This window comes from Streptomyces sp. NPDC029164 (assembly GCF_055563995.1).
Genome location: NZ_JBVHWW010000024.1, coordinates 55,542 through 112,070 on the forward strand (window position 1 = coordinate 55,542; position 56,529 = coordinate 112,070).

General features: G+C 73.0%; 46 protein-coding genes, 1 pseudogene and 1 riboswitch (1 of these 48 cut by a window edge). Of the genes and pseudogenes, 21 read left to right on the forward strand and 26 right to left on the reverse strand.

The window, feature by feature from the left end; all coding sequences use genetic code 11:
* The first annotated feature begins 134 nt into the window (after window positions 1-134).
* Window positions 135-1,160: a DMT family transporter gene (locus tag ACZ4VT_RS23175; protein WP_467952292.1), complete on the forward strand. Its 1,026-nt coding sequence runs from the start codon at window positions 135-137 to the stop codon at window positions 1,158-1,160.
* Window positions 1,153-2,367, forward strand: a complete 1,215-nt coding sequence (locus ACZ4VT_RS23180) for an amino acid aminotransferase (RefSeq protein ID WP_467952294.1) — start codon at window positions 1,153-1,155, stop codon at window positions 2,365-2,367. Before ACZ4VT_RS23175 ends, ACZ4VT_RS23180 begins: the two co-directional genes overlap by 8 nt.
* 68 nt (window positions 2,368-2,435) lie before the next feature.
* Here ACZ4VT_RS23180 and ACZ4VT_RS23185 read toward each other — a convergent pair whose 3' ends face one another.
* The gene (locus ACZ4VT_RS23185) at window positions 2,436-4,985 is read right to left on the reverse strand and encodes a discoidin domain-containing protein (protein ID WP_467952296.1); all 2,550 of its coding nucleotides are present in this window, start codon (window positions 4,983-4,985) and stop codon (window positions 2,436-2,438) included.
* A 229-nt stretch (window positions 4,986-5,214) separates the two neighbouring features.
* Here ACZ4VT_RS23185 and ACZ4VT_RS23190 point away from each other — a divergent pair, with 229 nt between their 5' ends.
* A complete protein-coding gene (locus tag ACZ4VT_RS23190; protein ID WP_467952298.1) occupies window positions 5,215-7,281 on the forward strand; it encodes a SpoIIE family protein phosphatase in 2,067 nt (688 codons plus the stop codon).
* A gap of 18 nt (window positions 7,282-7,299) precedes the next feature.
* Here ACZ4VT_RS23190 and ACZ4VT_RS23195 read toward each other — a convergent pair whose 3' ends face one another.
* On the reverse strand, window positions 7,300-10,080 hold the full coding sequence (locus tag ACZ4VT_RS23195; RefSeq protein WP_467952300.1) for a SpoIIE family protein phosphatase: 2,781 nt from the start codon (window positions 10,078-10,080) through the stop codon (window positions 7,300-7,302).
* 168 nt (window positions 10,081-10,248) lie between these two features.
* A complete protein-coding gene (locus ACZ4VT_RS23200; protein ID WP_467952302.1) occupies window positions 10,249-11,397 on the reverse strand; it encodes a glycerate kinase in 1,149 nt (382 codons plus the stop codon).
* Between the two features lie 143 nt (window positions 11,398-11,540).
* Here ACZ4VT_RS23200 and ACZ4VT_RS23205 point away from each other — a divergent pair, with 143 nt between their 5' ends.
* The 3 genes from ACZ4VT_RS23205 to ACZ4VT_RS23215 are packed head-to-tail and all read left to right on the forward strand — an operon-like array spanning window position 11,541 to window position 14,245.
* Complete coding sequence (locus ACZ4VT_RS23205; RefSeq protein WP_467952304.1) at window positions 11,541-13,262, forward strand: BCCT family transporter; 1,722 nt, start codon at window positions 11,541-11,543, stop codon at window positions 13,260-13,262.
* A gap of 18 nt (window positions 13,263-13,280) precedes the next feature.
* Window positions 13,281-13,781: an NUDIX domain-containing protein gene (locus tag ACZ4VT_RS23210; protein ID WP_467952306.1), complete on the forward strand. Its 501-nt coding sequence runs from the start codon at window positions 13,281-13,283 to the stop codon at window positions 13,779-13,781.
* Between the two features lie 35 nt (window positions 13,782-13,816).
* The gene (locus ACZ4VT_RS23215; protein WP_362805526.1) at window positions 13,817-14,245 is read left to right on the forward strand and encodes a hypothetical protein; all 429 of its coding nucleotides are present in this window, start codon (window positions 13,817-13,819) and stop codon (window positions 14,243-14,245) included.
* A gap of 18 nt (window positions 14,246-14,263) precedes the next feature.
* Here the strand turns inward: ACZ4VT_RS23215 and ACZ4VT_RS23220 are convergent, their stop codons facing one another.
* The 14 genes and pseudogenes from ACZ4VT_RS23220 to ACZ4VT_RS23285 all read right to left on the reverse strand — a co-directional run bounded on the left by ACZ4VT_RS23220 (window position 14,264) and on the right by ACZ4VT_RS23285 (window position 29,143).
* Window positions 14,264-14,653: an SHOCT domain-containing protein gene (locus ACZ4VT_RS23220; protein WP_467952308.1), complete on the reverse strand. Its 390-nt coding sequence runs from the start codon at window positions 14,651-14,653 to the stop codon at window positions 14,264-14,266.
* 91 nt (window positions 14,654-14,744) lie between these two features.
* Window positions 14,745-14,834, reverse strand: a pseudogene (locus ACZ4VT_RS23225) (IS5/IS1182 family transposase); the annotation flags it as partial.
* Between the two features lie 21 nt (window positions 14,835-14,855).
* On the reverse strand, window positions 14,856-15,491 hold the full coding sequence (locus ACZ4VT_RS23230; protein ID WP_329201437.1) for a VOC family protein: 636 nt from the start codon (window positions 15,489-15,491) through the stop codon (window positions 14,856-14,858).
* 91 nt (window positions 15,492-15,582) lie between these two features.
* The gene (locus ACZ4VT_RS23235; protein ID WP_467952310.1) at window positions 15,583-16,107 is read right to left on the reverse strand and encodes a methylated-DNA--[protein]-cysteine S-methyltransferase; all 525 of its coding nucleotides are present in this window, start codon (window positions 16,105-16,107) and stop codon (window positions 15,583-15,585) included.
* A 10-nt stretch (window positions 16,108-16,117) separates the two neighbouring features.
* Window positions 16,118-17,602, reverse strand: coding sequence for an AlkA N-terminal domain-containing protein (locus ACZ4VT_RS23240; RefSeq protein WP_467952312.1), 1,485 nt, complete (start codon window positions 17,600-17,602; stop codon window positions 16,118-16,120).
* Between the two features lie 530 nt (window positions 17,603-18,132).
* Window positions 18,133-18,993, reverse strand: a complete 861-nt coding sequence (gene pssA / locus ACZ4VT_RS23245; RefSeq protein ID WP_467952314.1) for a CDP-diacylglycerol--serine O-phosphatidyltransferase — start codon at window positions 18,991-18,993, stop codon at window positions 18,133-18,135.
* Complete coding sequence (locus ACZ4VT_RS23250; RefSeq protein WP_030010161.1) at window positions 18,980-19,636, reverse strand: phosphatidylserine decarboxylase; 657 nt, start codon at window positions 19,634-19,636, stop codon at window positions 18,980-18,982. The genes pssA and ACZ4VT_RS23250 overlap by 14 nt, the downstream gene beginning before the upstream one ends.
* A gap of 186 nt (window positions 19,637-19,822) precedes the next feature.
* Complete coding sequence (locus ACZ4VT_RS23255) at window positions 19,823-21,028, reverse strand: acyl-CoA dehydrogenase family protein (protein ID WP_030027413.1); 1,206 nt, start codon at window positions 21,026-21,028, stop codon at window positions 19,823-19,825.
* Between the two features lie 2 nt (window positions 21,029-21,030).
* Window positions 21,031-21,543: a MaoC family dehydratase gene (locus tag ACZ4VT_RS23260; RefSeq protein ID WP_351585427.1), complete on the reverse strand. Its 513-nt coding sequence runs from the start codon at window positions 21,541-21,543 to the stop codon at window positions 21,031-21,033.
* A 5-nt stretch (window positions 21,544-21,548) separates the two neighbouring features.
* Window positions 21,549-22,523, reverse strand: a complete 975-nt coding sequence (locus ACZ4VT_RS23265; RefSeq protein WP_249768874.1) for an HpcH/HpaI aldolase/citrate lyase family protein — start codon at window positions 22,521-22,523, stop codon at window positions 21,549-21,551.
* Window positions 22,520-24,598 (reverse strand): protein meaA, encoded by a 2,079-nt coding sequence (locus tag ACZ4VT_RS23270; protein ID WP_467952317.1) that lies wholly within the window; start codon window positions 24,596-24,598, stop codon window positions 22,520-22,522. Before ACZ4VT_RS23270 ends, ACZ4VT_RS23265 begins: the two co-directional genes overlap by 4 nt.
* Before the next feature lie 31 nt (window positions 24,599-24,629).
* On the reverse strand, window positions 24,630-25,967 hold the full coding sequence (ccrA, locus tag ACZ4VT_RS23275) for a crotonyl-CoA carboxylase/reductase (protein WP_362805538.1): 1,338 nt from the start codon (window positions 25,965-25,967) through the stop codon (window positions 24,630-24,632).
* Between the two features lie 403 nt (window positions 25,968-26,370).
* Window positions 26,371-27,183, reverse strand: a complete 813-nt coding sequence (locus ACZ4VT_RS23280) for a TetR family transcriptional regulator (RefSeq protein WP_383571578.1) — start codon at window positions 27,181-27,183, stop codon at window positions 26,371-26,373.
* Between the two features lie 163 nt (window positions 27,184-27,346).
* Window positions 27,347-29,143 (reverse strand): 3-hydroxyacyl-CoA dehydrogenase family protein, encoded by a 1,797-nt coding sequence (locus tag ACZ4VT_RS23285; RefSeq protein ID WP_467952319.1) that lies wholly within the window; start codon window positions 29,141-29,143, stop codon window positions 27,347-27,349.
* Between the two features lie 460 nt (window positions 29,144-29,603).
* Here ACZ4VT_RS23285 and ACZ4VT_RS23290 point away from each other — a divergent pair, with 460 nt between their 5' ends.
* On the forward strand, window positions 29,604-30,155 hold the full coding sequence (locus ACZ4VT_RS23290; RefSeq protein ID WP_467952321.1) for an adenylosuccinate lyase: 552 nt from the start codon (window positions 29,604-29,606) through the stop codon (window positions 30,153-30,155).
* Here the strand turns inward: ACZ4VT_RS23290 and ACZ4VT_RS23295 are convergent, their stop codons facing one another.
* Both ACZ4VT_RS23295 and ACZ4VT_RS23300 read right to left on the reverse strand, forming a co-directional pair.
* Window positions 30,156-31,712: an alpha/beta hydrolase gene (locus ACZ4VT_RS23295; protein WP_467952323.1), complete on the reverse strand. Its 1,557-nt coding sequence runs from the start codon at window positions 31,710-31,712 to the stop codon at window positions 30,156-30,158.
* 112 nt (window positions 31,713-31,824) lie between these two features.
* Complete coding sequence (locus ACZ4VT_RS23300; RefSeq protein WP_467952325.1) at window positions 31,825-32,856, reverse strand: Rv2578c family radical SAM protein; 1,032 nt, start codon at window positions 32,854-32,856, stop codon at window positions 31,825-31,827.
* Window positions 32,857-33,292: 436 nt separating this feature from the next.
* Here ACZ4VT_RS23300 and ACZ4VT_RS23305 point away from each other — a divergent pair, with 436 nt between their 5' ends.
* The 4 genes from ACZ4VT_RS23305 to ACZ4VT_RS23320 all read left to right on the forward strand — a co-directional run bounded on the left by ACZ4VT_RS23305 (window position 33,293) and on the right by ACZ4VT_RS23320 (window position 38,112).
* Window positions 33,293-33,736 carry an SRPBCC family protein gene (locus tag ACZ4VT_RS23305; RefSeq protein WP_467952327.1) on the forward strand — a complete coding sequence of 148 codons (444 nt, stop codon included), beginning with the start codon at window positions 33,293-33,295 and terminating at the stop codon, window positions 33,734-33,736.
* A 147-nt stretch (window positions 33,737-33,883) separates the two neighbouring features.
* Window positions 33,884-34,717 carry a M55 family metallopeptidase gene (locus ACZ4VT_RS23310; protein ID WP_467952329.1) on the forward strand — a complete coding sequence of 278 codons (834 nt, stop codon included), beginning with the start codon at window positions 33,884-33,886 and terminating at the stop codon, window positions 34,715-34,717.
* Between the two features lies 1 nt (window position 34,718).
* Window positions 34,719-36,080 carry a M20/M25/M40 family metallo-hydrolase gene (locus tag ACZ4VT_RS23315; RefSeq protein WP_467952331.1) on the forward strand — a complete coding sequence of 454 codons (1,362 nt, stop codon included), beginning with the start codon at window positions 34,719-34,721 and terminating at the stop codon, window positions 36,078-36,080.
* Between the two features lie 13 nt (window positions 36,081-36,093).
* Window positions 36,094-38,112 carry a S9 family peptidase gene (locus ACZ4VT_RS23320; protein WP_467952333.1) on the forward strand — a complete coding sequence of 673 codons (2,019 nt, stop codon included), beginning with the start codon at window positions 36,094-36,096 and terminating at the stop codon, window positions 38,110-38,112.
* A gap of 165 nt (window positions 38,113-38,277) precedes the next feature.
* Here ACZ4VT_RS23320 and ACZ4VT_RS23325 read toward each other — a convergent pair whose 3' ends face one another.
* Window positions 38,278-39,018 carry a hypothetical protein gene (locus tag ACZ4VT_RS23325; protein ID WP_467952390.1) on the reverse strand — a complete coding sequence of 247 codons (741 nt, stop codon included), beginning with the start codon at window positions 39,016-39,018 and terminating at the stop codon, window positions 38,278-38,280.
* A 109-nt stretch (window positions 39,019-39,127) separates the two neighbouring features.
* Here ACZ4VT_RS23325 and ACZ4VT_RS23330 point away from each other — a divergent pair, with 109 nt between their 5' ends.
* From ACZ4VT_RS23330 to ACZ4VT_RS23340, 3 genes are all read left to right on the forward strand, one after another.
* A complete protein-coding gene (locus ACZ4VT_RS23330) occupies window positions 39,128-39,706 on the forward strand; it encodes a GNAT family N-acetyltransferase (RefSeq protein ID WP_467952334.1) in 579 nt (192 codons plus the stop codon).
* Window positions 39,707-39,710: 4 nt separating this feature from the next.
* Complete coding sequence (locus ACZ4VT_RS23335) at window positions 39,711-40,610, forward strand: arginase family protein (RefSeq protein ID WP_467952336.1); 900 nt, start codon at window positions 39,711-39,713, stop codon at window positions 40,608-40,610.
* A gap of 88 nt (window positions 40,611-40,698) precedes the next feature.
* Complete coding sequence (locus tag ACZ4VT_RS23340) at window positions 40,699-42,666, forward strand: DUF5107 domain-containing protein (protein ID WP_467952337.1); 1,968 nt, start codon at window positions 40,699-40,701, stop codon at window positions 42,664-42,666.
* Window positions 42,667-42,793: 127 nt separating this feature from the next.
* Here ACZ4VT_RS23340 and ACZ4VT_RS23345 read toward each other — a convergent pair whose 3' ends face one another.
* Window positions 42,794-43,612, reverse strand: a complete 819-nt coding sequence (locus tag ACZ4VT_RS23345; protein ID WP_467952339.1) for a methyltransferase domain-containing protein — start codon at window positions 43,610-43,612, stop codon at window positions 42,794-42,796.
* A 200-nt stretch (window positions 43,613-43,812) separates the two neighbouring features.
* Here ACZ4VT_RS23345 and ACZ4VT_RS23350 point away from each other — a divergent pair, with 200 nt between their 5' ends.
* From ACZ4VT_RS23350 to ACZ4VT_RS23360, 3 genes are all read left to right on the forward strand, one after another.
* Window positions 43,813-44,385 carry a TIGR03086 family metal-binding protein gene (locus tag ACZ4VT_RS23350; protein WP_467952341.1) on the forward strand — a complete coding sequence of 191 codons (573 nt, stop codon included), beginning with the start codon at window positions 43,813-43,815 and terminating at the stop codon, window positions 44,383-44,385.
* Window positions 44,386-44,539: 154 nt separating this feature from the next.
* Window positions 44,540-45,766, forward strand: coding sequence for an aminotransferase class I/II-fold pyridoxal phosphate-dependent enzyme (locus ACZ4VT_RS23355; protein ID WP_467952342.1), 1,227 nt, complete (start codon window positions 44,540-44,542; stop codon window positions 45,764-45,766).
* Between the two features lie 62 nt (window positions 45,767-45,828).
* Entirely contained in the window at window positions 45,829-47,076 is a 1,248-nt protein-coding gene (locus tag ACZ4VT_RS23360; RefSeq protein ID WP_467952343.1) for an MBL fold metallo-hydrolase, read from the forward strand.
* Here ACZ4VT_RS23360 and ACZ4VT_RS23365 read toward each other — a convergent pair.
* The 3 genes from ACZ4VT_RS23365 to ACZ4VT_RS23375 all read right to left on the reverse strand — a co-directional run bounded on the left by ACZ4VT_RS23365 (window position 47,073) and on the right by ACZ4VT_RS23375 (window position 49,017).
* The gene (locus ACZ4VT_RS23365) at window positions 47,073-47,531 is read right to left on the reverse strand and encodes a MarR family winged helix-turn-helix transcriptional regulator (protein ID WP_467952344.1); all 459 of its coding nucleotides are present in this window, start codon (window positions 47,529-47,531) and stop codon (window positions 47,073-47,075) included. The two genes, ACZ4VT_RS23360 and ACZ4VT_RS23365, sit on opposite strands and share 4 nt — an antisense overlap.
* A 74-nt stretch (window positions 47,532-47,605) precedes the next feature.
* On the reverse strand, window positions 47,606-48,241 hold the full coding sequence (locus ACZ4VT_RS23370) for a DedA family protein (RefSeq protein WP_467952346.1): 636 nt from the start codon (window positions 48,239-48,241) through the stop codon (window positions 47,606-47,608).
* Window positions 48,241-49,017 (reverse strand): MBL fold metallo-hydrolase, encoded by a 777-nt coding sequence (locus ACZ4VT_RS23375; protein WP_467952348.1) that lies wholly within the window; start codon window positions 49,015-49,017, stop codon window positions 48,241-48,243. The genes ACZ4VT_RS23370 and ACZ4VT_RS23375 overlap by 1 nt, the downstream gene beginning before the upstream one ends.
* A gap of 141 nt (window positions 49,018-49,158) precedes the next feature.
* On the opposite strand from ACZ4VT_RS23375, the gene ACZ4VT_RS23380 reads away from it, so the two are divergent.
* From ACZ4VT_RS23380 to ACZ4VT_RS23395, 4 genes are all read left to right on the forward strand, one after another.
* A complete protein-coding gene (locus ACZ4VT_RS23380) occupies window positions 49,159-49,563 on the forward strand; it encodes a hypothetical protein (RefSeq protein WP_467952350.1) in 405 nt (134 codons plus the stop codon).
* Between the two features lie 165 nt (window positions 49,564-49,728).
* Window positions 49,729-51,855, forward strand: coding sequence for a phage holin family protein (locus ACZ4VT_RS23385; protein WP_467952352.1), 2,127 nt, complete (start codon window positions 49,729-49,731; stop codon window positions 51,853-51,855).
* 75 nt (window positions 51,856-51,930) lie between these two features.
* Window positions 51,931-53,337 carry an amino acid permease gene (locus tag ACZ4VT_RS23390; protein ID WP_467952353.1) on the forward strand — a complete coding sequence of 469 codons (1,407 nt, stop codon included), beginning with the start codon at window positions 51,931-51,933 and terminating at the stop codon, window positions 53,335-53,337.
* A gap of 41 nt (window positions 53,338-53,378) precedes the next feature.
* Window positions 53,379-53,828, forward strand: a complete 450-nt coding sequence (locus tag ACZ4VT_RS23395) for an SRPBCC family protein (RefSeq protein ID WP_362805586.1) — start codon at window positions 53,379-53,381, stop codon at window positions 53,826-53,828.
* 57 nt (window positions 53,829-53,885) lie between these two features.
* On the opposite strand, the gene ACZ4VT_RS23400 is transcribed toward ACZ4VT_RS23395, so the two are convergent.
* Window positions 53,886-55,475, reverse strand: coding sequence for an RNA polymerase sigma factor (locus tag ACZ4VT_RS23400; protein ID WP_467952355.1), 1,590 nt, complete (start codon window positions 55,473-55,475; stop codon window positions 53,886-53,888).
* Window positions 55,476-55,688: 213 nt separating this feature from the next.
* The gene (locus ACZ4VT_RS23405; RefSeq protein WP_467952357.1) at window positions 55,689-56,450 is read right to left on the reverse strand and encodes a methyltransferase domain-containing protein; all 762 of its coding nucleotides are present in this window, start codon (window positions 56,448-56,450) and stop codon (window positions 55,689-55,691) included.
* 57 nt (window positions 56,451-56,507) lie between these two features.
* A riboswitch (ZMP/ZTP riboswitch) is annotated at window positions 56,508-56,529 on the forward strand; it runs 72 nt beyond the window's last position.

Below are 56,529 nucleotides of genomic sequence, written 5' to 3' on the forward strand. Positions count from 1 at the left end.
TCACTCCTTGGCAGATTCTGCCCCAAACGTATGTCCGAGCGGCAGAACTGGCAATCGGCTGCCCCGCCCGAAGCCCTAGCGTTGCCCCGGAACGGACCGGACCGGTCCGAGTCCCAGAGGCTGGAGCAATTTCCTTGGTCGCGACGCACACCACCCGGGCGACCCAGCCTCACGACGCGGCGGGCCCGCGGGCCGGACACCCCGGCCGGCGCGGGCTCTCCCCGCGGCTTTCCCCGCGCCTGTCCCTGCGACGCCCCCTGTGGCTCTCCCCGCAGGCCGAGGGGCTGCTGGCCCTGCTGGTGACCGTGGCGATCTGGGCGGCCTTCGCGCTCAGCGCCCGCGCCCTGAGCGCCTCCTCCCTGCTGCCCGCCGACGCGGCCCTGCTGCGCTTCGGCGTTCCCCTCCTCGTGCTCCTCCCCGCCCTGTGGCGGCGCCGTCGCCGCATCGCCGCGGTACGGCCCGGCGCCGCAGCCAAGATCATCTGCGGTGCGGGGGTGCCCTTCTTCCTCGCCGCGATGCACGGCGGCGCCCTGACCTCCGCCGCCTTCGTCGGCTCGATCGTCCCCGGAATGGTCCCGCTCTTCGTCTCCGCGATCATGATCCGCCGCGGGCACGGGGTGCCCCGCGGGACGCAGGCCGCCGGACTCGCGCTCATCGCGGCCGGTGTGGCCGCCCTCGTCTGGCGCTACGTCGTCCCGGTGGAGACCGACGTGCTCGCCGGCTCCGGCATCCTCCTCGTCGCCAGCGGACTGTGGGCCCTCTACACCGTGGGCCTGCGCGAGGTGGACCTCGATCCCGTCGGATCGATCGGACTGCTGTGCCTGCCGTCCTTCGCCGTCATCGGAGTCCTGGTCCTGACCGGCGTGCTCCCGACGGGCATCGCGCACGCGACGGGCAGCGACATCGCGCTGTTCCTCGTGGTGCAGGGCCTCGGCGTCGGGCTGTGCGCCGGCCTGCTGTACGCCTTCGCCATCCGCCGGCTCGGCGCCGGGCGCAGCTCCGTCGTCGGCAGCCTCAGCCCCGTCGCCGTCGTCCTGCTCGCCGTCCCCCTGCTCGGTGAGACACCCACCCCCGCCGTGCTCGTCGGCGTCCCCCTGATCACCGCCGGTGTGGTCCTCGCCAACCGCCGCCCCCGACCCGAGGTTCCCGCAGATGCTTGAGCTCCTCCCCCCGCCGCCCACCGACCCGCTGTGGGACCTGACCTACGAGTTCGGCAGCGACGAGCGGCCCGAACGGCTGAACCTCGTCCTCGGGGTCTACCGGGACCAGACGGGCACCACACCCGTCATGGCCGCCGTGCGCGAGGCCGAGATGCGCCTGGCGGAGCGCTCCGAGTCCAAGGAGTACCGCGGGCTCTCCGGGAACGCCGCCTTCAACCGCTCCCTGCTGGACCTCGTGCTCGGCCCGGAAGGGCCGGCCGACCGGGCCGCGGCCGTCCAGACCGTCGCCGGCTCCGGCGCGCTGCGGCTGCTGGCCGACCTGATCTGCCGGACCCGCCCGGGCACCACGGTCTGGATCAGCGATCCGGCGTACGTCAACCACCGGCCCATCCTGGAGGCCGCCGGGCTGCAGGTCCGCACGTACGGCTGGCGCGACGCCGAGGGCGGCTTCGACACGGCCGGCGTCCTGCGGGAACTGGGCGAGGCCCGGCGGGACGACGTGGTGCTCCTCCAGGGGTGCTGCCACAACCCCACGGGCGTGGACCCGCTGCTCGACGACTGGGAGGCGCTGGCCGACTCCGCCGTCCGCGCCGGCTGGGTGCCCTTCGTGGACCTCGCCTACCACGGTCTCGGCGACGGCCTGGAGGCCGACCTGCTGGCCACGCGGATGCTGGCGGCGCGCGTCCCGGAGATGCTGATCGCCGTCAGCTGCTCGAAGAACTTCGGCCTCTACAGCGACCGCGTCGGCTGCGCCATCGTGCTCGGGTCCTCCGCCCAGGCCGTGCGGCACGCCGAGACGGCCTTGCAGAACGCCGCCCGGACGCTGTACTCCATGCCGCCCGAGCACGGCGCGGCCGTCGTCACCACGATCCTGGAGGACCAGGGGCTGCGGGCGGCCTGGCGCACGGAACTGGACGTCATGCGGGGCCGGATCATGGCCAACCGGGCCGATCTGACCGTCCACCTGAGCGCCCTCGGCTGTGCCGAGCAGGCGCGGTCCCTCGCCCGGCAGAAGGGCATGTTCTCCATGCTGCCGCTCAGCGCGCCGCAGATGCTCCGGCTGCGCAGGCAGTACGCGGTCTACGGCACCACCTCCGGGCGGATCAACATCGCGGGCATCCCGGCGCACCGCATCCCCTGCCTCGCCCGGGGCATCGCGGGCGTCCTCGGCGCGGCCGACCCGGCCCGGGCGGTGCGGACGGCGTAGCGGAGGAGGAGCGGTGTCCGGCCGCGACGAGGGCCGGACACCGCTCGGGGTCACCCGGGACAGCCGGGTCAGGAGACGGTGAGGAACTTGGCGATGCTCGGGACCCCCTGGGCGTCGAGGGCGAAGAGCATGTAGGTGCCCGGCAGGACCACACCGGTGTCGGAGGGAACGGACACCGTGTGGGAGCCGCCTCCGTTGGCCGTGGACACCAGCGGGACCCGCCGCTGGTCGTTGTCGGTGGAGTGGGTCGCGCCCGCCGCCCGCATCAGGACGAAGGAGGCCACCTGGCCCTCGGTGCTCACGGTGAGCGAGGTGCCGGGTGCCGTCCGGGCGGGCACACCACCGGAGATGACCGGACGCGGCTTCGGCGATCCGTCCGCGTTCAGCAGGTACGGCGGCGTGAACACCGCCCCGTCGGCGTGGTTGGTGGCGCAGTCACCGCACAGGCCGCCGCCCCCGGAGAAGATCCGCCCGTCCGGCAGCAGGTTGGCCACGCTGTGGTAGTTGCGCGGCACGGCCATCGAGGCGAGCGGGGTGAAGCCCCCGGTCGCCGGGTCCCACAGCTCGGGCGTCAGCACCGAGGTCGCGTCGCTGAACGGCACCGGATGGGCCTGCCCGCCGAAGACGGCCACCTTGCCGTCGGGCAGGACGACGCTGTTGCTGAAGGCGCGGGCGTGCTCCATGTCCCCGGTACGGGCGGCCTGCGCCCGGCCGCCCGTGACGTTCACCGTGTAGGCGCGCCGGGTGGCCGGGCTGTCCTGGTAGGCGGGCGAGCCGCCCAGGGTGAGCAGCTTGCCGATGTCGTAGGAGACGGCGTTGCCGGTCATGGCGTCCTGGCTGTCGGCCCGGGTGCCGGCGGGGGTGATGCTGCCCTGGCCCGTGGTCGAGATCCAGTTCATCTGCTTGCTCGGACCCAGCTGGAGCACCTTGCCGCCCGAAGTGGCGTACAGCCACATGTGGTTGTCGGCCCGGTAGGGTCCGGCCGGGTCGGCCGTCAGGGCCGGCACGGCGGAGACGCCCGGGAGCCCCCGCCAGGTACGGGTGTCCGGCGACCACGCCTCACCGGCCTTGTCGCCCGCCGCCCCGCTCCAGGAACCGCCCAGGACGAAGGCCTCGCCCGTGGAGAGCAGCGTCATGGCCTGGTAGCCGCGGGCGATGTTCATGCTGGTGGTGGCGGACCAGGCGTCGGTGGCCGGGTCGTAGATGCTCGCCTTCTCCGCGTTGCTGCCGCCGGTGACCAGCACCCGGCCGTCGGCCAGCATGGCGATGCCGGGACAGAACATGTCGTGGCCGGTGTTGTCGATGCGGCGCTGGGTGACCTTGCCGGTCTTCAGGTCCAGGATCGCGGTCTGCGTGTAGCCGTTGCTGCCGCCGAAGCGGTCGGCCGCGTACGCCGACCAGGCCAGCAGCTTGTCGCCGGGCAGGACGGCGGTGGCCACGGGCACCAGCGGGAAGCCGGTGATCCGGCCCCAGGAGCCGTGGACGGCCGGGCTGGCCGGCCCGCTCAGGCGGATCTCGCCGGCGGAGGTCCACGGGCCGCGCCCGCCGGCCTCGCTCGTCACCGTCAGCCGTACGTACCGGGCGTGCTCGGCCCGGGTGAAGGTGGCGGTCTTGACGGTGTCGTCGTCGCGCCAGGTGCCCGAGGCCACCGGCGCGGCGAAGGTGAAGCCGTCGGTGCTGGTCTGGATGCTGTAGGCGCCCGCCCGCCCGTTGGGTCCGTCCGCGCGCGGGTGGTACACGAGCGCGGAGACGACCGACGTGCGGTGCATGTCGATGGTGAGGGTGTGCGGCAGGGGAGTGGGGGTGCCGCTCCACTTGCTGTGCCAGAGGGTGCTGGTGTTGCCGTCGAGGACGTGGGCCGCGCGGCCGTTCTCGCCGGTGGTCTCCTCGTCGCTCGCGGTGGCCGTCCAGCCGGTGCGGGACAGGTCGACGGTGGCCGCGGGGGTGCCGGGGTCGCCCAGCATGTCGATCTCGGCGGCGGAGCTCCAGGGTCCGCGGCCGCCGGCCTCGGTGAGGGCCGTCAGGCGTACGAACCGGGCGCCCTGCGGGGCGAAGCCCAGCGTCTTGGCGCCGGCGTCGTCGGCGAGGGTGCCCGTGGCGACCGGGGCTCCCCAGCTCTGTCCGTCCGTGCTGAGGCTGATGCCGTACTCGCCGATGCGCCCGTTGGGCCCGTTCGTGCGGGGGTGGTAGACGAGCGCGGAGACGACCGAGGTCTGGCGCATGTCGATGGTGAGGGTGTGCGGGAGCGGGGTGGGGGTGCCGCTCCACTTGCTGTGCCAGAGGGTGCTGGTGTTGCCGTCGAGGACGTGGGCCGCGCGGCCGTTCTCGCCGGTGGTCTCCTCGTCGCTCGCGGTGGCCGTCCAGCCGGTCCGGTCGAGGACCGGAGCCGTGGGTTCCATGGCGTTCGCGGGCGCTATGCCGTGGTGCGGTGACTGCTTCGCCGTCTGCTGGTCCTGGGGCACGGGCGTGGGCCGGGGAGCCGGGGCCCGGCCGGCCGCCGTGCTGGAGACCCCGAGCCACGGGGTCAGACCGATCAGGAGCGATCCGAGGCCGAAGGCTATGAGCAGGTGGGAACGGCGTAACAGGCGTGGAAAGGCGAATATGCGCCTGGACTGCAATCTGACCTCCTGGGGCGACGGGATGTGCCCCAGCGAACATAGGTCAGATCAATCGCAACTCTCCTGGAAAGAGAGAGAGTTGGCGTGAAGCGGCATTGCCGCCGAAATGTGCCCGGACGTCCCGGCCCCCGATGCCGCCCGGCGCCCGGCCGGAGTCTGGAGGCCCCGCGTCGACGCCTCGGATAGGGTGAACCGGTAGGAATCAGCCCCCCGGGGTGAGGTCGGTGCGTTGGACACTTACCAGTCGACGAGCGAGGTGCCGGAACAGCCGGTGGCGGCTGTCGGGTACGCGGGCGTGCTCCGCGAGCTGCTGCCGATCGCCCTGTGGCGCGAGGACGCCGACGGTCGCATCGTCGAATGGTCGCTGGCCGCCCAGGACCTGCTCGGGCACCGTCCCGAGGACATCATCGGCCGCCTCGGCACCGCCGTCCTCGTCCCCGACGCCAACCGGGAGCTCGCCGACCAGCTGACCCGCCGCGTCCAGGCCGGCGAGACCGTCGTCGGCACCCTGCCCGTGCGCCACCGCGACGGCCACCGCGTCCCCATGGAGATGTGGATCGTGCCCGCCGTCGACCCGCGGGGCCGCACGGGCGCCATGCTCATCGCCGTGGAGACCTCCGAGGTCCTCCACATGCGGGACTCGCTCGCCGCCCTGCAGAGCCTCTTCACGCAGTCGCCCATCGGCCTCGCCACCCTCGGCGCCGACCTGCGCTTCCTCCGGGTCAACGACGCGCTCGCCCGGATGAACGGGGTCTCCGCCGCCGAGCACGTCGGCAGACGGCTCACCGAGGTGGTTCCCGGGGTCAACGCCGTCGCCCTGGAGGCGACCATGCAGCAGGTCCTCGACCGGCGCACCGCGGTCGTCGACGTCCGCCGCACCGGACGGACCCCCGCCGACCCCGAGCACGACCGCACCTGGTCCTGCTCGTACGCGCCGCTGCTCGACGGCTCCGGCCGGGCCCTCGGGGTGATCGCCTCCCTCATCGACATCACCGACGCCCAGCGGGCGCAGGCCGAGGCCGAAGGGGCCCAGCGCCGGTTCGCGCTGCTGGCGGAGGCGGGCACCCGCATCGGAGCGACCCTGGACCTCCAGCAGACGGCCGAGGAGATCGTGGACGTGCTGGTGCCGCAGCTCGCGGACTCGGCCGATGTACAGCTCCTGGAGGCGGTACTGGGCCCCGACGAGGGCGCCCTGGCCGCCGCGTCCACCCGCGGCGTCCTGCGCCGCCTGGCGGCCCGCTTCCCGGACCCCACGGCCCCCACCGCCAAGCTCACTCCCGGCCAGACCTTCCAGATCCCCGTGGGCACCCACTACGAGCGGATCGTCACCGAGGGTCGCCCCATGAACCTCTACGTGTCCGACATCCCGGCACTGATCACCTCCCCGCGCGCCGACGCCCTGCGCGCCTACCTCGCCACCCTGGGCTCGGCCCGGCTGGTCCCGCTGGTCGCGCGCGGCACCGTACTCGGCGCCGTCACCGTGACGCGCACGCGCGAGCGGGAGCCCTTCGACGAGCAGGACTGCGTACTCGTCGACGAGCTGGTCGCCCGCGCGGCCCTCAACATCGACAACGCCCGGATGTACACCCGCCAGCGGGAGGCGGCCCTGACCCTCCAGCGCAGCCTCACCAACAGCGCGCTGCCCGAGGTCCCGGGCCTGGTGCTCACCGGGCGCTACCTGCCCGCCAGCGACCACGACGTCGGCGGCGACTGGTTCGACGTCATCCCCCTGCCCGGCGGCCGGACCGGGCTCGTCATCGGCGACGTCATGGGCCACGGGATCCACGCGGCGGCCGTCATGGGACAGCTGCGCACGGCGGTACGGACCCTCGCGCGCCACGAGGTGTCCCCGGAGCGCATGCTCGGCTCGCTGGACGCCGTGGTGGCCGACCTGGGCGAGGACGAGATGGCGACCTGCGTGTACGCCGTCTACGACCCGGAGTCCGGCCGCTGTGTCATCGCCCGCGCCGGGCATCCGCCGCCGGCCGTGGTCGCCACCGACGGGACCGTCTCCTTCCTCGACGGGCCGCCCGGCACCCCGCTGGGCACCGGCGGGCAGGAGTTCCGCACCGAGGAGGTGCGGCTGCCGGCGGGGAGCCTGCTCGTGCTCTACACCGACGGCCTCATCGAGGCCCGGGACCGGGACCTCGACCAGGGCATGGACCAGCTGGCGCAGGCCCTGCGGCGGCCGGAGCAGCCGCTGGAGGAACTGTGCGACGGGATCCTGCGCTCCCTGCTGCCGTGCGCCCAGGAGGACGACGTGGCGGTGCTGCTGGCCCGTACCCGGCCGGTGTGACGGCCGGGGCCGGTCCGGTCACCACGCCATGTCCTCCAGGGCGTCCAGGTCCGGCGGATCCGGCTCCCGCGGCTCCCCGCCCCCGGTCAGGGGCAGCTCGGCCCAGATGACCTTGCCGCGCTCGGTGTAGCGGGTGCCCCACCGCTCGGCGTACTGCGCGACGAGGAACAGCCCCCGCCCGCCCTCGTCGGTGGTGGCCGCGTACCGCAGGTGCGGGGAGGTGCTGCTGCCGTCGGAGACCTCGCAGATGAGGGTGCGGTCGCGCAGCAGCCGCACCCGGATGGGCGGGCTCCCGTACCGGATGGCGTTGGTGATCAGCTCGCTGAGGATCAGCTCGGTCGTGAAGGAGATCTCCTCCAGCCCCCAGGCGGCGAGCTGCGCGGAGCCCGCGTTGCGCACCCGCGACACGGCCGAGGGCTCGCCGGGCACCCCCCACTCGGCGATCCGGTCGGCCTCCAGCCGCCGGGTGTCGGCGATCAGCAGGGCGATGTCGTCGCTCGGCACCGGGAACAGCATCGCGGCGAGCACGTCCGCACAGGCCTGCTCCGGGCTGCGGCCGGGCCGCGACAGGCTCTCGCCGAGCAGGCGCAGCCCGGCGTCGAAGTCCCGGTCGCGGTCCTCCACGAGGCCGTCGGTGAACAGCACCAGCCGGCTGCCCTCGGGCAGCGTGAACTCGGTGGCCTCGAAGGGCATGCCCCCCACCCCCAGCGGGAGCCCGGTGGGCAGCTCGGGGAACTCCACCTGCCCGTCGGGGCGGATCAGCGCGGGCCCGGGGTGCCCGGCGCTGGCCATCGCGCACCGCCCGGAAACCGGGTCGTAGACCGCGTAGAGGCAGGTGGCGCCGGTGATCGCGGCCGGCTCGGGCACCCCCTGCGGGTCCTCCCCGTCCTCGTCCCGGCCGTCCCCCGTCTCGTCCTGGTCGATCCGGTTGATCAGCTCGTCCAGGTGCCCGAGCAGCTCGTCGGGCGGCAGGTCCAGGGTGGAGAAGTTGTGCACGGCGGTCCGCAGCCGGCCCATGGTGGCCGCCGCGTGCACCCCGTGCCCGACGACGTCCCCCACGACCAGGGCCACCCGGGCGCCCGGCAGCGGGATCACGTCGAACCAGTCCCCGCCCACCCCCGCCATCGCGGGCAGATACCGGAAGGCCACCTCCACGGCGTTCTGCTCGGGCAGCACGCGGGGCAGCAGGCTGCGCTGGAGGGTCACGGCCATCGCGTGCTCGCGGGTGAAGCGGCGGGCGTTGTCGATGGAGACGGCCGCGCGCGCACCCAGCTCCTCCGCGAAGGACAGGTCCTCCTCGTCGAAGGCCTCCGGGGTGTCGGCCCGCCAGAAGTTGGCCATGCCCAGGACCACGCCCCGCGCCTGGAGCGGTACGGAGATCAGCGAGTGGAGGCCGTAGTCGAGGGCCTCGCGGGTCCCGGTCTCGTCCTGGGCCCGCCAGCCCATGGCCGCGTTCAGATCGGGCGCGAGCACCGCGTGCCCGGCGTCCAGGGCCGCCGCCATCGGGGCCGTCGGCACGACGAAGCGGATGACGTCGCCGACCGGCTGGAGCGGCGAGTCGGGGCGGACGCCGCTGATGGCCGCCCGGCGCATCTCGGTGTAGGCGCCGGAGGGCTCGTCACCGCGCAGCACCGGCTCCAGCAGCTCCACCGTGACGAAGTCCGCGAAACGCGGGACCGCGACCTCCGACAGCTCCTCGGCGGTCCGCGCCACGTCCAGGGTCGTCCCGATCCGCACCCCGGCGTCGTACAGCAGCTGGAGCCGGCTGCGGGCCACCTCGGCCCGGCCGGAGAGCGCCGCGAGCTCGGTGGAGTCGCGCAGGGTCACGACGCTGCCGGTGGGCCGGCTCTTGTACGGCTTGGTGGGCCGCACGTTGACCGCGAGCAGCCGGTCGCCCGCCAGGTGCACGTGGTCCGTCACGACCCGGCCGGAGGCGAGCAGCTGGGTGGTGCGCGGGTCGAGACCGAGATCGGCGACGGCGCGTCCCTCGGAGTCCGGCGTCAGGTCGAGGAGCCGGCGGGCCTCGTCGTTGGCGAGGACGAGCCGGTGGTCCGCGCTGATGATGAGCACGCCCTCGCGCACGGCGTGCAGCACGGCCTCGTGGTGCTCGTTCATCCGGGTCATCTCGGCGGGGCCGAGGCCCCGGGTCTGGCGCCGCAGCCGGCGGCTGACCAGGGCGGCTCCCGCGGTGCCGAGCAGCAGACCGCCCGCGGCGGCGCCGAGGAGGAGCGGCAGCTGGCCCTCGACCACCATGGAGACGTTCTCCACCTCGATGCCGGTGCCGACCAGGCCGACGACGGCGCCTTCGGCGTTCCGTACGGGGACCACGGCGCGGACGGCGTTGCTCGGCTCGCCCGTGAAGGTCTCCGTGAAGGACCGGCCGGAGACGGCGCGGCTGAGGTCGCCGGTGGCCCGCCGGCCGATCAGTTCGGGCCGCGAGTCGGTGTAGCGGATCCCGTCAGTGCTCATCACGGCGACGAAGTCGACGCCCGAGGCCCGGCGGGCGGCCTCGGCCAGCGGCTGGAGCGTGGCGGTCGGATTCCGCGAGGCCAGTGCCGCCGCGAGACCGGGGGAGTGGGCGAAGCCTTCGGCGACCGCGAGCGAGCGGTGGCGCGCGTCGCGCTCGCTGTCGTACCGGGCCTGGACCACCAGGGCCACCGCGGAAGCGGTGATCAGCAGCGCCACGATCACCGCCTGGAGGGCGAAGACCTGACCGGCGACACTGTGCGCCCCCAGGGACAGGCGCCCGAGCAGGCTCGAGCCCCACCCGGTCGCCTGGCGACCATTACGTCCGGTCATGAGCCATTTCTAACACTGTCCGGGCGTTTGGGGGCGGCGGCCGGGGCCCCGTGATCACGGGCGTCCGGCTGCACCCGGCGTTCTCCCGGCCGCCGCACCCGCCTCCCGTACGGCCGAGGCCCGGACCCCCAGGGCGGGGTCCGGGCCTCGGGGGCCGTGCCGGGCGCGTCAGAGAACGTCGGCGGCGATGTTGGCGGCGACCTGCTCCAGCAGGGGACCCGCGTTCGGGATGGACTTCGCCGGATCGGGCTCCAGGTCCGTGAGCGGGTACGCCTTGCGGATGCCGGCGGCCTCCAGGGCCTCCTGGCTCAGCAGCAGCCGGCCGCACACCGCCACCACCGGCTTGCCCGCCGCGCGCGCCGCGGCCGCGACGCCTGCCGGGGCCTTGCCGTGCAGGGTCTGCTCGTCCAGCGAGCCCTCACCCGTGATGACCAGCGTGGCCCGCTCCAGGGCCGGCGCGAAGCCCAGCACCTCCAGCATCAGCTCGATGCCGGGACGGAACGTGGCGCCGAGCAGCAGGGCGCCGTAGCCGATGCCGCCCGCGCCGCCCGCACCCGGGAGCACCGCGCACTCGGCGGCCTTCGCGCCGATCGACTTCTCCAGCACCACCGCGAAGTGCGCCAGCGCCGCGTCGAGCGTCGCCACGTCCTCGGGCGAGGCACCCTTCTGCGGGCCGTAGACCGCCGGGGCGCCCTTCGGGCCGGTCAGCGGGTTGTCCACGTCGCTCGCGAGGACGAATTCCACGTCCGCGAAACGCGGGTCGACGCCGGACAGGTCCGCCGAGGCCAGGTCGGCCAGCGCGCCGCCGCCCGGACCGACCGGTTCGCCGTTCGCATCCAGGAACACCGCGCCCAGCGCGGCCAGCATGCCGGCGCCGCCGTCGGTGGTGGCACTGCCGCCCACACCGAAGACGATCGAGCGCGCGCCCGCGTCCAGCGCGGCCTTCAGCAGCTCGCCCGAGCCGTACGTGGTCGCCGTCAGCGGGGCGAAGGCGCCCGCCGGAAGCAGCTGCAGCCCGGAGGCCTCCGCCATCTCGACCACCGCGGTGCCCTCGCGCAGCGCGAAGGCGGCCGTGACCTGGTCGCCGAGGGGTCCGGTGACCCGTACCTCCCGGCGCTCGAAACCGGCCGCCACGGCGGCCGCGACCGTACCGTCGCCGCCGTCCGCGACGGGGAGGGTCTCGATCTCCACGCCCGGTACGGCCGAGCGGAGTCCGGCCGTCACCCGCTCCGCGACCTGAACGGCCGTGAGCGAGCCCTTGAATTTGTCCGCGGCGATGAGCACGCGCGCGGCCTCAGTTACTGCTCCGTCCGTCACCTTGCTATTCCCTTGCTATCGAACAGTGCAGTCGCGCCGCCATGAGCTTATCCGGAGGATCCTCCTATGCCCACGAGTGGCCTGGGCCACACCCGGCGCGCCATGCCCCTAAATAGGGATATACGCCTGCATAGTGTGGCCGCATGAGCGCGGAATCACTGGAACAGCCACGTCCGGACACCCCGGGAGGGGGATCCGACGGCCCCGTGGACGGCGCGCCCGACCACACCGTCGTCACCGTGGGTGTGATCGCCGTGCTGGCCGTCGTCGCCTGGGCGGCCCTCGGCAAGGACTCCTTCGACACCGCGTCGAGTACCGCGCTGGCCTGGGTCCTGAACAACTTCGCCTGGCTGTTCGTGATCGCCGCCGACACCTTCCTCGTCATGTGCGTCCTGCTCGCGATCAGCCGCTTCGGCCGGATCCGCCTCGGCGCGGACGACTCCGAGCCCGAGTTCACCAACCTCGCGTGGATCGCGATGATGTTCAGCGCCGGCATGGGCATCGGCCTGATGTTCTACGGGGTGGGGGAGCCGCTCACCCACTACCTGGCCCCGCCGCCCGCCTCCGGAGCGGCTCCCGGAACCGGCGCCGCCGCCCTCGCGGCCATGGAGTACTCCTTCTTCCACTGGACCCTCACCCCTTGGGCCATCTACGGCATCGCCGGCCTGGCCCTGGCCTACGCGACCTTCCGCAAGGGCCGCGGCAACCGCCTCAGCTCCGCCTTCGTCCCGCTGCTGGGCCAGGAGCGGGCCGACGGCCCCGCCGGCAAGGCCATCGACCTGCTCGCCGTCTTCGCCACCGTCTTCGGCACCGCCACCAGCCTCGGGCTCGGCGCGCTCCAGGTCTCGAAGGGGCTCAGCCTCACGACCGGCATCGAGGACTCCCTCACCGTCGAGCTGATCATCATCGGCTCGCTGTCGGCGGCCTTCGTCCTCTCCGCCTTCTCCGGCCTGCACAAGGGGGTGAAGTGGCTCAGCACCATCAACATCGTCCTCGCCGCCACCCTGATGCTCTTCGTCTTCGTGCTCGGCCCCACCGTCTACATCCTCGACGTGATCCCTGCCGGCATCGGCGGCTACCTGAGCGAGCTGGTGCCCATGGCCACCCGCACCGGCGCCTTCACCGACTCCGCCTGGCTCGGCGCGTGGACGATCTTCTACTGGGCGTGGTGGCTCTCCTGGGCCCCCTTCGTCGGCACCTTCATCGCCCGCATCTCGCGCGGCCGCACCATCCGCGAGTTCCTCGTCGGCGTGCTGCTCGTGCCCAGCGGGGCCACCGTCGTCTGGTTCTGCGTGATGGGCGGCACCGCCATCCGCCTCGACTCCACCGGAGCCGTCGACTTCGCCGCCAAGATCAAGGACGGTACGGAGGCCTCGCTCTTCGCGATGCTGGACGCGCTGCCGCTGTCCACGGTCACCTCCTGGGTGGCGATGCTCCTGGTCATGACCTATTTCGTCACCAGCGCCGACTCGGCCTCCCTGGTGATGGGCTCGCTCACCAGCCGCGGCTCCCTCCACCCGCCCACCTGGCTCGTCGTCACCTGGGGCGTGCTGATGGCCGCGGTCGCCGCCGTGCTGCTCGTCGCGGGCGGCCTGAAGTCCCTGCAGACGGCCACCATCCTGGTCGCGCTGCCCTTCGTCATCGTCATGCTGCTGCTCTGCTGGGCCCTGGTGAAGGAACTCCGCGAGGACCCCGGCGCCGGACCCGCCCGCCACCACGCCCTGCACGGCATGCGGGACGCCGTCCGGGCCATGGTCGGCGACGCCGTCACCGAGCAGGGGCCCGCCCGCCACCCGCGGCTGCGACGCGTCGCCGAGTCCAAGGGCCGGGACCGCGAGGCCGGGCCCGGCGGCCCCGGCGCGTGATCTCGGTAGGGTGGCGGCGTGACCACCACGGATGACTACGCCACGTACATCGCGAGCCTGCCCCGGGTGCTGGCCGGCGCGGCCGCCCTCTACCGGGACGCCGAGGGCAGGGTCCTGCTCGTCGAGCCCAACTACCGCGAGGGATGGACCCTGCCGGGCGGCACCATCGAGTCGGACGCGGACGAGTCGCCGCGTACGGCCGCCCGCCGCGAGAGCGCCGAGGAGATCGGCCTCGACCTCCCGCTCGGCCGGCTGCTCGCCGTCGACTGGTCCCTCGGCGCCGGCCGCCCGCCGCTGGTCGCGTACGTCTACGACGGCGGCGTACTCGACGCCGGACAGTTCGCCTCGATCAAGCTCCAGGAGGAGGAGCTGATCTCCTGGCGGCTGGTCGACCCCGCCGAACTCACCGCCTACCTCCCCGGATCGCTCGGCCGGCGCACCGAAGAGGCCTGCCGGGTCCTGCTGTCGGGCGAGGGCACCGTGGAACTGGAGAACGGCCGCCGCCCGGGCGTTTCGTAACCCGAGGCCCACTGCGAGCAGGACAGAATCAGCTGATGATCACGATGTACGCCTGGCCCAGCACGGCCGACGGGCCCGACGCCCTTCCCATGGTCCACTTCACGACCGACCAGCAGTCCGCCGGCGAGGTGACCCCGGAGGGAATGCCCGTCTGGATGTTCGACACCGCGATCCGCGAGGGCGGCTGGTCCCGGTTCACCGACTTCGACGGCTGGTCCGTGCCCGCCACCGAATGGCGGGCCCTGTACCGCCGCGAGGACGACCTGCTCGCCGTCAGCGGCCCCGGCTCCTGCGAGGGCTGGTACGAGGGCAACCTGGGAGCCGACGCCGACTGGGTGGCGGCGGCCGCCGCCCAGCAGAGCGTCGTCCTGCTCGCCGCCCCCGTCCAGCACCCCTCGCTCTACAGCTACGCCGTGGAGGCGGGCGCGGCCTTCGCCCTGCTCGTCCCGCTCCTCGTCGTCTGACCCCGGAAGGGGGGCCGGTCAGGCCAGGAGCTTGGCCTTCGCTCGGTCGAACTCCTCCTGGGTGATGTCGCCCTTGTCCTTCAGGGCGGACAGCTTGTGCAGCTCGTCCGCCGAACCGCCGCCGGGGCCCGCCGCCTTCTGGACGTACTCCCGGAAGGCCGTCTCGTTGTCCTGGGCCTGCTTCAGGTCCCGCTCGCCCATGCTCTTCCCGCGGGCGATGAGGTAGACGAACACGCCGAGGAACGGCAGCAGGAGCACGAAGACGAGCCATCCCGCCTTCGCCCAGCCGCTGAGGCTGTGGTCACGGAAAAGGTCCGTGATGATCTTGAAGAGCAGGAAGAACCACATGATCCACAGGAACAGCCACAACATCGTCCAGAAGATGTTGAGAAGTGGGTAGTCGTCCATGCCCGGCTCCGATCTTGTAGCGGTCCCTCCTTCATACGCCCGCCGTGACGACCGCGCACGCGGAGCGGGACCGGCAGGAGGAGAACCGGGGGCCCAGGTTCAGGCGGCGGCCGATCTGGTCGCACGGCTGCGGAATGACCGCGCGGACCCCGCGTCGTCGCGGGTGGGACCGGATCGGCCGGCATCAGCGGCTCGATCCGGGTCAGATCGTGACCGGGCCGTGGGCCGTGGCGAACTCGACCGAGACCAGGCCCGGTTCCTCATCCTCGACCCAGGTGACGTCGATCTGGTCGAGGGGGTGGTCGGCCGGTTCGCCCAGGAATTCGGCGATGGAGGCGGCGTCGCCGGCGATGGAGACCCCGTGAATGGTGGTGGAGGTGCGCGGGTCGGCGCTCGGGCGCTCCTCGACGGGGACCAGCCACTGGAGGAAGTAGGGCAGCTGCGGGTCCTCCAGCAGCTCCAGCAGGCCGATCTGCTTCCACCTCAGGTCGAACCCGTCGGGGCGGACACGGTGGCCCTCGGCCGAGGTGCGGCCGAGGCGGGCCTCGACCGGGGCGATGTCGTCGACGGAGACCACCCAACCGAGCCAGCCGCCGCCCTCGGCGGCGCGGCGCGCGACCGCCCGGCCGAAGGGTGCGCGGTCGGCGGCGGGGTGGTCGAGTGTGGTGACGACCTCCACGTAGGTGCCGCCGCTCAGCGGGAGAATGAAATTGCGGGTGCCGAACCGCGGGTGCACGCCCCCGTCGACGAACCCGGCGCCGAGGGCCGATCCGATCCACTGGACGGTCGAGACGAAGCTGTCGCGGGCCACCGCATAGGACACGTGATCAAGTCGCACGGCGCCATCATCACCCGGCAACCCGTACACATCACGACGCCACGCCCGCGGCCGCCGGGGGGATCGATCACCGTCATCCCGGAGACAGGCTCTAGAGCAGCCGGTCCTGGAGCGGCTCACCGGACTCGAAGGACAGCAGCCGCACCTTCCGGTCGAGCCCGCCGCCGTAGCCCGTCATGCCGCCCGAGGCGCCGATCACCCGGTGGCACGGCACGATGATGCCGACCGGGTTCTTGCCGTTGGCCAGACCCACCGCGCGCGAGGCGTTCGGCTTGCCCAGTCTGGTCGCGAGCTCCCCGTACGACCAGGTCTCGCCGTACGGGATCCGTACGAGCTGCTCCCAGACGCTGCGCTGGAAATCGGTGCCCTCCAGACGGAGCGGCAGGTCGAACTCGGTGAGCTCCCCGGCGAAGTACGCGGCCAGCTGGCGCACGACTTCGGGGAAGGGCTCCTCGGTGGCGGCGACCCGCTCCCCGAAGGACTCCTCGGCCGGCCGGTGACGCTGCTCCGTCATGTAGAGGCCGCTGAGGACGCCGTCCGTGGCGACCAGGGTGAGCGGGCCGTAGGGGCTGTCGACGACGGCGTGCTGCTTGCCGCTGATCACGGTGACTCGCATGGTGTGCTCCTCAGACGGGCAGGTGGTTGATGGGGTGGGCGTCGGTGGCCCACAGGTACTGGACGGCGTACGCGCGCCAGGGCCGCCAGGCGGCCGCGCGGGCGGTCAGCGCGGCGGGGCCGGCCGGCAGCCCGAGCCCCTGCGCCGCCCGCCGCACCCCCAGATCGGACGGCAGGAACGCGTCCGGGTCGCCGAGCGCCCGCATCGCGATGACCTCGGTGGTCCACGGGCCGAAGCCCGGCAGCGCCGCGAGCTGCGCCCGCGCCGCCTCCCAGTCGCTGTCGAAGCCGAGCGGCAGCGAGCCGTCCGCGAGTGCCGCGACCAGGGTGGTCAGCGTCGTACGGCGGCTGCGCGGCAGCGCCAGGGACTCCGGGTCCAGCGCGGCGAGCGCCTGCGGGGAGGGGAAGAGGTGCGTCAGCCCGCCCAGGGGGTCCTCGACGCGCTCCCCGTGCGCGGTCACCAGCCGGGCCGCGTGCGTACGCGCCGCCGCGGTGGAGACCTGCTGGCCCAGGACCGCCCGTACGGCGAACTCCTGCGCGTCGACCGTACGGGGGACCCGGCGCCCGGGGGCCTTGTCCACGAGCGGGGCCAGCAGCGGGTCGGAGCGCAGCTGCTCGTCGACCGCCTCCGGGTCGGCGTCCAGGTCGAGCATCCAGCGGCAGCGGCTGATGGCGATCGTGAGGTCGCGCAGGTCGGTCAGGGCGAGGCGGCAGCCGATGTGGTCGGGCTGCGGGGTCAGGGCGACGATTCCGGTGCCGTGGGGGAGGCGCAGGGTGCGGCGGTAGGCGCCGTCGCGCCACTCCTCGACCCCGGGGACGGCGGTCGCGGCGAGGTGCCCGAAGAGGTTGTCGGGGTTCAGGGGGGCCCGGAACGGCAGCCGCAGGCTGATCGTCCCCGGGATCCGGGGCGGTTCGTTCTTGTTGCGGCCGGCCTTCACGGCCCGCTCCCGCAGGTCGCTCGGAGACAGGGCGAAGACCTCGCGGACGGTGTCGTTGAAGGTGCGGATGGAGGAGAAGCCGGCCGCGAAGGCCACGTCGCCCATGGGCAGCTCGGAGGTCTCGATGAGCAGCCGGGCGGTCTGCGCGCGCTGGGCCCTCGCCAGGGCGAGGGGGCCGGCCCCGAGCTCGGCGTTGAGCTGCCGCTCCACCTGGCGGGTGGAGTAGCCGAGCCTCGTCGCGAGCCCCGGTACTCCCTCCCGGTCGACGACCCCGTCCTGGATGAGCCGCATCGCGCGTGCGACGGCGTCGGCCCGTGCGTTCCACTCCGGCGAGCCGGGGCTGGTATCGGGCCGGCACCGCTTGCAGGCCCGGAACCCGCCCTGCTGACAGGCGGCGGCGCTGGGCAGGAAGGTCATGTTCTCGACCTTCGGCGGCACGGCGGGACAACTGGGCCGGCAGTAGATCCGGGTGGTCAGCACGGCGGTGAAGAACCAGCCGTCGAAGCGGGCGTCCTTCGACTGCACGGCTCTCACGCAACGCTCTGTATCGGTGTGCATGGCTCCAGGATCCGGGGCGCAGTCGCCTGCGGCTGGCGGTTTTCCGACATCAAGGCTACGCCCGGGCCGGGGTCCCGGCGGGGGGCCGGGCGGGGGCGGGTCCGGCGGCGGGGCGGGGGTCGTCCGGGGTAGGCATGATTTATGGCCCCACGGCGACAGCGAAAAGTGCCAGGCGGTCCGGGCCAACAAATCACGTTTTACACCCCGGACAACCCCCGCCCCACCACCGGCCCCGCCCCCGCCCTCAGGTACGACGTCCTGGTCCCGCCCCGCCCTCGGGCGCGTGTACCGGTGCCGGGAACTGCGGGAGGGGGCGGCGGCGGGGCGGGGAGTGTCCGGGGTGTAAAACGTGATTTGTTGGCCCGGACCGCCGAGTCCTGTGTCACTCCGCTCGGGGGCCATAAATCATGCCTACCCCGGACACTCCCCGCCCCGCCGCCGCCCCCGGACCCCAGCGCCGCCGCCGGACCGGGGAAACGGCAGAGGGCCCCGGATGCCATCGCATCCGGGGCCCTCTGTCACAGCTGAGCTCAGCGCAGCGTCGCGGCGCGGGCCTCGCGGCGGTTGTGGCGGAACGTGTTCGCCCGGCGGGTCGTCGCGAACAGCGGAATGGTCGCCGCCATCGCGATCTGCAGGGCGCAGCCGGTCTGGAGCAGCAGCTGACCGCCCGGGGCGTCGAACGCCCAGGCCGCCAGCAGCCCCATCGCGCCGATGATCCAGCACAGCATCGCCACGGCCAGCACGCCCCGCGGCTTCGGGTACTCGACCCGGCTCACCATCAGCCAGGCCACCCCGATGATCGCCAGCAGGGTCGGGATGAACGGCAGCTCCAGCAGCACGATCGAGACGACCGTCAGCGCGCCGAAGGGGCTCGGCATGCCCTGGAACATGCCGTCCTTCATCGTCACGCAGCTGAATCTCGCGAGTCGCAGCACCACGGCGAGCAGCACCACGATCGCGGCCAGCGCCGACATCTTCTGGTGCGCGTCCACGGCGACCATGCCGTAGACGAGCACGAAGTAGGCCGGAGCCAGCCCGAAGCTGATGAGGTCGGACAGGTTGTCCAGCTCGGCACCCATCGGCGAGCTGCGCAGCTTGCGGGCCACGATGCCGTCGAAGAGGTCGAAGACCGCGGCGAGCAGCATCAGTATCACTGCCGTCGCGGCGCTGTTACGGGCCATGCCCGACTCGCCACCGCCGGTGAGGTGCGGGATGAGGATCCCGGTGGTGGTGAAGTACACCGCCATGAATCCGCACGTCGCGTTGCCGAGCGTGAGGGTGTCCGCTATCGACAGCCGCAGCGAGAGCGGCATGTCGTCCTCGGCGGACTCCTCCTCGGCAGGCTCGGGCACCCAGCCGGCGGCCGGAGTCTCAGGGTCAGTCACGGTCAATTCGTGTCACCCCCGCGGTGGTGGCCTGACCGACCTCGACCGCGACCTCGACACCCTCGGGGAGGTAGATGTCGACGCGGGACCCGAAGCGGATCAGACCGATGCGTTCGCCCTGCTCCACCTTGGTGCCGGCCGGCAGGTACGGGACGATGCGACGGGCGACGGCGCCGGCGATCTGCACCATCTCGATGTCGCCGAGCTCGGTGTCGAAGTGCCAGACAACGCGTTCGTTGTTCTCGCTCTCCTTGTTGAACGCCGGGACGAATCCGCCGGGGATGTGCTCCACGGACGTCACCGTGCCCGCGAGGGGCGCGCGGTTGACGTGGACGTTCAGCGGGCTCATGAAGATCGCGACCCGGGTCCGTCCGTCCTTCCACGGCATGATGCTCTGCACCACACCGTCGGCGGGGGAGATGACACGGCCCTGAGCGATCTCACGCTCGGGGTCGCGGAAGAACCACAGCATGCCCGCGGCGAGCGCGGTGGCGGGCACGGCCGCCGCGGCCCAGCGCCCGGACTTGCGCGCCCGGGTGAGGCTGAGCGCCGCGGTGGCGACGGTCGGCAGAAGCCACGGCGATGCTCCGCGCGCGAGGCGTACGCCAAGGAGGCTGTCGCGAGGTGCAGAGGTTTGGCTGTGGGGCATGGATGACCTTCGTAGCGGGTGATTGCCGCGCCGCAAACAGGGGGACGGGACGGCGGCTTTACTGGAATGCTATCGGTTGCACGCAACAACTGGGCAAGCCAGAAGCCGAGTCGATGGCCGTCGGCCAGTCACTGATAGTGATCCTTTCGCGACGAACCCATGGATGATTCGCCGCAAAAGGGACTTTCAGCCCTGGAGTCGGTACTCCTCGAGCAGGCGTCGCCCGATGATCATTTTCTGGATCTCGGCGGTACCTTCACCGATCAGCAGCATCGGAGCTTCCCTGTAGAGACGCTCGATCTCGTACTCCTTCGAGAACCCGTATCCGCCGTGAATGCGGAACGCGTCCTCGACCACCTCCTTGCAGTACTCGGAGGCGAGGTACTTCGCCATCCCCGCTTCGAGGTCGTTTCGTTCCCCGGAGTCCTTTTTGCGTGCTGCATTCACCATCATCGCATGGGCGGCTTCGACCTTGGTAGCCATCTCGGCCAGCTTGAACTGAATGGCCTGGTGTTCGGCGATCGCCTTGCCGAAAGTGTGACGTTGCTGGGCATAAGAGACACCCAGTTCGAATGCACGCTGAGCGACGCCACAGCCACGCGCCGCCACGTTCACGCGGCCGACCTCGACCCCGTCCATCATTTGGTAAAACCCTCGGCCCGTCTGGCCTCCGAGGACCCGATTGGCCGGAATGCGCAGTCCGTCCATGATGAGCTCGGTCGTGTCGACGCCCTTGTAGCCCATCTTGTCGATCTTGCCCGGGATGGTCAGACCGGGACGGACCTCACCGAAGCCCGGCTCCTTCTCGACGAGGAAGGTCGTCATCGACTTGTGGGGCGCCGTGCCCTCGGGGTGGCCTTCGTCACTTCGGACGAGAACGGCCACCAGGGTGGAGCTGCCGCCGTTCGTCAGCCACATCTTCTGGCCGTTCAGGACGTACTCGTCGCCGTCCTTCACCGCCTTCGACGAGATGGCCGACACATCGGAGCCCAGCGCCGGCTCCGACATCGAGAACGCGCCGCGCACCTCGCCCAGCGCCATCCGCGGGAGGAAGTGGTCCTTCTGCTCCTGCGTGCCGTGCTGCTTGAGCATGTACGCCACGATGAAGTGGGTGTTGATGATGCCCGAGACGGACATCCAGCCCCGCGCGATCTCCTCGACGCACAGGGCGTACGTGAGAAGGGACTCACCCAGGCCGCCGTACTCCTCCGGGATCATCAGCCCGAAGAGGCCGAGCTCCTTGAGACCGTCGACGATCTGCTGCGGGTACTCGTCGCGGTGCTCCAGCTCGGTCGCGACCGGGATGATCTCCTTGTCGACGAACTCCCGGACGGTCTTCAGGATCTCCCGCTGGACGTCCGTGAGCCCGGCGGTCTGGGCGAGTCGGGCCATGGCTACTTCTCCTGGGTCTTCAGCTGGGGGCGGCCGGGCTGCTCGCCGCCGCGCTCCTTGATGTACGTCTCGGTCGGGACCATCACCTTGCGCCGGAAGACGCAGACGAGGGTGCCGTCCTGCTTGTAGCCCTTGGTCTCGACGTAGACGATGCCGCGGTCGTTCTTGGACTTCGACGGGGTCTTGTCGAGGACCGTGGTCTCGCCGTAGAGCGTGTCGCCGTGGAAGGTCGGCGCCACGTGCCGCAGGGACTCGATCTCCAGGTTGGCGATGGCCTTCCCGGAGACGTCGGGCACGGACATGCCGAGCAGCAGCGAGTAGATGTAGTTGCCCACGACCACGTTCTTGCCGAAGTCGGTGGTGTTCTCGGCGTAATTGCTGTCCATGTGGAGCGGGTGGTGGTTCATGGTCAGCAGGCAGAAGAGGTGGTCGTCGTACTCCGTGACCGTCTTCCCGGGCCAGTGCTTGTAGACCGCCCCGACCTCGAACTCTTCGTAGGTGCGTCCGAACTGCATGGTGCTCAGGCCTCCGGGATCTCGAACTTGCTGGTGCGCTGCATGCCCGCCGCGCGGCCCTTGCCCGCGATGACCAGGGCCATCTTGCGGCTGGCCTCGTCGATCATCTCGTCGCCGAGCATCGCGGAGCCCTTCTTGCCGCCGGCCTCCGAGGTGCACCAGTCGTACGCGTCGAGGATCAGCTCGGCGTGGTCGTAGTCCTCCTGCGAGGGGGAGAAGACCTCGTTGGCCGCGTCGACCTGGCCGGGGTGCAGGACCCACTTGCCGTCGAAGCCCAGCGCCGCCGCCCGGCCGGCCACCTCGCGGTAGGCGTCCACGTCACGGATCTGGAGGAAGGGGCCGTCGATCGCCTGCAGGTTGTGCATGCGGGCCGCCATCAGGATCCGCATCAGGATGTAGTGGTAGGCGTCCGCGCCGTAGCCGGGCGGCTGCATGCCCACGACCAGCGACTTCATGTTGATGGAGGCCATGAAGTCGGCCGGGCCGAAGATGATGGTCTCCAGCCGGGGCGAGGCGGCGGCGATCTCGTCGACGTTCACCAGGCCCTTGGCGTTCTCGATCTGCGCCTCGATGCCGATCTTGCCGACCTCGAAGCCCATGGTCTTCTCGATCTGCGTCAGCAGCAGGTCCAGGGCCACGACCTGCTGGGCGTCCTGAACCTTCGGCAGCATGATGCAGTCGAGGTTCTGGCCGGCGCCCTCGACCACCGTGATGACGTCGCGGTACGTCCAGTGCGTGGTCCAGTCGTTGACGCGCACGACCCGGGTCTTGCCCGTCCAGTCGCCGTTGTTCAGCGCGTCCACGATCGTGTGGCGGGCGCCTTCCTTGGCGAGCGGCGCGCAGGCGTCCTCCAGGTCCAGGAAGACCTGGTCGGCCGGCAGGCCCTGGGCCTTCTCGAGGAACCGCGGGTTCGAACCGGGCACCGCGAGGCAGGAGCGGCGCGGGCGGAGACGGTTCACCGGGTGGACAGGCGTGGTCATGCGGGGACCTCCGTGCTTGCAAGGTGTGCGGTGTCGTGAAGGGGGTCGAGCTTGTTCGCTTTGCGGATCTCGTCGACGATACGTCCGATGATCTCCGTGATGCCGAAGTCCTTCGGGGTGAAGACGGCGGCGACGCCGGCCGCCTTCAGCGCCACGGCGTCCGCGTTCGGAATGATGCCGCCGACGATGACGGGGATGTCACCCGCCCCCGCCAGCCGGAGCCGCTCCAGGACGTCCGGGACGAGTGCGCTGTGCGAGCCGGACAGGATGGACAGTCCCACGCAGTGCACGTCCTCGGCCAGCGCCGCGGAGGAGATCTCCTCCGGGGTCAGCCTGATGCCCTGGTAGACCACCTCGAAGCCCGCGTCGCGGGCCCGGACGGCGATCTGCTCGGCGCCGTTGGAGTGCCCGTCCAGACCCGGCTTGCCGACCAGCAGGCGCAGTCGGCCCGAGCCGAGCTCGTCGGCCGTACGGGCCACCTTCGCGCGGACCTCGTGCATCGGGGTGCCGGGCTCGGCGGTGACGGCGACGGGGGCCGAGGAGACCCCGGTCGGGGCGCGGAACTCGCCGAACACCTCGCGCAGCGCGCTCGACCATTCGCCCGTGGTGACACCGGCCCGGGCGCACTCCAGGGTGGCCTCCATCAGGTTCTCGGTGCCGGCGGCGGCCTCCTTGAGGCGCTCCAGGGCCTGCCGGGTGGTGGGGAAGACGAACGGATCGCCGTTCCCCTGCCGGTCCGAGGACTCCTGACGCTCGGCCCGCCAGCGGACGATGCGCTCGACGGTGAGCGCCTCCGTTGCCGGGTCGACCGTCATGATGGCGCCGTCCAGGTCGGCCGTGAGCGGGTTCTCCTCGGTCTGCTGGAAGCAGTTGACACCGACGATCTTGTCCTCGCCGGCCTCGATCCGCGCCCGCCGCTCGGCGTGCGAGGAGACCAGCTCGCCCTTCAGGTACCCGGACTCGACGGCGGCCATGGCGCCGCCCATCTCCTGGATCCGGTCGATCTCGGCCAGGCAGTCGGCGACCAGGGAGTCGACTTTGGCCTCGATGACGTGGGATCCGGCGAAGATGTCCTCGTACTCCAGCAGGTCGCTCTCGTGGGCGAGGACCTGCTGGATGCGCAGCGACCACTGCTGGTCCCAGGGCCGGGGCAGGCCCAGCGCCTCGTTCCAGGCGGGCAGCTGCACGGCGCGGGCGCGGGCGTCCTTGGAGAGGGTGACCGCGAGCATCTCCAGCACGATGCGCTGGACGTTGTTCTCCGGCTGCGCCTCGGTCAGACCGAGCGAGTTGACCTGGACGCCGTACCGGAAGCGGCGCTGCTTGGCGTTCTCGATGCCGTAGCGCTCACGGGTGACCTTGTCCCAGATGCGGCCGAAGGCGCGCATCTTGCACATCTCCTCGATGAAGCGGACGCCCGCGTTCACGAAGAAGGAGATGCGGGCGACGACCTCGCCGAAGCGCTCCTCGGGCACCTGGCCCGAGTCGCGCACCGAGTCGAGGACCGCGATCGCCGTGGACATGGCGTACGAGATCTCCTGGACCGGGGTGGCCCCGGCCTCCTGGAGGTGGTACGAGCAGATGTTGATCGGGTTCCACTTGGGGATGTGGTTGACCGTGTACGCGATCATGTCCGTCGTCAGCCGCAGGGACGGCCCCGGCGGGAAGACGTGCGTCCCGCGCGAGAGGTATTCCTTGACGATGTCGTTCTGGGTGGTGCCCTGGAGCTGGGAGACGTCCGCTCCCTGCTCCTCGGCGGCCACCTGGTAGAGCGCCAGCAGCCACATGGCGGTGGCGTTGATCGTCATCGAGGTGTTCATCTGCTCCAGGGGTATGTCCTGGAACAGCCGCCGCATGTCGCCGAGATGGGAGACCGGGACCCCGACCCGGCCCACCTCGCCGCGGGCGAGGATGTGGTCGGGGTCGTAACCGGTCTGGGTCGGCAGGTCGAACGCGACCGACAGGCCGGTCTGGCCCTTGGCGAGGTTGCGGCGGTACAGCTCGTTGGACGCCTCGGCCGTGGAGTGGCCGGCGTACGTCCGCATGAGCCACGGACGGTCCTTCTGGCGCTCTGTCATCTCAGGCGATCCTTATGGCCTTTGAGCCGACTCAGACGTTGCGGAAGCGGTTGATCGCGTCGAGGTGCTTGGCGCGCATCTCGTGGTCACGGACGCCGAGGCCCTCCTCGGGGGCCAGCGCGAGGACGCCGACCTTGCCCTGGTGGAGGTTGCGGTGGACGTCGTAGGCGGCCTGTCCGGTGTCCTCCAGGGAGTAGACCTTCGACAGGGTGGGGTGGATCTTGCCCTTGGCGATCAGGCGGTTGGCCTCCCACGCCTCGCGGTAGTTCGCGAAGTGCGAGCCCACGATCCGCTTGAGCGACATCCACAGGTAGCGGTTGTCGTACTCGTGGTTGTAGCCGGAGGTCGAGGCGCAGGTGACGATCGTGCCGCCCTTGCGGGTGACGTAGACCGAGGCGCCGAAGGTCTCGCGGCCCGGGTGCTCGAAGACGATGTCCACGTCCTCGCCGCCGGTCAGCTCGCGGATGCGCTTGCCGAAGCGCTTCCACTCCTTCGGGTCCTGGGTGTGCTCGTCCTTCCAGAACTTGTAGCCCTCGGCGTTGCGGTCGATGACCGCCTCGGCGCCCATGGCCCGGCAGATGGCGGCCTTCTCGGGGGAGGAGACCACGCAGATCGGGTTGGCGCCGCCGGCGAGGGCGAACTGGGTGGCGTACGAGCCGAGCCCGCCGCTCGCGCCCCAGATCAGGACGTTGTCGCCCTGCTTCATGCCGGCGCCGTTGCGGGAGACCAGCTGGCGGTAGGCGGTGGAGTTGACCAGGCCGGGGGAGGCGGCCTCCTCCCAGCTGAGGTGGTCCGGCTTCGGCATCAGCTGGTTCGACTTGACCAGGGCGATCTCCGCCAGGCCGCCGAAGTTCGTCTCGAAGCCCCAGATGCGCTGCTCGGGGTCGAGCATCGTGTCGTTGTGGCCGTCGGAGGACTCCAGCTCGACGGAGAGGCAGTGCGCGACGACCTCGTCGCCCGGCTTCCAGGCGTTGACGCCGGGGCCGGTGCGCAGCACGACGCCCGCGAGGTCGGAGCCGATGATGTGGTACGGCAGGTCGTGGCGCTTGGTGAGCTCCGACAGGCGCCCGTAGCGCTCCAGGAAGCTGAAGGTGGACACCGGCTCGAAGATCGAGGTCCACACGGAGTTGTAGTTGACCGACGAGGCCATGACGGCCACGAGGGCCTCGCCCGGGCCCAGTTCCGGCACCGGGACGTTGTCCAGGTGAATGGACTTGCGCGGGTCCTTCTCGCGCGTCGTCAGCCCCGCGAACATCTCCGCCTCGTCCTTGTGCACGGTGATCGCACGGTACGAGTCGGGCAGCGGCAGGGCTGCGAAGTCTGCGGCGGTGGCGGACTGCGACTGAATCGCGTCCAGGATGTCCTTCACGGTAGAGCCTCCGGCGTAGCGCTGATGAGGGTGCGCTTGAGGTAATCGGGGTGCGTGGAGCTGTGGTGTGTGCCGTCGGTCCGGCTGGTGCGGTGGTGCGGGGCGACGCCCGTGGTGGGGGCGTGCGGGGCCTGGTGACGCAGGCATCCGGGGCGCGTTCCGTGCGGTGTGGGCACGGGTCGCGGGGACATCCGGACGAGATTCAACGTATGGCACCCCGTGTCACGCGGCAAGGCACCGCGTGCCAAAACTTTCTCTCATTTGCCGATTGACCTGCACCGATGAGCGATGATCGATCAGAGTTACCGGCGAGTAGGGGCAAGCCGGACATACACCGGACACAAAAAAGCGGCCGCCCCCGAAACGGGGGCGGCCGCTGTGACGAGAGTCGCCACGGCTGTCGCTACTTGTTGCGCAGTGCCTCTTCGATGGTCCGCATGACCTCGTCCAGCGGGGCGTCCGTGCGGGCCACCGCGACCAGCACCTCGCCCTCCGTACGGACCGCCGCGGGCGCGGCCGGCGCGGTGCTCAGGGTGCGGCCCGCGCCGATCCCCGACCCGAAGGTCTTCCGGACGATCGAGAAGGCGTGGTCCAGCTGCGCCTCCACGTCCCCCTGGCCGCCCGCCCGCAGCCAGCGCCGCAGTACGTGGTTGTGGGCGGTGACCACCGCCGAGGCGGCCACCTCGGCCAGCAGCGGGTCGTCATTGCCGTCGTGGTGGTCGTGCTCGTCGAAGTGGGCCAGCAGGTAGCGGGTGAACAGCCGCTCGTACCGGGCCACGGAGGCGATCTCCCGCTCACGCAGCGCCGGCACCTCGCGGGTCAGCCGGTAGCGCTCCACCGACACCGCGGGCGAGGCGGCGTACATCTTCATGACTTCCTTGATCCCGCGGCACACCGTGTCGAGCGGGTGCTCGTGCGCCGGCGCCACGTCGAGGACGGCCTCGGCGCGGGTCAGGGTGTCGTCGTGGTCCGGGAAGATCGCCTCTTCCTTGGACCGGAAGTGCCGGAAGAAGGTCCGGCGCGCCACCCCGGCGGTCGCGGCGATCTCGTCGACCGTCGTCGCCTCGTACCCCTTGGTCGCGAACAGCTCCATGGCCGCGGCGGCGAGCTCGCGGCGCATCTTGAGCCGCTGTGCGGCCGCCTTGGTGCCGGCCGGGCTCTCCGGGGTGTCGGAGGCCGTGGCGGCGCGGGGCGAGGTCTTGGCGGGCTGGGACATAGAGCGAAAGTACTTCATTCGCGCGGGGGAGCGCGCCTGCGGGGGGTGGGAGAGGGGTGGATGCGGGGGAGGGCCCGCACTGGGCTCGGGAGGGTCAGTCCGCCGTGAGGGTCCGGCGGACCCGAGCAGCCCTCCCCACGCATCCGGCTCGTGGCCCGACCGGTTACCGGCGGGCGTACTCACGGAATCCGCGGCCGGTCTTCCGGCCCAGGCAGCCCGCCGCCACCAGGTGCTCCAGCAGCGGGGACGGGGCCAGGCCGGGATCGCGGAACTCCTTGTGGAGGACCTTCTCGATGGCCAGCGAGACGTCCAGGCCGACCACGTCGAGGAGCTCGAACGGCCCCATCGGGTAGCCCCCGCCCAGCTTCATCGCTGCGTCGATCTCGTCGATGCCCGCGTAGTGCTGCTCGACCATCTTGATCGCGTTGTTGAGGTACGGGAACAGCAGCGCGTTCACGATGAAGCCCGCCCGGTCCCCGCAGTCCACCGGGTGCTTGCGCACCTTCACGCAGATCTCGCGGACCGTGGCGTGCACGTCGTCGGCGGTCAGGACGGTCCGGACCACCTCGACCAGCTTCATCGCCGGCGCCGGGTTGAAGAAGTGCATGCCGATCACGTCCTGCGGGCGCGAGGTCACGCGGGCCACCGCGATCACCGGCAGCGAGGAGGTGGTGGTGGCCAGCACCGCGCCCGGCTTGCAGACCTTGTCCAGGGTGGCGAACAGCTCCTGCTTGACCGCCAGGTCCTCGGCGACGGCCTCGACGGCCAGGTCCACCTCGGCGAAGGCGTCCAGGGAACCGGCCGGGGTGATCCGGCCCAGCGTCAGGTCCGCCGCCTCCTGCGTCAGCCGGCCCTTGGACACCGCACGGCCCAAGGACTTCCCGATCGCGGCCTTGGCGGCCTCCGCCTTCTCCTGGCTGCGGGCGGCCAGCACCACGTCGTACCCCGCCTGGGCGAAGACCTGGGCGATGCCGCTCGCCATGGTGCCGGAGCCGGCCACGCCGACCGAGCTCACCGGACGGCCGCTGCCGAGCAGGGAGCCGTCCGGCGGGGTCTGGAGGTCGCGCACGACGGTGGAGCTGCCGGCCGCCTCGTACGTGTAGAACCCGCGGCCCGACTTCTGCCCGGTCAGGCCCGCCTCGGCGAGCTGCCCCAGGATCGGGGCCGGGGCGTGCAGCCGGTCGCCGGAGGAGGCGTACATGGCCTCCAGGACGGTCCGGGCGGTGTCCACGCCGATCAGGTCGAGCAGCGCGAGCGGGCCCATGGGCAGACCGCAGCCGAGCCGCATCGCCGCGTCGATGTCCTCGCGGGAGGCGTACTTCGCCTCGTACATGGCGGCGGCCTGGTTGAGGTAGCCGAAGAGCAGGCCGTCGGCGACGAAACCGGGGCGGTCGCCGACCGCCACGGGCTCCTTGCCGAGGTCGCGCGCCAGCTCGGTGACCGCGTCCACGGCCGTCGGGGCGGTGAGGACGCAGGAGACGACCTCGACCAGCTTCATCGCCGGGGCCGGGTTGAAGAAGTGCAGGCCCAGCACGCGCTCGGGGCGCTGGGACTCGGCGGCGAGCCGGGTCACCGAGAGGGCGTTGGTGCCCGTGGCCAGGATGGTGTCGGGGCGCACGATCGCGTCGAGCTCGCGGAACACCTGCTGCTTGACCTCGTACGACTCGGGCACGACCTCGATCACGAGGTCGGCCTCGGCGGCGGCGCCCAGGTCGGTGAAGGTGCGGAAGCGGGCGAGCACGTCGGCCCGCTCCTGCTCGGTGAGGCGCTCCCGGGTGACGGAGCGCGCGGTGGCCGAGGCGAGGGAGGCCGCGGCCCGGCGGGCGGCGCTCTCGCTGACGTCGATGCCGATGACCTCGCGGCCGGCCCGGGCGAGGACCTCGGCGATGCCGGTGCCCATCGTGCCGAGGCCGACGACGGCGATGGTCTGGAGGGTGGGCTGACTGGACTGACGGTCCATCGAGGGACTCCAGTGGAAGAGGGTGACGACTGAGGGGCGCGCGGCGCACAGCGCGCGCTGGTGCCGTACGGAAGGCCGTGCGGAGACCCGTGCGGAAACCGTGCGGGAAGCCGTACGGAATGCCGTGCGGTGAGGAATCCCGAGGGAGAGGGCCCAAGGGGAAGAAGCCCGGCGGGAGGACCCAGAGGGAAGGGAGCCCGGAGGGCGGAACCGGCGGAACCCTGTCCCGGGGTCACGCCGTGCGAAAAACGAACCGACCGACACGAGGCGGCTGCGTCACCAGGCCGCCCTCGTACGTATTGCGTTACGAAGACAGTAACTCGTCGGTAACTGGCGCGCCAGAGCGCGGAGATGTGACCTGTACCGCCCAAATTACCGATCATCGATCATCGATCAACCGGCCCCCGCCGATCTCCCGGAACCCGGCGTGGCGGCCGCCGCCCCGGCCTAGGGTGGCCGGGTGAACGACGTGCTGGAGCGCCTGCGGGCGGAGGCGGGGCAGTCCCCCGAGTACGAGGTCCTGCTCGCGGCCGGCCCGGAAGGCCTGGCGGCTTCCCTGACCACCGCCGGACTGCCCCTGTGGGCCCGCGAACTGGCCGCGTACCGGCTCGGCCTCGCGGGCGACCGCCGGGCCTTCGAGTCCCTCGTCCTGCTGCTCAACCACCGGGACCCGCCCCGCTGCGCGGCCGCCGCCGAGGCGCTGGCCGTCCTGGACGACCCGCGCACCGCCCGCGCGGCCGCCGCTCTCGCCACCAACGGCCTGCGCACGGCCTACGCGCTCCAGCCCGTCCGGCTGCTCACCGCCCTGCGCGCCCCCGAGTCCGTACCGGCCCTGCTGAGCACCCTGTCGCGGCTGCTGTCCCCGAACGACCCGTACTGGCGGGTGGCCCTGGCCTGCGTGGAGGGGCTCGGCGCCCTCGCCGACCCCCGCGCACGCGAAATCCTCACCCGCGCCCAGTCCCACCCCCGCCTCGCCGTGGCGGCGACGGCCGCACTGCGCGCGCTCGCCTGATCAGCCCCGGAAGCCGAGCAGGCCGTGCAGGGCCGCGCCGCCCGCCGAGGGCGGGACCGCGCGCGTCGCCGCGGCCGGCTTCGGGGCCGCCTGGGCGGCGCAGGTGGCGTCCGCGGCCTGCCCCGTCCTCAGGTACGCCGACACCTTGTCGTCGAGGCACTTGTTGCCGCTGAGCGCGATTCCGTGGTTGCCGCCGCCCTCCTCGACGACCAGGGCCGAGCCCTTCAGCTTGTCCCGCATGCTGAGCGCACCCGCGAACGGGGTCGCCGCGTCCTCCGTCGCCTGGAGGAGGAGGGCCGGCGGCAGGTCCGCGTTGGTCACGTCCGGGGCCTGCAGCGGCTCCGTCGGCCAGAACGCGCACGGGGCGTTGTACCAGGCGTTGTTCCAGGTCATGAACGGCGCCTTGGCGTGCGTGCGCCACATGTCCGCGCGCCACTGGTTCCAGTCCCGCGGCCAGGCCGAGTCCCGGCACTGCACCGCCGTGTAGACGCTGTAGCCGTTGCCCGCCGAGGGCTCCACCGCACCGAACCGCTCGTACGCCGCCACCAGCGGCTTCGGGTCCTGCTTCACCGCGTACGCCGCGAAGGCCTCGGCCAGGTTCGGCCAGTAGCCGTTGAAGTAGCCGCCCGGCATGAAGGTGTCCTCCAGCTCGGCCGCGCCCACCTTGCCGCCCGCCGGGGTCTCCCGCAGCGCCCCGCGCATCGCGTACCAGCGCTCCTCGACCGCCGCCGGGTCGCTGCCGAGCCCGTAGACGGAGTCGTGCGCGGCCACCCAGGCCAGGAACGCCTTGTGCCGGGTGTCGAAGGCCTGGTCCTGGGCCAGGTTGTCCTCGTACCAGACCCCGCCCGGGTCTACCACGGAGTCCAGGACGAGCCGGTGCACCCGGCCCGGGTGGAGCTTGGCGTACACCGCGCCCAGGTAGGTTCCGTACGAGTAGCCGAAGTAGCTGATCCGCTCCGCGCCGAGGGCGGCGCGCAGCGCCTCGATGTCCTGCGCCGCCGCGACGGTGCCGATGTGCGGCAGCACGTCCGCGTGCTTGGCCTGGCAGGACTCGGCGAAGGCCCGAACCCGGTCCAGGTTGGCCCGCTCGGTCGCCTCGTCGACGGGTACGGAGTCCGGCCGGACGGGGGCGAAGTGGCCGGCCGCGCAGTCGAGGGCGGGCTCGCTCTTGCCGACGCCCCGCGGGTCGAAGCCGATCACGTCGTACTGCGCGGCCACGTCCTTGGGGAGGGCGGAGGCGATGAATCCGGCCAGGCTGCGGCCGCTGCCGCCCGGCCCGCCCGGGTTGACCAGCAACGGGCCCTGGGAAGTGGCGGCGGTGTGCGGGACCCGGGTCAGCGCGAGGGAGATCTGGCGTCCGGCGGGCCGGGAGTGGTCGAGGGGGACCTTGAGGGAGGCGCACTGCAAGGTGGGGTGGCGCGGGGTCGCACAGCCGGTCCACCGCAGCGCGGCGGCCCGCTCCGCCGCGGGGGCCGCGGCGACCGGGCCCGCGAGGGCGGTGGCGACGGTGGCGATCGACAGCAGGACAGCGGCGCGCTTCTTCAAGGGGTGCAGCATGGGGCCTCCCAGCCGAGGGTTCTGGGCGGAATCGTCCCGGAAACCGCGCCTGGAAGGCGGGATTTGGCTGCTTATTGGCCCGATGTGATGAGCCTTCAGGGGCCGACCGAGGTCACAGCAGCGTGAGCTGGGTGACCCCGGCGGGCGTCTCCTCGGCCGGGCGCTCGGGCGTGACGACCCGGCGGGCCTCGCCGCGCCGGGACGGGCCGATGCCGAATTCGGCCGCGAGTTCGTGGACTTGGCGGGTGATCTGGCGCTGGTACCAGGTGGGGGCGTACGAGCCGCCCGCGTACATCCGCTCGTACCGCTCCACGAGGTGCGGGTGGTGCTCGCCGAGCCAGGCCGTGAACCACTCGCGGGCGCCGGGGCGCAGATGGAGTACCAGGGGTGTCACGGAGGTCGCCCCGGACTCGGCGATGGCGCGGACGGTCGCCCGCAGCTGCTCCGGGCGGTCCCCGAGGAAGGGGATCACCGGGGCCATCAGCACCCCGCACTCGATGCCGGCGTCCGTGAGGGTCCGTACGGCGCCCAGCCGGGCGGCGGGGGAGGGCGTGCCGGGCTCGACGGTCCGCCACAGCGGGGTGTCGGTGAAGCCGACGGAGACGGAGATCCCGACCTCGGTCAGCTCGGCGGCCTGCCGGAGGAGCGGGAGGTCGCGCAGGATCAGGGTGCCCTTGGTGAGGATGGAGAAGGGGTTGGCGTGGTCGCGCAGGGCCTCGATGATGCCGGGCATCAGCCGGTAGCGGCCCTCGGCGCGCTGGTAGCAGTCGACGTTGGTGCCCATGGCGATGTGCGCGCCGCTCCAGCGGGGCGAGCCGAGCTCGCGGCGCAGCAGCTCGGGGGCGTTGGTCTTGACGACGATCTGCGAGTCGAAGCCGAGTCCGGTGTCGAGGTCGAGGTAGCTGTGCGTCTTGCGGGCGAAGCAGTACACACAGGCGTGGCTGCAGCCGCGGTACGGGTTGACGGTCCATTCGAACGGCATGCGCGAGGCGCCGGGCACCCGGTTGACGATCGAGCGGGCCCGCACTTCGTGGAAGGTGATCCCGCGGAATTCGGGGGTGTCGAAGGTGCGCGTCACGACGGCGTCGGCCCCGAAGAGCGCGGCGGGCCCCGTGGCGCCCTCGGTCAGGTTGTCCCAGCGCATGAGCGCCTCCCTCGGTAGCTCTGCCCCGAGAATAGAACAAACGTTCCCATGATCGTGCGGCTCGGGATATCCGCCGCTGCCGGGAGCCGACACGGACACGTACACCGAGCGGTGGCTGGGCGAGCGGTCCCGGGAGGAGTTCGTCGCGCGCGAGGCCTCGCGCGCCACCGGGCCGGGCAGCCTCCTCACCCTCGACGGCTGGTGGTGGGAGGAGGGGAACCGGCCCGTGCACGGCGCCTGCGGCGACCCCGCGACCTGCCCGCACACCCCGCCGCCGGCCCCCGGGCCGCGGGGCACCACGGCCCACCTCGCCGGGCTGCCGGACGACACGCTCCTCGTGTCCGTCCGCTGTCACGTCCGATGCGGATTTGGGCCACCGCCCCCGAGGTGGTTGGCTTCGCCGTGACGAGCGGACACAACTGCTGGAGGAACAGGCATGGCGCAGGTCGAGGCCACCACGGAGCGCATCATCGGAGCCGACGCGGAGACGGTCTTCGACACGCTGGCCGACTACAGCGGGACCCGGCAGAAGCTGCTGCCCGAGCACTTCAGCGAGTACGAGGTGCGCGAGGGCGGCGACGGCGAGGGCACCCTCGTCCGCTGGAAGCTCCAGGCCACCAGCAAGCGCGTGCGCGACTGCCTGCTGGAGGTCACCGAGCCCACCGACGGACAGCTCGTGGAGAAGGACCGCAACTCCTCCATGGTCACCACCTGGGTGGTCACCCCGGCCGGCGAGGGCAAGTCCAGGGCCGTCGTCACCACCGTGTGGAACGGCGCCGGCGGCATCGGCGGCTTCTTCGAGCGCACCTTCGCGCCCAAGGGCCTCGCCCGCATCTACGACACCCTGCTGGCCAACCTCGCCTCCGAAGTCGAGGCCTGAGCCCGTCCGTTGCCGGTGGGGCCCGGTGCACGGCCTCACCGGATCGGGTGAACTGATCGGACCCGCGGGGGCCGGGCGTGGCCCCGGGCCGGGGAGGGGCGCGGCGGTTAGTGTGGGGCCCTGCGCATCCGACCGCACGGGGGCCCGATGAAGATCCTCATCTCCGCCGACATGGAAGGCGCCACCGGGGTCACCTGGCCCGCCGACGTGCTGCCCGGCACCCCGCAGTGGGAACGCTGCCGGTCCATGTTCACCTCCGACGTGAACGCCGCCGTGCTCGGCTTCTACGACGGCGGTGCCGGCCAGGTCGTCATCAACGAGGCGCACGGGAGCATGCGCAATCTGCTGCTGGAGCGGCTCGACGCCCGCGCGGAGATGCTCACCGGCCGCCACAAGACCCTCTCCATGGTCGAGGGCGTCCAGCACGGCGACGTCGACGGCATCGCCTTCGTCGGCTACCACACCGGCGCCGGCACCGAGGGCGTCCTCGCCCACACCTACCTGGCCAACTCCATCACCGGGGTCTGGGTCAACGAGGTCCGCGCCAGCGAGGGACTGCTCAACGCGCACGTCGTCGCCGAGTACGGCGTCCCCGTCGTCCTCGTCACCGGCGACGACCTGACCTGCGTCGACGCCGCCGGCTACGCCCCCGGCGCGGTGACCGTCGCGGTCAAGGACCACGTCTCGCGCTACGCCGCCGTCTGCCGGACCCCCGCCCGCACCGCCGCCGACATCCGGGCCGCGGCCAAGGAGGCCACCGCCCTCGCCGTACGGTACGAGCCGGTCCGCGGCGGCCCGTTCACCGTGGAGCTGGAGTTCGACGCCGAGCACCTGGCCATGACCGCGACGGTGGTCCCGGGCGTGGAGCAGTGCGGGGAGCGCAGGGTCGCGTACACCAGCGAGACGATGTACGAGGGGATCCGGGCCTTCAAGGCGGTCACGACGGTCGTCTCGGCGGCCGTGGAGGAGCAGTATGGCTGACATGCACGCAATCAACGACGGGGCACTCGCGGAGGCCGTCGGCGCCGTGGACGAAGCGGCCCTCGACGAGGCCGTCGAGTTCACCTCGGACCTCATCCGGATCGACACCACCAACCGGGGCGGTGGCGACTGCCGCGAGCGGCCCGCCGCCGAATACGTCGCCGAACGGCTCGCGGCGGCCGGCCTGGAGCCGGTCCTGCTGGAGCGCACCCCCGGCCGCACCAACGTCGTCGCCCGGATCGAGGGCACCGATCCCACCGCCGAGGCCCTCCTCGTCCACGGCCACCTCGACGTCGTCCCCGCCGAGGCCGCCGACTGGAGCGTGGACCCCTTCTCCGGCGAGGTCCGCGACGGCGTGGTGTGGGGTCGCGGCGCCGTCGACATGAAGAACATGGACGCGATGGTGCTGGCCGTCGTACGGGCCTGGGCGCGCGCCGGAGTGCGGCCGCGCCGGGACATCGTGATCGCCTACACCGCCGACGAGGAGGACAGCGCGGTCGACGGGTCGGGCTTCCTCGCCGACCGGCACCCGCACCTCTTCGAGGGCTGCACCGAGGGCATCAGCGAGTCCGGAGCCTTCACCGTGCACACCGGCCCCGGCCGCCCGGCCCTCTATCCCATCGCCGCCGGCGAACGGGGCACGGCCTGGCTGAAGCTGACCGCGCGCGGCACCGCGGGACACGGCTCCAAGCCCAACAAGGCCAACGCCGTCAGCCGGCTCGCCGCCGCCGTGGCGCGGATCGGCGCGTACGAGTGGCCGGTCCGGCTCACCGACACCGTCACCGCGTGCATCACCGAACTCGCGGCCCTGCAGGACCTGTCGGTGGACCCGCGCCGGCCCGGCTTCGACCTCGACACGGTCCTCGGCAAGCTCGGCCCGGCCGCCGCCCTCGTCGAGGCGACCGTGCGCAACAGCGCCAACCCGACGATGCTGAGCGCCGGTTACAAGCTCAACGTGGTCCCCGAGCACGCCACCGCCTACGTCGACGGGCGGATGCTGCCGGGCGGCGAGGCAGAGTTCACCGCCACCCTGAACGAGCTGACCGGCCCCGACGTGCACTGGGAGTTCCACCACCGCGAGGTGCCGCTCCAGGCCCCGGTGGACGGACGGACGTTCGCGATCCTGCGCGAGTCGGTCGAGCGGTTCGACCCGGACGGGCACGTGGTGCCCTTCTGCATGGCGGGCGGCACCGACGCCAAGCAGTTCTCCCGCCTCGGCATCACCGGCTACGGCTTCTCCCCGCTGAAGCTGCCGCCCGGCTTCGACTACTGGGCCCTCTTCCACGGCGTGGACGAGCGGGTCCCCGTCGAAGCCCTGCACTTCGGTGTCCGCGTCCTCGACCACGCGCTGCGGTCCCTGTGAGCGGGGCCCGGTGATGGCGGCGCCGACCCGGCCCTACGGAAGCTGGCCCTCGCCCATCGACGCCGCGCCGGCCGCCGCGCTCGACGGGCGCCCCGAGTACGTCGGCACGGTCGGCCCCGAGGTGTGGTGGACCGAGCCCCGGCCGCGCGAGGCCGGCCGGCGCACCCTCGTCCGCCGCCGACTCGCCGACGGGGGCGCCGAGTTCACCGAACTGCCCGCCCCGTGGAACGTGCGCAGCCGGGTCACCGAGTACGGCGGGCAGCCCTGGGCCGGAGTCGAACGGCCCGCCTGCGGGCCCCTGTTGGTCTTCGTCCACTTCGCCGACCAGCGGCTGTACGCCTACGAGCCGGACGCCCCCGGCACCCCGGCGCCGCGCCCCCTCACCCCCCTGTCCGGGACCGGCGGCGGACTGCGCTGGGCCGACCCGGTGCTGCGCGGCGGTGAGGTCTGGTGCGTGCTGGAGGAGTTCACCGGGCCCGCCCCGACCGACGTGCGCCGAGTGCTGGCCGCCGTACCGCTCGACGGATCGGCGGCGGAAGACCGCGCGGCCGTAAGGGAGTTGACGGACAACAGGCATCGTTTCACCACCGGGCCCCGGCTCTCCCCGGACGGCCGGCACGCGGCCTGGCTGGTGTGGGACCACCCCCGGATGCCCTGGGACGGCACCGAGCTGAAGCTGGCCGGGATCACCGCGGACGCGACGCTGACCGGGGTCCGGACCGTGCTCGGCGGCCCCGAGGAGTCCGTGGCCCAGGTGGACTGGACGGCCGGCGGAACCCTCCTCGCCGTGAGCGACCGCGGCGGCTGGTGGAACCCGTACCGGGTGGACCCGGAGACGGGCGGAGCCGTCAACCTCTGCCCCAGGGAAGAGGAGTTCGGCGGCCCGCTGTGGAAACCCGGGCTGCGCTGGATCGCGCCGCTGCCCGACGGCGCCACCCGGGCCGCGGGCGCCGGCGGAGGGCTCCTCGCCGTCCTGCACGGCCAGGGCTCCCCGGTGCTCGGCATCCTCGACGCCGAGAGCGGCGACCTGGTCGACGCGGCCGGGCCGTGGACGGCCTGGCAGCCGACGCTCGCCGTGCACGGCACCCGGGTCTACGGGGTCGCCGCCAGCCCGCGCAGCGCGTACGAGGTCGTCGAGCTGGACACCGCGACCGGGCACGCCCGGGTGATCGGCGCGCACGGCGTGGACCCGGTCGACCCGGCCTACTACCCGGAACCGCAGAGCCGCACCTTCCTCGGCCCCGACGACCGCCAGATCCACGCGCACGTCTACCCGCCGCACCACCCGGCCTGCCGGGCCGCGGCCGACGAACTGCCCCCGTACGTGGTGTGGGCGCACGGCGGTCCCACCGACCACGTGCCGCCCGTACTCGACCTGCACATCGCGTACTTCACCTCGCGCGGCATCGGCGTGGTCGAGGTCAACTACGGCGGGTCCACCGGCTACGGCCGCGCCTACCGGGAGCGGCTGCGCGGACAGTGGGGCGTCGTCGACGTGGAGGACTGCGCGGCGGTGGCCCGGGCGCTGGCCGCCGAGGGCACCGCCGACCCCGACCGGCTCGCCATCCGCGGCGGCAGCGCCGGCGGCTGGACGGCGGCGGCCTCGCTGGCCGCCACCGATCTCTACGCCTGCGCCGCGATCATCTACCCGGTGCTGGACCTGCTGGGCTTCGCGGAGGAGACCCACGACCTGGAGTCGCGCTACGTCGAGAGCCTGGCAGGGCCACCGCCGACCCTCGCCGTGCTCTGCCGCGAGCGCTCCCCGGTGGCCCGCGCCGACCGGATCACGGCGCCGTTCGTGCTGCTCCAGGGCCTGGACGACGCGGTGTGCCCGCCGGCCCAGGCAGAGCGCTTCCTGGCGGCCCTGCGGGGCCGGCCGGTGCCGCACGCATACGTGGCGTTCGCGGGCGAGGGCCACGGCTTCCGCCGGGCGGACACCATGATCCGGGCGCTGGAGGCCGAACTGTCCCTGTACGCCCAGGTCTTCGGCATCGACAGGACCGACGTCCCCCGGCTGACGCTGGAGCCCTAGGGCCTGTCGTCACACTCCCGTCGTCGCCCGGAGGGCGGCCCCGCGGGGCAGACGGGCGTGTGACGACAGGCCCCGGGCCGTCGCCGCGGTGCGCACGCTCCACCAGACGGAGCCGGGCAGCGGGGCGCCCGGGGCGATGCCCGCGACGGCCACGGGGGCGCCGTCCTACGCGGTCCCGCGCAGCGGGTGGCGGGTCCGCTCGTTCGTGCGCAGCCAGACCCTCAGGGGGCCGATGGCCGTGAAACCGTTGCGGACCGCGATGTCCAGGTCCGCCCCGCCCTCGTAGCCGACGACGTCCAGGTCCGGCCGGCGGGCGGCGACCGCGCCGAGGACGCCCGCCCAGGCCGCGTCCGCCGAAGTCCCGTCACCGGCGAACAGGTTCGAGACGCCCACCACACCGCCTCCGGTGCTCGCGACCGCCCCGGCGACGATCCGGCCCCCGGCGTCCCCCGGGGCACGGCCCGCCAGGAAGACGACGCCCTCGCGCAGCAGGGCGGGACGGAACAGCCCGGCGCTCTCCTCGCCGCCCCAGGCGGTCTCCCAGGCCGCCAGCTCCTCGGCACCGGTCACCTCGGACCACTCCAGCCCGGACGGGGCCGCCTCCGGGACCGGAGCCCCGGCCGGGCGGTGGATCCACTGCGCCTCGAACAGCACCTCGAAGCCGTCTCCGGTCAGGTCCAGGCGGGCGAAGCTGTCCTTCACCGAGCAGCCGGGGGAGGCCGTGTCGATCCACTGGAGGACGGACGGCGCCGAGACCTCCGGGTCCAGGGTCACCGCATCGGGGTACAGCGGCGGGGTCCGGCTCGTGCTGAGCCACACGTGCGCGTCGTCGAACCGCGGCGCCAGGCCGTGCGCCGCGCACACCGCGTCACACCACAGGGCGTTGTTCAGCGCGGCCCGGCGCAGCGTCGTGCCGGTGCCGGTGCCGGTGCCGGTGCCCGTGCCGGTGCCCGTGCCCGTGTTCGTCTCGTCCTTGATCACGCCGGTGATGGTGTCACAGGCCTAGCCTGGGGCGATGACCTTTTCGACCTACCTCGGGGAGGGCGAGCGCGTGGGCCTGCGCCCCTTCCGGCTCGCCGACGGGCCCGAGTTCACCGCACGCGTCCACGAGAGCCGCGAGCTCCACCATCCGTGGCTGGCGCCGCCCGCCACCATCGAGGAGTACGAGCCGTACGCGGCCCGGCTGACCGAAGGCGAGGGCCGCGCCGGCTTCCTCGTCTGCGAGCGGGAGACCGGAGCCATCGCCGGCTTCGTCAACGTCAACAACATCGTGCGCGGAGCCTTCCAGTGCGGGGCCCTCGGCTACGGGGCCTTCGCGCACGCCGCCGGGCGGGGCCTCTTCCGCGAAGCCCTCGGGCTGGTCCTCGCCCACGCCTTCGCCCCCGAAGCCGGCAACGGCCTCGGGCTGCACCGCCTGGAGGCTAACGTCCAGCCCGGCAACACCGCCTCCCTCGCCCTCGTGCGGGGAGCGGGCTTCCGCCGCGAAGGACTCTCCCCCGGCTTCCTGTACGTCGACGGAGCCTGGCGCGACCACGAGCGCTGGGCGATCACCACAGAAATGCGGGTCCCCGAGGGGGCCCATCGCACAGGATGAGGGCATGCGAACCCTGGTGCTCCTCGACGCCCCGTCCAACCTCGGCCTGCGCCCGCCCGCGCCCGGCGCCGTGCCCGGCGTCTACAAGCTCGCCGGGGCCCTGCGCGAACAGGGCCTCCTCGCCCGGCTCGGCGCGCGCGAGGGCGGGGTGGTCGTCCCGCCGCGCTACGACCGCGGCGACTGGCAGGAGGGTGACGGCGTGTTCCACGCCGAGGCCCTCGCCGCCTACACCGTCACGCTCGCCGACCGGATCGAACGCCACCTGCGGGCCGGGGAGTTCCCCGTCGTCCTCGGCGGCGACTGCTCGATCCAGCTCGGCGCCGCCCTCGCCATGCGCCGGATCGGACGGTACGGACTGGCCGCGATCGACGGCTCCGCGGACTTCCGCCACCCCGGCAACGAGGCCGTGAACGGGCCCGTCGGCGCGGCCGGCGGCGAGGAGCTCGCCCTCTCCACCGGCCGCGGCCAGGCCGATCTCGCCGACCTGGAAGGACGGTCCCCCTACCTGCGGGACGAGGACGTACGGCTCTTCGGCCTGCGGGACGCGGACCCGGACCTCGCGGAACTGCACGCGGCCGGGATCTCCGTGGCCACGGTGGGGGAGATCCGCGAGCGCGGGGCCGGACCGGTGGCGCGGGCGGCACTGGAGGGGCTGCACCCGCCGGAGACCGCCGGATTCTGGGTGCACCTGGACGCCGACGTACTGGACCCGGCCGTCATGCCGGCCGTGGACAGCCCCGACCCGGGCGGGCTCATCCCCGACGAACTCGCCGAGCTGCTCGGCGTACTGGCGCGCTCACCGCGCTGTGTCGGGATGAACGTCACCATCTACGACCCGGATCTGGACCCGGACGGGCGTGCGGGCGCGCTGCTGGCCGATCTGGTCGCGGGAGCCTTCCGGTAGGACCACAGGAGGGCCTTTGCGTCATCCTGACCGGTGGTGATCCGCGGAACCCCTGTGCACCGGCCGCCATGGCGTGTTCCATTTCCCCATGGCCACCACCGTCCGCCGCGCCGTACTGACCCTTCCCGCAGCCCCGCTGGGCGCCGAGAACCCCCTGCCCGCCCTGCGCGCGCCCGACGGCGTGCACGCGCTGGACGACCGCTCGCGCGAGGGGCTGCCGCGCGAGATGGCACGGCAGACCGGGTACGAGCCACTGCGCTCCCTGCTGCCCGTCCGGATCCGGGACGGGTACCGGCGGGAGCGGCCGGAGCGGGAGTTCGAGACGATCGTCATCGAGAACGACCACCTGCGGGTCACCGTGCTGCCCGAGCTGGGCGGGCGCGTCCACTCGCTCCTGCATCTGCCGACGGGCCGCGAACTGCTCTACCGCAACCCGGTGTTCCAGCCCGCGAACTTCGCGCTGAACGGGGCCTGGTTCTCCGGCGGCATCGAGTGGAACATCGGCGCGACCGGCCACACCGCCCTCGCCTGCGCCCCGCTGCACGCCGCGCTCGTCCCGGCCCCGGACGGGGGCGTGATGGTCCGGCTGTGGGAGTGGGAGCGCCTGCGCGACCTGCCCTTCCAGGTGGACCTGTGGCTGCCCGCGGAGTCGGAGTTCCTCTACGTCGGGGTCCGCGTGCGCAACCCGCACGAACGCCCGGCGCCCGTGTACTGGTGGTCCAACATCGCCGTCCCCGAGGACGCGGGCAGCCGTGTGCTCGCCCCCGCCGACGAGGCCTGGCACTTCGGGTACGAGCGCGCGCTGCGCCGCATCCCCGTACCGGAGTGGGACGGCGCCGACCGCACCTACCCGCTGCGCAGCGAGTACCCGGCCGACTTCTTCTACGAGGTCGAGCCCGGGGCCAGACCCTGGATCGCCTCGCTGGACGCGGCCGGGCAGGGGCTCGTGCAGACCTCCACCGGGCGGCTGCGCGGGCGCAAGCTGTTCGTGTGGGGCGCGGGCGGCGGTGGCCGGCGCTGGCAGGAATGGCTCACCGAGCCGGGCACGGGCGGCTACGCGGAGATCCAGGCGGGGCTGGCCCGCACCCAGCTGGAGCACGTACGGCTGGAGGGCGGCGGGGACTTCAGCTGGCTGGAGGCTTACGGGCCGCTGGCCGCGGAACCCGCCGCGGTGCACGGGGCGGACTGGGCGGCGGCGCGCGGCGCGGCCGAGCACGCGCTGGCGCGGGCGCTGCCGGCGGAGCGGGTGGAGACGGCGTACAAGGCCTGGCGCGAGTGCGCCGACACCGAACCGGGGGAGCGGCTCGCGGCGGGCTCCGGCTGGGGCGCGCTGGAGGTGATGTGCGGGGGCTTCACACTGCCGGGCACCCCCTTCGCGGAGTCCACCCTCGGCGAGGAGCAGGCCCCCTGGCTGGAGCTGTGGCGCACGGGCGTCCTGCCCACCCCGCGGCGGGTGGTTCCGCCGGGCCCGAGCCTGGTCGCCGCGCACTGGCGGGACATGCTGGAGACGGCCCCGGCGGATCCGCTGACCGAGTACCACCTCGGCGTGGCCCAGTGGCACGCCGGGGACGTGGCGCAGGCCGTACGGAGCTGGGAGCGCGGGCTGGCGCTGGCGCCGTCGCGGTGGCCGCTGCTGAGGTGCCTGGCGGTGGCGGACGCGCTGGCGGGGGATCCGGCGCGGGCCGCCGACGGGTACGCGGCGGCCTTCGAGGACCTGGCGGGGGAGAGCCGTGGCGGCGAGCCGTGGGCTCCGGCGGAGGCCGCGCTGGGCCGCGAGGCGATGGCGGCCCTGCTGGCAGCCGGCCGTCTCCCGGAGGCCCGCCGCGTCTGGGACCGGCTCCGGCCGGCCCTGCGGGAACAGGGCCGCTTCCGGCTGCTCGCCGCGCGGCTGCTGGCGGCGGAGGGCCATGTCGCCGCGGCGCGCCGGGTCTTCGAGGACGGCTTCGAGATCGCGGACCTCCGCGAGGGCGAGGAGACCCTCGGCGAAGTCTGGTCCCTGCTCACGGACCGCCCGATGCCACCCCGCGACGACTTCCGGATGCGGCCCACTCTGTAAGCGTCTGGCCGCGCCGCCGCGGCTGGGCTCCGCCCCAGACCCCGCTCCTCAAACGCCGGAGGGGCTGGAATTGGCTGAGGCCGGCAATCCAGCCCCTCCGGCGTTTGGCGCGGCCGGGCTGCGAAGCTCAGGCGCGGCAGAGGATCTCCCCGTTCAGGACCGAGAACCAGGCATCGGGCTCCGCACCCCACGTGTGCCAGGCCTCAGCGGCGGCGGCCAGGTCGGACGCCGACGCATGACCCCCGCCGGTGGCCCTGGCCGCGTACGCGGAGGCCGTCGTACGGTCCGCCCACAGCGACGACCACCACGCGGCCTCCTCCGGGGTGGCGAAGCACCAGGCCGTCGCCGAGGAGGTCACCTCCGTGAAGCCGGCCTCCCGGGCCCAGGCCCGCAGCCGGCGCCCCGCGTCCGGCTCGCCCCCGTTGGCGCGGGCGACGCGCCGGTACAGGTCCAGCCACTCGTCCAGGCCCGGCGTCGCCGGGTACCAGGTCATCGCCGCGTAGTCGGCGTCGCGCGCGGCCACGATCCCGCCCGGCCGGCACACCCGCCGCATCTCGCGCAGCGCCTGCACCGGGTCGCCCACGTGCTGGAGCACCTGGTGGGCGTGGACCACGTCGAAGGAGTCGTCGGGGAAGTCCAGCGCGTGGACGTCCGCCGTGCCGAACTCGATGCCGCTCACCCCGCGCTCCGCCGCGTGCTCCCGGGCCTGCTCGACCACCTCCCGCGCCGCGTCGACCGCGGTGACCCGGCCGCCCGGCGCGACCAGCTCCGCCAGGTCCGCGGTGATCGTGCCGGGGCCGCAGCCGACGTCCAGTACGGACATCCCCGGGCGCAGTTCGCCGATCAGGTACGCGGCGGAGTTCTCGGCGGTGCGCCACCGGTGCGAGCGCAGGACCGACTCGTGGTGGCCGTGCGTGTAGACGGCGGTTTCCTTGGCGGTGTTCATGACGGGCCCTCCTCGTCGAAAGCGTTGCGACCACGGTAGACGATCAGTTCGTCATCTGAGATGGGAGTTTTGACATGTGGACACCGGCCTTGTGTGCCAAGGGGGTTGGGTGAGGCGGCTGCCGGTCGGTGGCAGGGCGATGCGGGGGCGAGGAGAGTGGCCCCAGGGGGACGTTCCCCTGGCAGAGGACGGTGAGAGCCATGCCGGAGACGCTGCTCGAACAGCACGCCGAGGCGCTGCGGCTCTTCGGCGAACGGGTGCGCGCCGTCAGGGACGACCAGTGGGACGCGCCGACCCCGTGCACGGAATGGAACGTGCGGGAGCTGGTCAACCACGTCACCGGCGAGCAGCTCTGGATCCCCCCGCTGGTCACCGAGGGCCGCACCGCCGAGGAGCTCGGCGACGTGTTCTCCGGCGACGTGCTGGGCGAGGACCCGGTGGCCGCCTGGGACAAGGCCGCGGCCGCCGCGCACGCCGCCTTCGCCGTGTCCGGCGCGCTGGACCGGACCGTGCGGCTCTCGTACGGGCCCGCGCTCGGGTCGGCGTACTGCTCGGAGCTGACCGCCGACTGCGTCGTGCACACCTGGGACCTCTCGCGGGCCATCGGCGCCGACGACAGGCTGCCGGACGGCCTCGTCGAGTTCTCCATCAAGGAGGTCATGCCGTACGCCGACGCGCTCGCGGCGAGCGGGATGTTCGCGGCGCCGCTGGAGGTGCCGGCCGGCGCGAACGCACAGACCAGGCTGCTCGGGTTGGTGGGGAGGGAGGGCTGAGGCCCGGCACCCGCAGCGGGCTCCCTACGCCCAGGTAACGGGCATAAGGCGCCAAATAATCGTATAAAGGTCAGGATCAGGGGTCAGGATCAGGGGGCAGGATCAAGGCCGGGCCACCGGCGCGTGGCAGGACGAGGGCGGAAGGCGGCACACGGTGGCGGGGACGCAGCGCACGGCGACGGAGGGCCGCGGCCCGGTCCGCTACGGCCCGCCGGCACCCCAGCCGGGCCTGCCCGTGCTCCCCGAACTGCTCTCCGTCCTCGCCGCGGCCGCCGGACGCGCCGCACCCGAGCCCCCGGGCGGCGGGGAACCCGTACGCGAGGCCGCCTGCCGGCACTGGGCGCGCCGCGGGCTCGCCACCTCCCCGGAGAACGTCGCCGCCGGACCCGGCGCCCCCGCGCTGCTCCTCGCCCTGCTCGGGGCGTACGGGGGCGACGTGATGCTGCCCCGGCCCTGTCCCGCCTGGTGGACCCCGCAGGTCCGGCTGCTGGGACGGCGGGCCTACCACGTGCCGACCCCGGCCGAGTGCGGCGGCGTACCGGACCCCTACGCGCTGCTGGAGACCGTACGCCGGGTGCGCGCCGAGGGCGGCGACCCGCGGGTGCTGCTGCTGTCGGTCGCCGACGACCCGACGGCGACGGTCCCGCCGCCCGAGATGCTGCGCGAGGCCTGCGAGGCCGCCGAGTCCGCCGGGCTGTTCGTCGTCAGCGACGAGAGCTGGCGCGACACCGTCCACCGGCCCCACGACACCCTGGTCCTGAGCCCCGCCGAGATGCTCCCCGAACAGGCGGCCGTCCTCGTCGACCTGTCCGGCGCGCTGCTGCCCGCGGGCTGGCCCGCCGCCGTGGTCCGCTTCCCCGGCACCCCCCGAGGGACCTGGCTGCGCGCCCGCACCCTCGACGTCCTCACCGCCACCGGAGCGATGGTCGCCGGGCCCGTGGCCGGCGCCGCCGCGCACGCCCTCGAGGAACCCGACGCCGTCGCCGGACGGGCCTACGCGGCCGCCGCCCTGCACGGCGTGGTGGCCGCCGCCGCGCACCGCGAGCTCCTCGCGGCCGGGGCGCTGGCCCGGCCCCCGCAGGCCGGCCGGCACCTCTACGCGGACCTCACCCCGCTGCGTGCCGGACTCGCCCGCCACGGGGTCGGCGACGCCATGGAACTGGAGGACTGGCTCGGCGCCCGGCTCGGCGCGCCGACGCCCGGCGGGCAGCGCTTCGCGGACGAACTGGGCGCGCTGCGGGTCAGGTTGTCCACGGGTCCGCTGCTGGGCGCCACCCCGGAGGAGCGGCTGGCCGCGCTCACCGCCCGCGATCCGCTCGCACTCCCGCACGTACGGAGCTCTCTCGACCTGCTCGGCTCGGTCCTGGCCGGGCTGGCCTGACCTCCCGGCGCACGCCGATGACCCGACCCGCCTGCCCCGACCCGGTGAACGGAGACTGCTCGATGAGGGACCGGACGGACGCCGCCCCTGCCCCCGCCGCCCCCGCCTCCGCGTCCACGGCGCCGGCCCGGCCCGCTGTCGCCCAGCAGCCCGCACCCCGGCCAACGCGGAGCCCGGCACCGGCGCGGAGCCCGGCACCGGCGCAGCCCCCGGCGCGGACGCCGGCACCGGACCCGCCGGAGCCCGAGCGCCGCCCGCACTCACACCCGCACCCACACCCGCCCGCGCGCCCGCTCGGCGAACACCGCCGCTGGCCCCGCTCCTTCGCGGACCGGCTGACCGCACCGCTTCCCGGCGTCCGCGCCTTCGCCCGGCTCGCCCGCGAAGGCGCCTTCCGGCCCGGTCCCGAAGGGCTGCGCGGCATCCCCGACCTGCCGTTCGAGCCCGGCCCGCTGCCCGCCGCCGCCCCCGGCACGATCTCCGTCACCTGGGCCGGGCACGCCAGCTGGGTCCTGCGGACCGGCGGGCTGACCGTACTGACCGACCCCGTCTGGTCCCGGCGGATCCTCGGCACCCCGGCCCGGGTGACTCCGGTCGGAGTGCGCTGGGAGGACCTGCCGGCGGTGGACGCGGTGGTCATCAGCCACAACCACTACGACCACCTCGACGCCCCCACCCTCAAGCGGCTGCCCCGGCACACGGCGCTGTTCGTCCCGGCCGGCCTCGCCGGCTGGTTCCGCCGCCGCGGCTTCACCCGGGTCGCCGATCTCGACTGGTGGGAAGCGGCCGAACTGGACGGCGTACGCTTCGAGTTCGTCCCCGCACACCACTGGTCGAAGCGGTCCCTGACCGACACCTGCCGTTCGCTGTGGGGCGGCTGGATCCTCACCGACACCCGGAGCCCGACGCCGCGGAAGGTCTACTTCGCGGGCGACACCGGCTACGGCCCCTGGTTCGGCGAGATCGGCCGCCGCCACCCGGGCATCGACCTCGCCCTCCTGCCGGTGGGCGCCTACGCCCCGCGCTGGTGGCTCGGCGACGTCCACGCCGACCCGGAGGAGGCGGTCCGGGCCTGCCTCGACCTCGGGGCGCTCCGGATGGCCCCCATGCACTGGGCCACCTTCGTGCTCTCCGCCGAACCGGTCATGGAACCCCTGCACCGCACCCGGGCCGCCTGGTCCCGTGCCGGGCTGCCCCGCGAGAACCTCTGGGACCTCCCGATCGGCGCCTCCCGCACGCTGCCCGGCCCAGACCCAGGCCGCGTCACCGGCCCCGCAACAGGCCCGGACCGGGGGCCGGCCGCGGCCTAGTGGTGCCAGGCCCGCCCGCCCGTGTTGTGGATGAAGCGCTGCAGCACCTTGAGGGTGGTCAGGTACTCCTCGTCCGAGATGCCCGCGTGCCGCTCGTCCCACAACTGCCTCTGGAGGGCGGCCACCTCGTCGTGGAACTTCAGGCCCTCGGGGGTGATCTCCAGTCGCTCCCCGGCGTCCTGGGTGATCCAGCCGCGGGCGATGGCCGTGTCGATCTCCTCGCCCAGGGCCTGCCCGCCCACGGCGAGGTAGCCCCGCAGCACCTCGGTCACCTCCGCGCGGGTCTTCACCTCCTCGGCCGGCGCCACCTGGGCCAGGACCCACCACTGCGGCTGGGTGGTGCCGATCCCGGCGAGCGCGCCCCGGGTGCGGCTGACGACCGCGTCGTAGGCGGCCCAGCTCCAGTAGCCGATGGGCTGCCGGACCAGTTCCGCGTCGCTGTGCGAGTACTCCATGGTGGATCCGCTCCGTTCGCTGCTGTGCCTTGTCCCGACGAACAAGACCCTAGGACCCGAAGGGCACTTGAGGTCTAGTCCTGCGCTCGCCGGACCCGCAGCCGCCGCCACAGCGCCGGACCCGTGCTGATCAGCAGGGCCAGGCCCACCGCCAGGGCCACGCCCTTCCACGGCTCCGAGAACAGCGAGCCGCCGAGGATGCCGATGAGGCCGTACGTCGCCGCCCAGGCCAGGCACGCGGGGGCGTCGCCGCGGGCGAAGCGGCGCAACGGCATCTGCGCCAGCAGGCAGGCCAGCATCACCGGGATCCGGCCCGCCGGGACCAGCCGGGAGACCACCAGCACCATGACCCCGTGCTCGTCCAGCTTGGTCTGCGCCTGCTCCAGCCGCTCGGGCGTGGCCCGGCCGCGCAGCGCCGCCAGCCACCGCGAGCCGTTCCGCGAGGTGACCCCGCGCCGTCCGAGCCAGTACAGCGCCAGGTCACCGGTGAACGCGGCCAGTGCCGACACCCCGACCACCAGCAACACCCCGAACGGCAGCGACTGGTGATGGAACGCCACCACCGCCGCCGAACTCACCAGCGCGCCCGTCGGGATCACCGGCACCAGCGCGCCCAGAGCCACCAGCACGAACAACGCCGGGTACCCCACCGCCTGCTGGGTGGTCTCCGGTGGCACCTGGCCGGCCGCCGCCGTGAGCTCGCGCCACATCACGGCAGCCGCACCCGCTCACCGTGCCCGGGTACCCGTACGGCCACCTTCGGTGCCAGTTGCCGGGCACGGCGCTCGAACTCCTCGCCCGGAGCGTGGAATTCGTGCGGCCGCACCGCGTCCATCCCGACGGGCCAGTACGTCCCGTAGTGCACCGGCACCGCCGCCGCGGGCGCGAGCCGGGCCAGCGCCTGCGCCGCCCGCCCCGCGTCCAGGTGCCCCGGGCCCAGGTACGGGCCCCAGCCGCCCACCGGCAGCAGGGCCACGTCCACCGGCCCGACCTCCTCGGCCATGGTGTCGAACAGCCCGGTGTCCCCGGCGAAGTAGGTCCGCGCCGAGCCCTGGACCACGTACCCGAGCGCCGGCGCGAGGTGCGGCCCGAACGGCAGCCGCCGCCCGTCGTGCCGCGCGCTGACCGCCCGGACCCGTACGTCCTCCCGTACGGCGACCTCCTCGCCCGGCACCACCTCGGTCACCCGCAGCCCGCGCAGCCCCGCGGCCCGCGCCAGCCCGGGCACCGCCCGGCGCGCCCCGCGCGGCACCAGCAGCCGGGTGCCGGGCGCGAGCCGCTCCAGCGACGGCAGGTGCAGATGATCGGCGTGCAGGTGCGACACGAGCACCACGTCCGCCACCGCGGCCTCGGGCGGGGGCACCGCCCCGCGCCGCCGCCGCAGGTGCGCGAGCCGCCGGGCGAACAGCGGGTCCGTCAGCAGCCGGACCCCGGAGTCCTCGACGGTGCACGTGGCATGACCCCACCAGGTGATCTCCACCGGCACCCGGCCCTCCCTCCCTCGGCCCCGCCCTCGGCCTCGCCTCGCCCTCGTCCACGAGCCTAGATGCTGCCCCGAGGATCCGCCCGGAACCGGAAGTGCCGGGCCCCTCCTCTCCGGCGGCGGATCGGAGTAGGGTCCGGCGGCATGGAAGAGTTGCGCGTGGCCGCGATCGCCAGCCTGGCCCCGCTCGAAGACCTGGACGCCGACCCCTTCGCCGTGGACACCCGCGGCCAGCACGCCATGTGCGCGCGCTGGGCCGCCGGCCGGGGCTACGTCGTCACGAAGCAGCTGCTCGTCTACGGGCTGCGCGCCGACCACTGCGGGCTCTGGTCCGATGTCGACGCCGGACGGGTCGACCTCTTCGTCGCCGCCAACCACAGGGTGCTGGCCCGCGCGCTGTGCTCGGTCGAGGAGTTCACCGCCGAGTGCGAGCGGCGCGGCGTACGGCTGGAGACAGCCGGGGACGCCGAGCCGCAGTACACCTCCGCGATGAAAGCCGAGGTGCACCGCAGGCTCTCCATGCCGACCGCCGGCTACGACGGCACCTGACACCCCCGGCGCCCCCGCCGCACCCCGTCCCGCCGCGGCCCGTCCCGCCGCGGCCCGTCCGCCGCACGCGGCCCCGCACTCCGGTGCGCCCTCCCTTCCGCCCGGCCGGCCGGGCCCGGCTGTGCGAGCCTGGAAGGCGGGACGGGGCTCGCGGGAGGTGGCGGCGTGTGGCGGGGACGGTGGCGGACCACGGGCAGCGCCCTGCTGCGCGTGATCATCGTCTGGGCGGTGTCCACCCTCACCATGCTCGCCCTGGCCGGGATCCTGCCGGACTTCCGGCTCCAGTCCGACGACGGTGACAGCGTCACGCAGATCGCGCTGACCGCCGCCTGGGGCGCGGGAGTCTTCGGTCTGCTGAGCGCGGTGGTCTGGCCCGTGCTCGTACGGGCCCTGCTGCTGGTGCCCGCCCTCGTCCTCGGGCTGCTCGTCTTCTTCCTGAACGGCTCGCTCCTGCTCATGGCGCTCAGCCTGATCCCCGCCTGGCGGGGCGAGGCGGCCCCCGAGACCGCGGTGGTGGTGGCCGCCGTGATGTCCGCGGTCGCGTCCGCGACCTCCACCGCCCTCGCGGTGCGCGACGACGAGGCGTACCGGCGCCGCCTCTACCGGCTCGCCGACCGGCGCCGCCGCAGGCAGCGCGGAGCGGGCGCGTCCGGGGCCGGCGAGCCCGCGCCCGGCCTGGTCTTCCTCCAGCTCGACGGGGTGGGGTACGAGGTGCTGCGCGGCGCGTGCGCCGGCGGACTGATGCCCACCGTCGCCGGCTGGCTGGGCCGCAGCCACCGGATCACGCCCTGGCGTACGGACTGGTCGAGCCAGACCGGCGCCAGCCAGCTCGGCATCCTGCACGGCTCCAACTTCGACGTGCCCGCCTTCCGCTGGTACGAGAAGGACACCGGCGAGGTGATGGTCTGCAACCGGCCCACCAGCGCCGCCGAGCTGCAGCGGCGGGCCGTCGCGCGCACCGGGGACGGCGGGCTGCTCACGCTCGACGGGGCCAGCCGGGGCAACCTGTTCAGCGGGGGCGCCGACCAACTGGCGCTCGTGCTCTCGGTCTCGGCCCGGCGGGGCCGGGCGAACCGGTCCCGCGCGGGCTACTTCGCGTACTTCTCCGATCCGGCCAACGCCGTCCGCACGGCCGTGTCCTTCGTCGCCGAGGTGGTCCGGGAGATCGGCCAGTCGCTGCGGGCACGGATCCGCGGGGACCGGCCCCGGGTGTCGCGCGGCGGGCTGTACCCGCTGATCCGGGCCTTCGCGACCGTGGTCGAACGGGACGTGGTGGTCGCGGCGGTGATCGGCGACATGCTCGCCGGCCGCGCCGCGGTCTACGCCGACCTGGTCGCCTACGACGAGGTCGCGCACCACTCCGGCCCGCGGGGCCGGGACACCGACCAGGTGCTGGCCCGCCTTGACCGGAGCCTCGCGCTGATCGCCCGGGTCGCCGAGCACGCCCCGCGGGAGTACCGGATCGTGCTGCTCTCGGACCACGGCCAGAGCCCGGGCGAGACCTTCCTCGGCCGGTACGGGCTGACCCTGAAGGACCTCGTCCGGGCCGGCTGCGGGCTGCCGGTCTCCCGCCGGGCCGGCCGCACCCGCAGCGGCGCCGAGGCCCGGGCGGCCGTCCTCGCGGCCCTGCACCGGCCGGTGGAGGAGGGGGAGGAGGCCCATCCGGGGCCGGGCTCCGACCCGGTGGTGCTCGCCTCGGGCAACCTCGCGCTGATCTCCTTCCCGGACGTCCCCGGCCGGGCCTCGCGCGAGCGCGTCGAGCGCGCGCACCCCGCCCTGCTGGCGACCCTGGCGAACCACCCGGGCGTGGGCTTCCTGCTGGTGGACGGGATGGTGCTGGGCCCGGGCGGGGCGGTGGCCCGGCTCGACGTGCCCGGCGAGGCGGAGGAGCTGCTGTCCCCTTTCGGTCCCGGCGCGGCGGAGGCCGTCCGCCGGACCGACGCCTTCCCGCACGTGGCCGACGTCATGGTGAACTCGGCGTACGACGCGGAGACGGGCGCCGTGCACGCCTTCGAGGAGCAGATCGGCTCGCACGGCGGTCTGGGCGGGGAGCAGGGGCACCCGTTCCTGATGTGGCCCACGGTGCTGTCGGACCCCGGGGCGGACCCGGGAGCCGAACCGGTGGGCGCGGAGGCGGTGCACGGCGTACTGCGCCGCTGGCTGCGCGAGGTGGACGGCCCACAGGTCCCGCTCGGCCTGCGGCCGGGGCCGGTGCAAGATCCCCTGCCGGAGGGAGCCGATGGCGGAATCCTTCCTTCCGCCGGGGTGCCCGTACGGGACGAAACACGCTGATTTGGTACGGCCCGTGCGGTGGCCGAGCATGGGTCGACCTGCCCAGCATGTGAGACACCCAGAGGCGCACCACCGATGACCAGCACGATCACCACCCCGGCCCCGACCCCGGCCCCGGCCCCGGATTCCGCTCCCGGCACCGCCGAGCCCCGCCCGCAGGGCGAGCGCCGCTTCGGCCTCCCCGTCGCCACCTGCCTGGTCATGGGCAACATCATCGGCGGCGGGATCTTCCTCCTCCCCGCCTCGGTGGCCCCCTTCGGCACCATCAGCCTCGTCGCGTTCGGCGTGCTCACCCTCGGCGCGATCGCCCTCGCCCTCGTCTTCGGCCGCCTCGCGCACCGGCACCCCCAGACCGGCGGCCCGTACGTCTACGCCCGCGCCGCCTTCGGCGACTTCGCCGGCTTCCTCGCCGCCTGGAGCTACTGGATCACCACCTGGGTCTCCAACGCGGCCCTCGCGGTGGCGGCCGTCGGCTACCTCGGCGTGCTCTACCCCGCCGTCGGCGCGCACCAGTGGTCCATGTGCCTGGCCGCCCTCTGCGTGCAGTGGCTCCCGGCACTCGCCAACCTGGCCGGCACCCGGTACGTCGGCGCCGTCCAACTGGTTTCCACCGTGCTGAAGTTCGTCCCGCTGCTGCTGGTCGCCGTGGGCGGGCTGTTCTTCTTCGACGCCGCCAACCTCGGCCCCTTCCAGGCCACCGGCCAGAGCGCGGTCGGCGCGGTCTCCGCCTCCGCCGCGATCCTGCTCTTCAGCTACCTGGGCGTCGAGTCCGCCGCCGTCAGCGCGGGCGAGGTCCGCGACCCGGAGCGCAACGTCGGCCGGGCCACGATCCTCGGCACCGTGGGCGCCGCCACCGTCTACCTGCTCGGCACCCTCGCCGTCTTCGGCCTGGTCGCCCACGAGAAGCTGGTCTCCTCCGAGGCCCCCTTCAGCGACGCCGTCAACGCCATGTTCGGCGGGACCTGGGGCGGCACGCTCGTCGCCTGCGCCGCCGTGATCTCGATGGCGGGCGCGCTCAACGGCTGGACCCTGCTCAGCGCGCAGACCCCGTACGCCGCGGCGAAGGACGGGCTCTTCCCGAAGGTCTTCGAGACGAAGAAGCGCGGCGTCCCCGTGGCCGGCGTCCTCGTCACGGTCGCCCTCGCCTCGGCGCTGACCGTCTACAACTACACGGCCGGCTCCCCGCGGGTCTTCGAGGTCCTGGTCCTCGTCACCACCTTCACCGCGACGGTCCCGTACCTGCTCTCCACCGCCGCGCAGATCTACTTCCTGGCCTCGGGGCGCCCGGAGCGGGTCCGGCCCGGCCGCCTGGTCCGCGACGCCGCCCTCGCCTGCCTGGCCTTCGGCTTCTCGATGTGGCTGGTCGCCGGTTCCGGCTACGCGGCCGTCTACCAGGGCGTGCTGTTCCTCTTCGCGGGCGTCCTCGTGTACGCCGTGATGGCCGCCCGCAAGCAGCGCGCCGCCGTTTCGCCCGCGGGGTAGTTTGGAGGGAGAAGCCGCCCAGGGGGGCTCCAGGGGTCGCCATGTCCGCGATCAGCAAGAGCATCGACATCGACCGCACGCCCGAGGACGTCTACTCGTACGTCACGGACCCCACGCATCTGCCGGAGTGGCAGGACAGTGCCCTGTCCGCCATCCCCATGGGGGACCTCCCCGTCCACGTCGGTTCCCGGATCCTGGTCACCCGGCGGATCGGCAGGCGGAGGATCCCCACGACCATGGAGTACACGGCCATGGACCCGCCGCGGAGCTGGCACCTCCACGGCGTCGACGGGCCGGTCCGGCCGGACGTACGGGGCAGGATCGAACCCCTCGACGGCGGGACCCGCTCGCGCGTCACCCTCTCCGTCGACTTCGAGGGCCACGGCATGGGCCGGGCCCTCGTCCCCCTCGTGGTCAAGCCCGTGGTCCGCAAGGAGATGCCCCGCGGCGAGGAGAAGCTCAAACACCTGCTGGAGCACTCCGCGAGCTGACCGGACAGGTGGGGGCTCCCCCCCCGGCATCGCCGGAGGGAGCCCCCACCCTGCCGTTTAGTCGAGGTAGTCGCGCAGCACCTGCGAACGCGACGGGTGGCGCAGCTTCGACATCGTCTTGGACTCGATCTGGCGGATGCGCTCACGGGTGACCCCGTACACGCGGCCGATCTCGTCCAGGGTCTTCGGCTGGCCGTCGTTGAGGCCGTAGCGCATGGAGACCACGCCCGCCTCGCGCTCCGAGAGCGTGCCCAGGATCGACTGGAGCTGCTCCTGGAGGAAGGTGAAGGACACCGCGTCCGCGGGCACGACCGCCTCGGAGTCCTCGATGAGGTCACCGAACTCGCTGTCGCCCTCCTCACCCAGGGGGGTGTGCAGGGAGATCGGCTCGCGGCCGTACTTCTGGACCTCGATGACCTTCTCGGGGGTCATGTCGAGTTCCTTGCCCAGCTCCTCCGGAGTGGGCTCGCGGCCCAGGTCCTGGAGCATCTGGCGCTGCACGCGGGCGAGCTTGTTGATGATCTCGACCATGTGCACGGGGATGCGGATGGTGCGCGACTGGTCGGCCATGGCACGCGTGATCGCCTGCCGGATCCACCAGGTCGCGTACGTGGAGAACTTGAAGCCCTTGGTGTAGTCGAACTTCTCCACGGCGCGGATCAGACCGACGTTGCCCTCCTGGATCAGGTCCAGGAAGAGCATGCCGCGGCCGGTGTAGCGCTTGGCGAGGGAGACCACGAGGCGGAGGTTGGCCTCCAGCAGGTGGTTCTTCGCCCGGCGGCCGTCCTCGACGAGGATCTCCAGCTCGCGCTTGAAGGCGGGCTTGTGGTCCTCCTCCTCTTCGAGCTTGTACTCGGAGAAGAGACCCGCCTCGATGCGCTTGGCGAGCTCCACCTCCTGCTCGGCGTTGAGGAGCGGCACCTTGCCGATCAGCTTGAGGTAGTCCTTGACGGGGTCGGCGGTGGCGCCGGCCACCATGACCGTCTGCGCCGGGGCGTCGTCCTCGTCGTCGTCGGACAGGACGAAGCCCTGGGTGCCGCCGGCCTTGGGGGCCTCTTCCTCGGCCTCGTCGGCCAGGTCCTCGGCGGCCCAGTCCTCGCCCTCCGCCACGGGGGTCTCGCCCTCGTCGGCGTCCTTGGCGCTGGTCTTCTTCGCCGCGGTGGTCTTCTTCACGGCGGTCTTCTTGACGGCGGTCTTCTTGACCGTGCGCTTCTTCGGCTCGGCGGCGGCCTCGGCCGACGCGTCGTCCGGGGCGGCGGCGGCCGGCGATGCGGATATCGCCGAGGCCGTGGCCGTGGCGGCGCTGGCGGCCGAGGTCTTGCGCGCGCCGATGGGGCGCGGCGCGGCGGCGGCCTTCTTGGCCACGGTGCGGGCCGGGGCGGCGGCAGCCTTGCGGGGCTTCTTCGCGGCAGCCTTGGTGGCGGGCGCCGCGCTGACGTGGAGGGCGACACCCTCCTCGTCCAGGACCTGGTTCAGGCTGCGCAGGACCCGCTTCCACTGGTCCACCGGGATGCGGCCGGCCTCGAAGGCCTGGCGCACGTCGTCACCGTTGATGTGACCCTGCTCGCGGCCGCGCTCGACGAGCGCGACCAGGGCCTCGGATTCGGCGATCTCCGGAGGGAACGTACGGGACGGGCTGAGCGACACAAGGAGCCTCTCGTTGCGAACAGATAAGGGGTAAGCGGGACATCATCGCGCGGACTCGGGAAACAGACCCGAGGGGGGTCTGTATTCCGGGCCGCGCGAGGACACCTGTCGGTTCATCGCATGCCCGAGTCGATTCGTTACGCGCTGAATTGAGTGACCTGCGCCACGCTGTGGCCGCGCAACCAATTCGGCGTGGATCCGTCCACCCTCCCTTCAGCCCTTTTTGCGGGCCTCGATGAGGAAGCGGGCGGTGTGCGCGACGAACGGACCTTCGCGTTCGATCTGTTCGTGCAGCTCGCGCAACCGGTCCCGGTACTGCCCGACCGTGAAGCCGGGCACCATCCAGATCACCTTCCTCAGAAAGTAGATCACGGCTCCGATGTCGTGGAACTCCGTGCGCAGACGTTCGGAGCGCAGACCGACGACTTCGAGGCCCGCTTTCGTGGCCTCGGCGACCGCGTCGTCGGGGTGCCGGCCGCGCCGGACCGCCTCCGGCTGCGGGCCGAGGAAGTACTCGACGAGCTCGAAGACGCTCGCCGGGCCGACCTGCTGCGAGAGGTAGGTGCCGCCCGGCGTCAGCACCCGCGCGATCTCCTCCCACCAGATGGTCACCGGGTGCCGGCTGGTCACCAGCTCGAAGGCCGCGTCGCCGAAGGGCAGCGGGGGCTCGTCGGAGTCGGCGATCACCACCGCGCCCAGCGGGTGCAGCAGCCGGGTCGCCTTCTCGATGTTGGGCGGCCAGGACTCGGTGGCGGCCATCAGCGGGGGCAGGGGCCCGGACCCGGCGAGGACCTCGCCGCCGCCGGTCTGGATGTCCAGGGCCGACCGGACCCGGGACAGGCGCTCGGCCAGCAGCCGCTGGTAGCCCCAGGAGGGGCGCTGCTCGGTCGCCCTGCCGTCGAGCCACGAGAAGTCCCAGCCGTCCACGGAGACGGACTCGGCCTCGGCGACAAGATGGTCGAAAGTGCGCGTCATGTATCGATCGTCCCAGGTCGGGCGCCGGTCATCCACCGGATATGTCGACTACAGTGGACGGCGGGCCGTGACTGGCGTT

What these genes read in the sequence shown, in the direction of transcription:
- ACZ4VT_RS23340 (WP_467952337.1), top strand. Translation starts at nt 40,699, where the DNA reads ATGGCCACCACCGTCCGCCGCGCCGTACTGACCCTTCCCGCAGCCCCG.
- ACZ4VT_RS23220 (WP_467952308.1), bottom strand. Translation starts at nt 14,653, where the DNA reads ATGGACGACTACCCACTTCTCAACATCTTCTGGACGATGTTGTGGCTG.
- ACZ4VT_RS23405 (WP_467952357.1), bottom strand. Translation starts at nt 56,450, where the DNA reads ATGACGCGCACTTTCGACCATCTTGTCGCCGAGGCCGAGTCCGTCTCC.
- ACZ4VT_RS23215 (WP_362805526.1), top strand. Translation starts at nt 13,817, where the DNA reads ATGATCACGATGTACGCCTGGCCCAGCACGGCCGACGGGCCCGACGCC.
- ACZ4VT_RS23300 (WP_467952325.1), bottom strand. Translation starts at nt 32,856, where the DNA reads ATGCGCTGGGACAACCTGACCGAGGGCGCCACGGGGCCCGCCGCGCTC.
- ACZ4VT_RS23240 (WP_467952312.1), bottom strand. Translation starts at nt 17,602, where the DNA reads ATGCACACCGATACAGAGCGTTGCGTGAGAGCCGTGCAGTCGAAGGAC.
- ACZ4VT_RS23380 (WP_467952350.1), top strand. Translation starts at nt 49,159, where the DNA reads ATGGAAGAGTTGCGCGTGGCCGCGATCGCCAGCCTGGCCCCGCTCGAA.
- ACZ4VT_RS23280 (WP_383571578.1), bottom strand. Translation starts at nt 27,183, where the DNA reads ATGTCCCAGCCCGCCAAGACCTCGCCCCGCGCCGCCACGGCCTCCGAC.
- ACZ4VT_RS23395 (WP_362805586.1), top strand. Translation starts at nt 53,379, where the DNA reads ATGTCCGCGATCAGCAAGAGCATCGACATCGACCGCACGCCCGAGGAC.
- ACZ4VT_RS23305 (WP_467952327.1), top strand. Translation starts at nt 33,293, where the DNA reads ATGGCGCAGGTCGAGGCCACCACGGAGCGCATCATCGGAGCCGACGCG.
- ACZ4VT_RS23265 (WP_249768874.1), bottom strand. Translation starts at nt 22,523, where the DNA reads ATGACCACGCCTGTCCACCCGGTGAACCGTCTCCGCCCGCGCCGCTCC.
- ACZ4VT_RS23180 (WP_467952294.1), top strand. Translation starts at nt 1,153, where the DNA reads ATGCTTGAGCTCCTCCCCCCGCCGCCCACCGACCCGCTGTGGGACCTG.
- ACZ4VT_RS23270 (WP_467952317.1), bottom strand. Translation starts at nt 24,598, where the DNA reads ATGACAGAGCGCCAGAAGGACCGTCCGTGGCTCATGCGGACGTACGCC.
- ACZ4VT_RS23390 (WP_467952353.1), top strand. Translation starts at nt 51,931, where the DNA reads ATGACCAGCACGATCACCACCCCGGCCCCGACCCCGGCCCCGGCCCCG.
- ACZ4VT_RS23365 (WP_467952344.1), bottom strand. Translation starts at nt 47,531, where the DNA reads ATGGAGTACTCGCACAGCGACGCGGAACTGGTCCGGCAGCCCATCGGC.
- ACZ4VT_RS23255 (WP_030027413.1), bottom strand. Translation starts at nt 21,028, where the DNA reads ATGGCCCGACTCGCCCAGACCGCCGGGCTCACGGACGTCCAGCGGGAG.
- ACZ4VT_RS23295 (WP_467952323.1), bottom strand. Translation starts at nt 31,712, where the DNA reads ATGCTGCACCCCTTGAAGAAGCGCGCCGCTGTCCTGCTGTCGATCGCC.
- ACZ4VT_RS23345 (WP_467952339.1), bottom strand. Translation starts at nt 43,612, where the DNA reads ATGAACACCGCCAAGGAAACCGCCGTCTACACGCACGGCCACCACGAG.
- ACZ4VT_RS23195 (WP_467952300.1), bottom strand. Translation starts at nt 10,080, where the DNA reads ATGACCGGACGTAATGGTCGCCAGGCGACCGGGTGGGGCTCGAGCCTG.
- ACZ4VT_RS23335 (WP_467952336.1), top strand. Translation starts at nt 39,711, where the DNA reads ATGCGAACCCTGGTGCTCCTCGACGCCCCGTCCAACCTCGGCCTGCGC.
- ACZ4VT_RS23360 (WP_467952343.1), top strand. Translation starts at nt 45,829, where the DNA reads ATGAGGGACCGGACGGACGCCGCCCCTGCCCCCGCCGCCCCCGCCTCC.
- ACZ4VT_RS23315 (WP_467952331.1), top strand. Translation starts at nt 34,719, where the DNA reads ATGCACGCAATCAACGACGGGGCACTCGCGGAGGCCGTCGGCGCCGTG.
- ACZ4VT_RS23250 (WP_030010161.1), bottom strand. Translation starts at nt 19,636, where the DNA reads ATGCCCCACAGCCAAACCTCTGCACCTCGCGACAGCCTCCTTGGCGTA.
- ACZ4VT_RS23330 (WP_467952334.1), top strand. Translation starts at nt 39,128, where the DNA reads ATGACCTTTTCGACCTACCTCGGGGAGGGCGAGCGCGTGGGCCTGCGC.
- ACZ4VT_RS23370 (WP_467952346.1), bottom strand. Translation starts at nt 48,241, where the DNA reads ATGTGGCGCGAGCTCACGGCGGCGGCCGGCCAGGTGCCACCGGAGACC.
- ACZ4VT_RS23260 (WP_351585427.1), bottom strand. Translation starts at nt 21,543, where the DNA reads ATGCAGTTCGGACGCACCTACGAAGAGTTCGAGGTCGGGGCGGTCTAC.
- ACZ4VT_RS23350 (WP_467952341.1), top strand. Translation starts at nt 43,813, where the DNA reads ATGCCGGAGACGCTGCTCGAACAGCACGCCGAGGCGCTGCGGCTCTTC.
- ACZ4VT_RS23285 (WP_467952319.1), bottom strand. Translation starts at nt 29,143, where the DNA reads ATGGACCGTCAGTCCAGTCAGCCCACCCTCCAGACCATCGCCGTCGTC.
- ACZ4VT_RS23205 (WP_467952304.1), top strand. Translation starts at nt 11,541, where the DNA reads ATGAGCGCGGAATCACTGGAACAGCCACGTCCGGACACCCCGGGAGGG.
- ACZ4VT_RS23320 (WP_467952333.1), top strand. Translation starts at nt 36,094, where the DNA reads ATGGCGGCGCCGACCCGGCCCTACGGAAGCTGGCCCTCGCCCATCGAC.
- ACZ4VT_RS23310 (WP_467952329.1), top strand. Translation starts at nt 33,884, where the DNA reads ATGAAGATCCTCATCTCCGCCGACATGGAAGGCGCCACCGGGGTCACC.
- ACZ4VT_RS23235 (WP_467952310.1), bottom strand. Translation starts at nt 16,107, where the DNA reads ATGCGAGTCACCGTGATCAGCGGCAAGCAGCACGCCGTCGTCGACAGC.